45 protein-coding genes and 1 pseudogene (1 of these 46 running past the window's edge) are annotated in these 53,065 nt (G+C 69.1%); 27 read left to right on the top strand and 19 right to left on the bottom strand.

The features are described 5' to 3' along the window. Window positions 1–730, bottom strand: partial view of a DUF3857 domain-containing protein gene (locus tag QHF89_RS15860; RefSeq protein ID WP_284720540.1) — the start only. 3,011 nt of this gene lie to the left of the window's left edge; 730 of the gene's 3,741 nt are visible here — the first part of the coding sequence; its start codon is at window positions 728–730; the stop codon falls past the left edge of the window. Window positions 731–1,220: 490 nt separating this feature from the next. Between QHF89_RS15860 and QHF89_RS15865 the strand changes: the two genes are divergently transcribed. The 6 genes from QHF89_RS15865 to rimI all read left to right on the top strand — a co-directional run bounded on the left by QHF89_RS15865 (window position 1,221) and on the right by rimI (window position 6,459). Continuing rightward, the gene (locus tag QHF89_RS15865) at window positions 1,221–1,703 is read left to right on the top strand and encodes a roadblock/LC7 domain-containing protein (protein ID WP_136930304.1); all 483 of its coding nucleotides are present in this window, start codon (window positions 1,221–1,223) and stop codon (window positions 1,701–1,703) included. Window positions 1,704–1,714: 11 nt separating this feature from the next. Further along, window positions 1,715–2,305: a GTP-binding protein gene (locus QHF89_RS15870; protein ID WP_136930305.1), complete on the top strand. Its 591-nt coding sequence runs from the start codon at window positions 1,715–1,717 to the stop codon at window positions 2,303–2,305. Between the two features lie 602 nt (window positions 2,306–2,907). Then, window positions 2,908–3,447 carry a hypothetical protein gene (locus QHF89_RS15875; RefSeq protein ID WP_136968835.1) on the top strand — a complete coding sequence of 180 codons (540 nt, stop codon included), beginning with the start codon at window positions 2,908–2,910 and terminating at the stop codon, window positions 3,445–3,447. A gap of 172 nt (window positions 3,448–3,619) precedes the next feature. Continuing rightward, window positions 3,620–4,765, top strand: a complete 1,146-nt coding sequence (gene alr / locus QHF89_RS15880) for an alanine racemase (protein ID WP_136968722.1) — start codon at window positions 3,620–3,622, stop codon at window positions 4,763–4,765. Between the two features lie 42 nt (window positions 4,766–4,807). Further along, complete coding sequence (locus QHF89_RS15885) at window positions 4,808–5,992, top strand: vWA domain-containing protein (RefSeq protein ID WP_284720541.1); 1,185 nt, start codon at window positions 4,808–4,810, stop codon at window positions 5,990–5,992. Continuing rightward, window positions 5,989–6,459, top strand: a complete 471-nt coding sequence (rimI, locus tag QHF89_RS15890) for a ribosomal protein S18-alanine N-acetyltransferase (protein ID WP_284720542.1) — start codon at window positions 5,989–5,991, stop codon at window positions 6,457–6,459. Before QHF89_RS15885 ends, rimI begins: the two co-directional genes overlap by 4 nt. 88 nt (window positions 6,460–6,547) lie before the next feature. On the opposite strand, the gene tssM is transcribed toward rimI, so the two are convergent. Both tssM and QHF89_RS15900 read right to left on the bottom strand, forming a co-directional pair. Then, window positions 6,548–9,493: a type VI secretion system membrane subunit TssM gene (gene tssM, locus QHF89_RS15895; RefSeq protein ID WP_136968720.1), complete on the bottom strand. Its 2,946-nt coding sequence runs from the start codon at window positions 9,491–9,493 to the stop codon at window positions 6,548–6,550. An 80-nt stretch (window positions 9,494–9,573) separates the two neighbouring features. Then, window positions 9,574–10,368: a hypothetical protein gene (locus QHF89_RS15900; protein WP_232379635.1), complete on the bottom strand. Its 795-nt coding sequence runs from the start codon at window positions 10,366–10,368 to the stop codon at window positions 9,574–9,576. Window positions 10,369–10,589: 221 nt separating this feature from the next. Here QHF89_RS15900 and QHF89_RS15905 point away from each other — a divergent pair, with 221 nt between their 5' ends. Beyond that, on the top strand, window positions 10,590–11,327 hold the full coding sequence (locus QHF89_RS15905) for a metallophosphoesterase family protein (protein ID WP_136930311.1): 738 nt from the start codon (window positions 10,590–10,592) through the stop codon (window positions 11,325–11,327). Between the two features lie 104 nt (window positions 11,328–11,431). Here QHF89_RS15905 and QHF89_RS15910 read toward each other — a convergent pair whose 3' ends face one another. The 3 genes from QHF89_RS15910 to pyrH form a co-directional block, all read right to left on the bottom strand. Then, window positions 11,432–12,280, bottom strand: a complete 849-nt coding sequence (locus tag QHF89_RS15910; protein WP_136968719.1) for a class I SAM-dependent methyltransferase — start codon at window positions 12,278–12,280, stop codon at window positions 11,432–11,434. A gap of 24 nt (window positions 12,281–12,304) precedes the next feature. After that, entirely contained in the window at window positions 12,305–12,544 is a 240-nt protein-coding gene (gene rpoZ / locus QHF89_RS15915) for a DNA-directed RNA polymerase subunit omega (protein WP_136930313.1), read from the bottom strand. Window positions 12,545–12,632: 88 nt separating this feature from the next. Beyond that, window positions 12,633–13,340: a UMP kinase gene (pyrH, locus tag QHF89_RS15920; protein ID WP_136968834.1), complete on the bottom strand. Its 708-nt coding sequence runs from the start codon at window positions 13,338–13,340 to the stop codon at window positions 12,633–12,635. A gap of 209 nt (window positions 13,341–13,549) precedes the next feature. Between pyrH and QHF89_RS15925 the strand changes: the two genes are divergently transcribed. Then, complete coding sequence (locus QHF89_RS15925; protein ID WP_136968718.1) at window positions 13,550–14,629, top strand: peptidyl-prolyl cis-trans isomerase; 1,080 nt, start codon at window positions 13,550–13,552, stop codon at window positions 14,627–14,629. Between the two features lie 18 nt (window positions 14,630–14,647). On the opposite strand, the gene QHF89_RS15930 is transcribed toward QHF89_RS15925, so the two are convergent. Together QHF89_RS15930 and QHF89_RS15935 are read right to left on the bottom strand one after the other, a co-directional pair. Beyond that, window positions 14,648–17,149 (bottom strand): protein kinase domain-containing protein, encoded by a 2,502-nt coding sequence (locus QHF89_RS15930; RefSeq protein ID WP_136968717.1) that lies wholly within the window; start codon window positions 17,147–17,149, stop codon window positions 14,648–14,650. A gap of 33 nt (window positions 17,150–17,182) precedes the next feature. Continuing rightward, entirely contained in the window at window positions 17,183–17,317 is a 135-nt protein-coding gene (locus tag QHF89_RS15935) for a hypothetical protein (protein ID WP_284720544.1), read from the bottom strand. A 71-nt stretch (window positions 17,318–17,388) separates the two neighbouring features. Here QHF89_RS15935 and QHF89_RS15940 point away from each other — a divergent pair, with 71 nt between their 5' ends. The 9 genes and pseudogenes from QHF89_RS15940 to nusB all read left to right on the top strand — a co-directional run. Then, window positions 17,389–18,903 (top strand): acyl-CoA carboxylase subunit beta, encoded by a 1,515-nt coding sequence (locus QHF89_RS15940; RefSeq protein ID WP_420814217.1) that lies wholly within the window; start codon window positions 17,389–17,391, stop codon window positions 18,901–18,903. A 180-nt stretch (window positions 18,904–19,083) separates the two neighbouring features. Continuing rightward, window positions 19,084–19,587, top strand: coding sequence for a hypothetical protein (locus tag QHF89_RS15945; RefSeq protein WP_136968716.1), 504 nt, complete (start codon window positions 19,084–19,086; stop codon window positions 19,585–19,587). 96 nt (window positions 19,588–19,683) lie between these two features. Further along, complete coding sequence (locus QHF89_RS15950; RefSeq protein WP_136968715.1) at window positions 19,684–20,151, top strand: hypothetical protein; 468 nt, start codon at window positions 19,684–19,686, stop codon at window positions 20,149–20,151. A 231-nt stretch (window positions 20,152–20,382) separates the two neighbouring features. Beyond that, window positions 20,383–22,638 carry an Rne/Rng family ribonuclease gene (locus tag QHF89_RS15955; RefSeq protein ID WP_136968714.1) on the top strand — a complete coding sequence of 752 codons (2,256 nt, stop codon included), beginning with the start codon at window positions 20,383–20,385 and terminating at the stop codon, window positions 22,636–22,638. Between the two features lie 8 nt (window positions 22,639–22,646). Further along, window positions 22,647–22,991, top strand: coding sequence for a PilZ domain-containing protein (locus QHF89_RS15960; protein ID WP_136930320.1), 345 nt, complete (start codon window positions 22,647–22,649; stop codon window positions 22,989–22,991). A gap of 23 nt (window positions 22,992–23,014) precedes the next feature. After that, a complete protein-coding gene (locus tag QHF89_RS15965) occupies window positions 23,015–23,755 on the top strand; it encodes a riboflavin synthase (protein WP_136968713.1) in 741 nt (246 codons plus the stop codon). A 43-nt stretch (window positions 23,756–23,798) separates the two neighbouring features. Continuing rightward, complete coding sequence (ribB, locus tag QHF89_RS15970) at window positions 23,799–24,953, top strand: 3,4-dihydroxy-2-butanone-4-phosphate synthase (protein ID WP_136968712.1); 1,155 nt, start codon at window positions 23,799–23,801, stop codon at window positions 24,951–24,953. Between the two features lie 10 nt (window positions 24,954–24,963). Beyond that, the gene (gene ribH, locus QHF89_RS15975) at window positions 24,964–25,470 is read left to right on the top strand and encodes a 6,7-dimethyl-8-ribityllumazine synthase (RefSeq protein WP_136930323.1); all 507 of its coding nucleotides are present in this window, start codon (window positions 24,964–24,966) and stop codon (window positions 25,468–25,470) included. An 18-nt stretch (window positions 25,471–25,488) separates the two neighbouring features. After that, window positions 25,489–25,908: pseudogene (gene nusB, locus QHF89_RS15980) on the top strand (transcription antitermination factor NusB); the annotation flags it as partial. A 76-nt stretch (window positions 25,909–25,984) separates the two neighbouring features. Here nusB and QHF89_RS15985 read toward each other — a convergent pair. The 4 genes from QHF89_RS15985 to QHF89_RS16000 all read right to left on the bottom strand — a co-directional run bounded on the left by QHF89_RS15985 (window position 25,985) and on the right by QHF89_RS16000 (window position 32,894). Next, a complete protein-coding gene (locus QHF89_RS15985) occupies window positions 25,985–28,417 on the bottom strand; it encodes an endonuclease MutS2 (RefSeq protein WP_136968711.1) in 2,433 nt (810 codons plus the stop codon). Next, a complete protein-coding gene (locus QHF89_RS15990) occupies window positions 28,418–30,331 on the bottom strand; it encodes a sigma 54-interacting transcriptional regulator (RefSeq protein ID WP_136968710.1) in 1,914 nt (637 codons plus the stop codon). A gap of 88 nt (window positions 30,332–30,419) precedes the next feature. Then, window positions 30,420–31,811, bottom strand: coding sequence for a hypothetical protein (locus QHF89_RS15995; protein ID WP_136968709.1), 1,392 nt, complete (start codon window positions 31,809–31,811; stop codon window positions 30,420–30,422). 84 nt (window positions 31,812–31,895) lie between these two features. Further along, window positions 31,896–32,894, bottom strand: coding sequence for an NAD(P)H-dependent glycerol-3-phosphate dehydrogenase (locus QHF89_RS16000; RefSeq protein WP_136968708.1), 999 nt, complete (start codon window positions 32,892–32,894; stop codon window positions 31,896–31,898). A gap of 108 nt (window positions 32,895–33,002) precedes the next feature. Between QHF89_RS16000 and QHF89_RS16005 the strand changes: the two genes are divergently transcribed. The 3 genes from QHF89_RS16005 (at window position 33,003) to QHF89_RS16015 (ending at window position 36,871) form a co-directional block, all read left to right on the top strand. Further along, entirely contained in the window at window positions 33,003–34,067 is a 1,065-nt protein-coding gene (locus tag QHF89_RS16005; protein ID WP_136930329.1) for a hypothetical protein, read from the top strand. Between the two features lie 60 nt (window positions 34,068–34,127). Then, on the top strand, window positions 34,128–35,600 hold the full coding sequence (lepB, locus tag QHF89_RS16010; RefSeq protein ID WP_136968707.1) for a signal peptidase I: 1,473 nt from the start codon (window positions 34,128–34,130) through the stop codon (window positions 35,598–35,600). 71 nt (window positions 35,601–35,671) lie between these two features. After that, entirely contained in the window at window positions 35,672–36,871 is a 1,200-nt protein-coding gene (locus QHF89_RS16015; RefSeq protein ID WP_284720545.1) for a zinc-binding dehydrogenase, read from the top strand. Window positions 36,872–36,926: 55 nt separating this feature from the next. Here QHF89_RS16015 and kbl read toward each other — a convergent pair whose 3' ends face one another. After that, window positions 36,927–38,135 carry a glycine C-acetyltransferase gene (kbl, locus tag QHF89_RS16020; protein ID WP_136968706.1) on the bottom strand — a complete coding sequence of 403 codons (1,209 nt, stop codon included), beginning with the start codon at window positions 38,133–38,135 and terminating at the stop codon, window positions 36,927–36,929. A 261-nt stretch (window positions 38,136–38,396) separates the two neighbouring features. Between kbl and QHF89_RS16025 the strand changes: the two genes are divergently transcribed. Together QHF89_RS16025 and QHF89_RS16030 are read left to right on the top strand one after the other, a co-directional pair. Further along, on the top strand, window positions 38,397–39,479 hold the full coding sequence (locus QHF89_RS16025) for an SMP-30/gluconolactonase/LRE family protein (protein WP_136968705.1): 1,083 nt from the start codon (window positions 38,397–38,399) through the stop codon (window positions 39,477–39,479). A 34-nt stretch (window positions 39,480–39,513) separates the two neighbouring features. Continuing rightward, a complete protein-coding gene (locus tag QHF89_RS16030) occupies window positions 39,514–40,920 on the top strand; it encodes a DUF4331 domain-containing protein (protein WP_136968704.1) in 1,407 nt (468 codons plus the stop codon). Between the two features lie 75 nt (window positions 40,921–40,995). On the opposite strand, the gene QHF89_RS16035 is transcribed toward QHF89_RS16030, so the two are convergent. Then, window positions 40,996–41,802, bottom strand: a complete 807-nt coding sequence (locus QHF89_RS16035; RefSeq protein ID WP_136968703.1) for a hypothetical protein — start codon at window positions 41,800–41,802, stop codon at window positions 40,996–40,998. An 81-nt stretch (window positions 41,803–41,883) separates the two neighbouring features. Between QHF89_RS16035 and QHF89_RS16040 the strand changes: the two genes are divergently transcribed. Beyond that, window positions 41,884–42,477 carry a hypothetical protein gene (locus QHF89_RS16040; protein ID WP_136968702.1) on the top strand — a complete coding sequence of 198 codons (594 nt, stop codon included), beginning with the start codon at window positions 41,884–41,886 and terminating at the stop codon, window positions 42,475–42,477. Window positions 42,478–42,494: 17 nt separating this feature from the next. Here QHF89_RS16040 and QHF89_RS16045 read toward each other — a convergent pair whose 3' ends face one another. Beyond that, entirely contained in the window at window positions 42,495–43,457 is a 963-nt protein-coding gene (locus QHF89_RS16045; RefSeq protein WP_136968701.1) for a hypothetical protein, read from the bottom strand. A 105-nt stretch (window positions 43,458–43,562) separates the two neighbouring features. On the opposite strand from QHF89_RS16045, the gene QHF89_RS16050 reads away from it, so the two are divergent. Both QHF89_RS16050 and QHF89_RS16055 read left to right on the top strand, forming a co-directional pair. Continuing rightward, window positions 43,563–44,936 carry a tetratricopeptide repeat protein gene (locus tag QHF89_RS16050; protein ID WP_284720546.1) on the top strand — a complete coding sequence of 458 codons (1,374 nt, stop codon included), beginning with the start codon at window positions 43,563–43,565 and terminating at the stop codon, window positions 44,934–44,936. A 3-nt stretch (window positions 44,937–44,939) separates the two neighbouring features. Further along, window positions 44,940–46,058 (top strand): HupE/UreJ family protein, encoded by a 1,119-nt coding sequence (locus QHF89_RS16055; RefSeq protein WP_136968700.1) that lies wholly within the window; start codon window positions 44,940–44,942, stop codon window positions 46,056–46,058. A gap of 3 nt (window positions 46,059–46,061) precedes the next feature. On the opposite strand, the gene QHF89_RS16060 is transcribed toward QHF89_RS16055, so the two are convergent. From QHF89_RS16060 to QHF89_RS16070, 3 genes are all read right to left on the bottom strand, one after another. After that, window positions 46,062–46,346 (bottom strand): hypothetical protein, encoded by a 285-nt coding sequence (locus tag QHF89_RS16060; RefSeq protein ID WP_284720547.1) that lies wholly within the window; start codon window positions 46,344–46,346, stop codon window positions 46,062–46,064. Window positions 46,347–46,369: 23 nt separating this feature from the next. Further along, on the bottom strand, window positions 46,370–47,068 hold the full coding sequence (locus tag QHF89_RS16065; RefSeq protein WP_136968699.1) for a hypothetical protein: 699 nt from the start codon (window positions 47,066–47,068) through the stop codon (window positions 46,370–46,372). A gap of 112 nt (window positions 47,069–47,180) precedes the next feature. Beyond that, on the bottom strand, window positions 47,181–48,242 hold the full coding sequence (locus QHF89_RS16070; protein ID WP_284720548.1) for a polysaccharide deacetylase family protein: 1,062 nt from the start codon (window positions 48,240–48,242) through the stop codon (window positions 47,181–47,183). Between the two features lie 150 nt (window positions 48,243–48,392). Here QHF89_RS16070 and QHF89_RS16075 point away from each other — a divergent pair, with 150 nt between their 5' ends. Further along, window positions 48,393–51,017 carry a serine/threonine protein kinase gene (locus QHF89_RS16075; RefSeq protein WP_284720549.1) on the top strand — a complete coding sequence of 875 codons (2,625 nt, stop codon included), beginning with the start codon at window positions 48,393–48,395 and terminating at the stop codon, window positions 51,015–51,017. On the opposite strand, the gene QHF89_RS16080 is transcribed toward QHF89_RS16075, so the two are convergent. Beyond that, window positions 51,014–51,685 (bottom strand): ComF family protein, encoded by a 672-nt coding sequence (locus QHF89_RS16080; RefSeq protein ID WP_136968697.1) that lies wholly within the window; start codon window positions 51,683–51,685, stop codon window positions 51,014–51,016. The genes QHF89_RS16075 and QHF89_RS16080 overlap by 4 nt on opposite strands. Before the next feature lie 198 nt (window positions 51,686–51,883). On the opposite strand from QHF89_RS16080, the gene QHF89_RS16085 reads away from it, so the two are divergent. Beyond that, on the top strand, window positions 51,884–53,065 hold a 1,182-nt coding region (locus tag QHF89_RS16085), incomplete at its 3' end, for a DUF4339 domain-containing protein (protein ID WP_284720550.1).

Below are 53,065 nucleotides of genomic sequence, written 5' to 3' on the forward strand. Positions count from 1 at the left end.
GGTACGCCCCGTCTTCGAGGATCTTCTCGCCGTCGTAGGAGAGCTTGAACGCGCCCGCGGAGCCCATCCACAGCGTTGCCTTGCGTGCCTTCGTGCCGGGCCGCGTGCGGACGAACGTCGTCGCGTAGCCGCAGACCGACTCGCGTGGGCGCAGGATGTCGCCGAAGTCGAACCACCCGTACGACGACATCGTCGGCGGCACGCGCCAGCGCACGGCGCGCTCCTTTCCTTCGTACGCGCGGCCCGCGGGGATCGCCTCGCTGAGCTCCGCTTCGGGCTGGTAGTCGAGCGCGAAGCCCGTCTTGTTGTCGTTGTCGAAGGGGCCGACGGTCATGTATCGGCCGACGAACCCGAGCTTTTCGATGCGCGCGAGCGCGCCTTCGAGGTCACCGCGGCGCCGCCTCGCGTACGCGCCGAGCAGCTCCGCGTAGACACGCACGGGCGCGGGGAGCGCCTTGTTCTCCGTCGCCGCGACGATCGCCTCCTCGACGTGCGTCGGGTCCGCGCGATCCCACGTTCGCCAGAGGTCACGCAGCGCCGTGTAGGCGGCGGGGCCCTTCGCGGAGGCGATCGCGGCGCTCGCTTCGAGCACGTCGGGGTGGATCGTCCCGCTCTCTGCGCTCGCCGGGTGCGTGGGGGCGATCGCGCAGCAGGCGAAAGTCAACGCGAGGGCGAACCGTGCCTTCGCGCGTGTCGCGCGATCCAGGAGAGCACCACGTTTCCGAGCCATCGTCGGGCTATCCCGTGCCATGACCGGCTGGTCAAGGGGAGGACGCGGCCCGCTCCAGCGAGCTTCACGACCGTGCGGACGCGGGTGCGTCGCGCTGTGTGGAAGGCGGCTTTTTCGAGGCTTTTTTGTGAGTTGTCGCGGGAAACGCTTGATGTGCGTGGGATGGGGTGGTCATCCACATTACCAGCCTTCGCGATCCTCACGGGGGGCCATGGTGCGGAGGCGCTCCGGGTTTGGCGCTCGTGGAGGGGTCGGGCAGGAATCTGCGCGTTCGTTCCGAAAGGCCACCTTGCTCCGCGACGCCTGCTTCGGATAGAACCATCGCTGCACGCGTCGAATGTGCGCCCGTGCGAAGAGCTCGAGCGGGTGCGCGAGGGTGGCTCTCCCGCGCCGTCATTTGGGGACGGGGCCCTCCGGCGGATCCGGCGGAACGAAAGCACTCTAGGCAACGAGACGAAGACCCCATCGCGGAAGCGCTGGCGGAGGAACGATGGTCAATCCTCAGATGGTGATGTACGAGGAGGAGTTCAATCAGATCCAGAATGTCGTGGATCGCCTCGTCAAGGACGCCAATGCGAAGGTCGTTTTCATCGTTGACAAGAACGGGCAGCTGATCGCTGCGAGCGGCGACGTGGACAACCTCGACACCACGTCGCTCGCGTCGCTGACGGCCGGCAACATCGCGGCCACCGGCGGGATGGCGAAGCTCCTCAAGGAGAACGAGTTCGCGACTCAGTTCCACGAGGGCGAGAAGGCGAACATCCACATCCAGCTCGTCGGCAACCGCGTCATCCTCGTGGTGATCTTCGACTCCAAGTCCAGCCTGGGCCTCGTGCGGTTGCGCGTTCGCCGGGCGAGCGAGGAGCTGAACAACATCTTCGAGGCGCTCTTGAAGAAGGTCGCGGATCCCGGCGCCGATTCTCCGTTCGCCGAGATCACCGACGAAGACATCGACAACCTCTTCAACGACTAGGAGCGCGCGCGATGAGCTTCATCAACTACATGGCGCGCGAGATCAACTGCAAGATCGTCTATTACGGCCCGGGTTTGTGCGGGAAGACGACGAACTTGCAGTACATCTACGAGCGCACGAACCCCGACGCGAAGGGGAAGATGATCTCGCTTGCGACCGAGACGGATCGCACGCTCTTCTTCGACTTCCTGCCGCTCGCGCTCGGCGAGATTCGCGGCTTCAAGACGCGGTTCCACCTCTACACGGTGCCCGGTCAGGTCTTCTACGACGCGAGCCGCAAGCTCATCTTGAAGGGCGTCGACGGCGTCGTGTTCGTGGCCGACTCGCAGGTCGAGCGCATGGAAGCGAACGAGGAGTCCGTCGAGAACCTCAAGACGAACCTCGAGGAGCAGGGCTACAAGCTCGAGAAGATCCCGTACGTCATCCAGTACAACAAGCGGGACCTGCCCGAGGTCGCCACCGTCGAGGAGCTTCGCCAGAAGCTCAACCCGATGAACGTCCCTGACTACGAGGGCGTCGCGCGTACCGGCGTTGGCGTGTTCGACACACTGAAGGCCGTCGCCAAGCTCGTCCTCACCGAGCTGCGCAAGGGTGGCCCCTAGCAGGCTGCCGACAAACTAGCTACGCGCCCTGGATCGTGGGTCGTCGTCTTCGGAGTACGGAAGTATTCCTGCGTCCTCCTCCCTAGCTCCAGGGCGCTCGCAGCGTTTCTCGACAGCCTGCTGATACGCCTCGATCTCCTTCGACGCTGCATGCGTGAGGGAGTCGAGGCGTTTGCGTTCCATGACGACAAAATGCCGAACGGCCGAAGGTCTCTCGTGGAGACGTCTTCGGCCGTTGGCGTTGGGCAGAGCCCGGGGGGCTTACCCGCGCTGGTAGATCCGGTTGCGGCGACCCTTGTTCTTCGCCTTCAACTTTGCGCGGTAGCGCTTCGACTTGCTGCGGTTGGTCTTCCGAGGACCCTTCGAGAGCATCAGGAACATGAGCCGACTTCCTCGTCTTGCGCGGCGCGATGGACGGCCGCTCCTGTAGGGAGGGCGGGAAGGTAGGCCATGTTCGGTCGAAGTTCAAACGAGATCGCGAAGTTTTCACGCAAGGTCGAGGTCGTCTGCGAAAGACGGCCTTCGCGGTAGACTCGCCGTCGATGCCGAGATCGCCCACGCCGTCACGTCCCCGCAGGGCTTTGCCCAGGGCGATCACGCGGGTGCGTCTCGGTGCAGCCGGGGTCCTGGCGCTCGTGACGGCCTCGTGCGGCGCGAGCATCAACGCCGTGTACGAGGGCGACGTGCGCTTCGAGCACTGCATGGCGCTCGACATGGAGAAGCACGTCAAGCCCACGATCCGGAAGGCGTGCTGGGAAGAGTGGACGAAGTTCTACACGTTCGGACAGACGCGTGATCGCGTGGAGTACGCGAAGCTGCGCATGAAGCAGCTCAGCGGCGCGAGCGACTTCGAAGAGTCGGACCTCGGCACGGAGGAGCCGCGCGTGGCGTCCGCCGTGCCCGAGCCGACGACCGCGCTCGCGCCGCCGCCGATGATGCTCGCGGTGGACGCAGGGACATCGGGGCCAGCGGCCGACGCGTCCGCGGATGCTGCGACGGACGCGTCGTCGGCGCCGCCCGGATCCACCTGCGCGGCGGCCTGCGAAGCGACGTGGAACGAGTGCAAGGCGGGCTGCACGACGGCGACGTGCGAGCGCGGATGCACGGGGCAGTACAAGCGCTGCATGCGCAAGTGCTTCTGAGCACGGACGCAGCGGCAAAAAGACCCGGAATGTTGACGTTTTGCTAGGCGTATGGGTATCGGCAAACGAGATGACGTCGCTGCCCGCATACGAGGACGGGGTGGCTCCCCATGAGGGGGGGCGGGGTGCAATTCGGGTGTTGAAGCCGCGCAGGGCCGCACCCGCGGACGCCGTGAGGCCGACGCGCGCCGAGGTGAACCTCGCGCACTTGCGGCACAACTACCGCGTCCTCGAGAAGATGTTCGGCGACGGCAAGACGAAGCCGGCGATCTGGGGCGTACTCAAGGCCGACGCGTACGGGCACGGCTCGGCGGCCGTCGCGCGTACGCTCGAACGCGCCGGGATGCCAGGCCTGTGCGTGGCGCTGCTCGAAGAGGCGATCGAGCTCCGGGACGCGGGGATCCGCGTGCCGATCCTGGTGATGGGCGGCTACTACGGGCCGCGGCGTGAGGGGCTGGAGGAGATCCTCGCGCGCGATCTCGTGCCGGTCGTCTACGACGCCGGGCAGATCGAGCGCATCGCGACGCTCGCGCGGTACGAGAGCGAAGGTCGGCCCGTGCGCGTGCACCTGAAGGTGGACACGGGCATGGGGCGGCTCGGCGTGACGATGTCGGAGCTCGACGACGTGCTCGACGCGTTCGACGGTCGGCCGGAGGTGCAGCTCGACGGGCTGATGACGCACCTCGCGTGCGCGGACGGCGACGATCTCGGGCCGACGATGGAGCAACTCGCGCGGTTCGCGGAGGCGCGAGGTCGCGTGCGGGCGCGCGGGTTTTCGCCGCGGTTCGTGCACGCAGCGAACAGCGCGGGCGCGATGCGGCTCTCGGAGGCGCGCTTCGATGCAGTGCGGCCGGGCGTCGCGCTCTTCGGCGTGTCGCCGGTGCCCGGGCTCGCGCCGGAGCTCAAGCCGGTGATCCGGGTGCGGACGGAGGTCGTCGCGCTGCGTACGGTCGAGGCAGGTGAGCCGATCGGCTACGGGTACACGTGGCGGGCGCCGCGGCGGAGCATGATCGCGACCGTGCCGATGGGCTACGCGGATGGCCTCGATCGGAAGCTTTCGAACCGAGGACACGCGCTCGTGCGCGGGCGGCGCGTGCCGATGGTGGGTACGATGTCGATGGACCTGACGATGCTCGACATGACGGAGATCCCGGGCGCGCGCATCGGCGACGAGGTCGTGTTCCTCGGGCAGCAGGAGGGCGCGCTGGGGCGCGACGTCATCACGGCGGAGGAGATCGCCGAGACGACGGGCACGATCCCGTGGGAGGTGCTGACGAGCATCTCGCGGCGCGTCCCGCGGTTCTATCGCGAGCCCTGACGATCGAGAGCGCCTGGCCCGGTCCTGCTACGATCGGGTGTGATGGACACGCGCGCGCTTCGTTCGGCTCGGGGGATCGTGGCCTCGTTGGTGTTGCTCGGCGCGTGGGGGGCAGCGTCGGCGATCGGAGGGTGTTCGACGAAGGACGACGCCTTGCCGCCGCGCCCGCCGCGTCCCGTGGCCGACGCGGGCGGCGAAGACGGCCTCGACGGCGGTGGAGGCGGGCCGCCGGCGCCAGACGCGGGCGGCTATTGCGGCAACGATGTGCACCAGGCGATCGTCGACGCGCCGAACCTCTACTTCGTGCTCGACGCGTCGGGGAGCATGAACGCGTCCGTGCCTGGAGGAACACGCTACGGCGCGGTGCGGGCCGCGGTCGTGGGGCTCGTGCGCAAGCTCGGGCCGCTCGTGAAGGTGGGCGTGGCGCTCCTGCCCGCGCAGGGGTCGAATCAGGACCAATGTGCGGCGGGGAAGCAGGTCTTTCCGGTGACGCAGGGCGATCCGATCACGGGCGAAGACGGCCCCACGACCACGGGGATCCGCCTGACGACCGCGACGAACCCGGTCGGAGGGACGCCGATCTCGCCGACGCTCGAAGCGCTCACGCCGACGCTGCTCGCGCTCGAAGGAAAGACGTACGTGATCCTCGCGACGGACGGAGGTCCGAACTGCAACGAATCGGCGTCGTGCGAGATCGAGGACTGCCAGCCGAACTTCGAGGGCGACGAGGCATGCCTGTCCATGGGGACGAACTGCTGCGCGCCCGGACAGCTTTGGGGTCCAACGTTCTGCGTGGACGAACCCGCGACCGTGGCCGCGATCGAGGCTTTGCGTGCGGGTGGGATCGAGGTCTTCGTCGTGGGGATCCCGGGCAGCGAGGCGTATGCGGGTGTGCTCGACGCGATGGCGATCGCGGGCGGATCGACGAAGGACAAGGCGCCGTTTTACTACCCGGTGAGCGAACTCGGATCCCTCGGCGACGTGCTCGCGGAGATCGCGGCGGTCGCCGTGACGTGCGAGTTCGAGATCGTGGATCCGCCGGACGAAGAGGGCATGACGAACGTGTACCTGGACGATGAGGTCTTGCCGTACAACGATCCCGATGGCTGGATCTGGAAGCCGCCGTCGAGCGTGCGGCTGCTCGGCAAGGCTTGCGAGCGGCTGCAGGGCGGGCAAGTGAAGCAGGTGCAGATCGTGAGTGGTTGCCCGACGGAAGTGCCGAAGTGAGCGAGCGTCTGCAGGTGTCGGTGACGCGCATCGAGCGCGAGGTCGAGGACGTGGAGGAGCTCGCGGCCATCGCGCGGGCGGCGTTCGCGGGCCCGTCGTTTTCGCCGGTGGACGAGCTCGAACGTCCCTGGGCGCGTGTGTGGGTCGCGCGGGGCGGTGCGCCGAGCGAAGCGCTGCGGGCGCTCGGGTTCCTCGTCGCGTGGCACGTCGTGGACGAGCTTCACGTGCTCAACGTCGCGACGGCGCCGGAGGTCCGGCGGCGCGGGATCGGGGCGGTGCTCGTGGAGACGGCGCTCGCGTTCGCGGTGGAGAGCGGCGTGCGGCTCGTGCTGCTCGAAGTGCGGCGCTCGAACGAGCCTGCGATTCGGCTCTACGAGAAGTTCGGCTTCGTCGTGTCGGGGGTGCGGGAGAAGTACTACGCGGACAACGACGAGGATGCGCTGGAGATGCAGCGCATCCTCGCGTAGAGCAGCGAGCTCGCCTCGGGGGGGATGAATCGGCCGGGCTGTACCTGGCCGAGAGGGGGACGCGAGGCGTCCCCCTCGGGACAAGACGCTAGCGCCGGAACGGGTTTGGGAACCGCTCCTTCGGCTTGTCGACGTAGTTGCCGCCGCCGGGCGCCGCGATGCGCGTGCCCGAGATCCTGAGCGGGTTCAGGAGCAGCGGCCGCAGGAGCGCCTTCGCCTTCTCGTCGAGCGGCTGCAGGAAGGCTTCGACCTTCTTCGCGACGTCCGAGAGCTGCTCGCTCAGGTTGATCATGTCCGTCGACGTCGGCGGCGCCGGGATGTCCTGCATGACCCGGCGCAGCTCCGTGATGCTGTCGAGGTACTTCTGCAGCGGCGTGTCCGTGATCGGCTGGCCCGGGCGCGTGTTCTCGGGCGGCACGCCGAACGAGATGAGGGCCGCGAACGAGGGCGGCACCGTGCTCGGGCGCTCACCCATCTTCGTCACGTCGACGTTCGTGGTGATGCGCAGGCCACCGGTCTTCTGCGAGAACTGCTGCTGGAGCTTCGTGTTGAACATCTTGTTCAACTCGTCCTTGTTCACGCTCGGACCGTCGCCCTTCTTGTACTTCTTCCACTGCGTGTGGTCCTCGACCGCGCGCAGGATCTGCAGGTACGGGTAGGGCGTGTTGAGCAGGATGTTGTAGAGGTCGAGCGCCTCTTTCACGGTCGACGGCGGGGTGATCGTGATGTCGGCGAGGAAGTCGCTCCACTGCTCGATGTAGCGCTGGTCGTAGTCCTCCGAGAGGCGCTTCAGGTTCGTCGGGATCTTGTCGATCGCCTCGTCGGGCCCGAGTGGCGCCACCCATTGCTCGCTGAGCAGGAGCGCCTCGGCGTTCGCCACGTTGAGGACCACGATGTAGTGGCCCTTGTCCGTGTAGGGGCCCTCGACGTCCTTGAAGCGTTTGTCCTTCTGGTACCGCGCGCTCTGGATGAACTTCGTCGTGTTCGGGCGGTCGACGAAGAGGTCGGCGAGGCTGAGCGGCGGGTACTTGCGGTTCTCTTTGCGATCGTCGCCGGCCTCGTCGTACCGCTCGTCGTTCAGGCTGTTGACGAAGAGCTCGTAGTAACGGTCCTGCACCGGGACGGACTGGAGCGTCTTGCGGACGTTCTCCACGAGGGCCTTGTCTGCAGGCAGCGGGAGGACCTTCTTGTCTTTGACGAGCTCCAGGTAGTACCGCACGTGCTTGGCGAGCCGCTCCTTGAGCTCGTACTCCGGCATCGTGCTGTTCGTGGCCTTCAGCAGCTCGGCCCAGAGGCCCGTGAGACGGCCCGTCTCCCAGTCGACGTCGAGGTTCGCGACGTCGCTCATCATGAGGTACGTCTTCAAATCGGTGCGCTCGCGGAGGTACTGCTTGCCCTTCGCGTTCTTGAGCCGATCCTCGAGCTTCGTTTTGCAGGGCAGGACGAAGCCTGTCTGCAAGAGCGCGACATACGCGGTGACGGCGGGGCGGTAGATCTCCTCGCCGCGGTACATGCCCCAGCCGTAGCTGAGCGGCAGGTTGGTACGGAAGTCGTCGAGCTCCTTCAGGCGCGCGTAGACGGGGTCGAGCTGTTCGAGCTTCGGACCCGGCTCGCCTTCGCCCCAGTTGATCTTCATCGCGTTCTCCACGCGCTCCTGCGTGGAGAACATGAGCTCGCGGTTCTGGGCGAAGGAGCGGATGCTCGGGATGGAGAGGATCAGGCCGAGCGTGAAGGCGGCAGCGCTCACCGCGATGCGCATGATCTTCTGCCGCTTGATCTCGGCCGCGCTGCGCGAGGCGACGTCGCCGTCGGGGAAGACGACGTTCATGAAGACGTCGTGGAGGAAGTAGCTCTTCGACTCGGTGACCTGCTGCGCTGCGGTCTCCGGCGGGCGGATGCCCATCGCGTGGCCCATGCGCGCGAGCACGCGATCGAGCGGACGACCTTCCTGCGTGCCGCTCGTGAAGTAGAAGCCGCGGAAGAGCGGCGTGCCCTGGAAGGCGTTCACCGCGAAGATCGTCTGCACGAGCTCGGTGAGGTTGCGCTTGATGCCCGCGAACTCGAGCGGGAACTGGTAGATGCGCTCGCGCGCCTCGCGGTTTCGCTCCTGCGCGAGGCGCTTCAGCGAGCGGGCGTGAACCTTCTGGACGAGCGTGTCGAACTCGCGCTCGAAGAGCTGCTGCGGGTTCGACTTGTTCTCGGTGAGCTTGACCGTGGCGCCCCAGGCCTGCGCGCGGTCGCTCTTGCGGATGTCGCCGAAGAACTCGATGAAGCCGGCGATGAGGTCGCACTTCGTGAAGAGCACGTAGACGGGCACGACCATCTGGAGCTGGGTCATGACCTCGTCGATACGGGCGCGTAGCTTCTTGCCGGTCGACTCGATCTGCTGCTCGGAGGCGTCGATGAGCTCGGCGATGCTGATAGCCACGAGCACGCCGTTGATCGGCTTGCGGCTGCGGTAGCGCTTGAGCATCTGAAGGAAGGAGATCCACTCGTCGTGGTCGTCGCCCTCCGTCGTGTAGCGGCCCGCGGTGTCGAGCAGGATCGCCTCGTTCGTGAACCACCAGTCGCAGTTGCGGGTGCCGCCGACGCCGCGCACGCCGCCGCCGCGGGGATCGGCGAAGGGGAAGACGAGGCCGGAGTGCTTCAGCGCGGTCGTCTTGCCGGCGCCCGGAGGGCCGATGATCACGTACCAGGGCAGCGAGTAGAGCGCGGCCGCCCCGCCCTTCTTGTTCTTGCCGAGCTTCGAGGTCTTGAGGGCGTTGATGCCGCCCTGGACCTGCTTCTGGAGCTCCTGGATCTCGGCGCGCCGCTCGGGCCGCGCGTTGAGCGCCTGCTGCGCGCCTTGTTGCGCGATGGCGCGCTCGAGCGCGGAGGCGGCGCGGCTTGCCCGGATCCGGTTCCAGAGGAGCCGCACGACCGAGACGAGCACGATGAGCACCGTGCCGACGATCGGGAGCCAGAGCGGCAGCTTGAGGATGTACCAGAGCGCCCAGACGATCAGCGCGAGGAGCGCAGATAGAACCCACCACACGGTGGAGCGACCTTATCACGAGGCGCCGCCCTCGCTCCGCATCCTTCGGATCGAGGCCGTCTTCGCAGGAAGACGTGTGTTCAGGAGTAGTCGTCGGGCTCGAGGTGCGCGTCGGCCTCCATCCCCGCGGCCATGCGGCGGGCGCGGATGGCTTCGACGATGATCTCGACGACTTCCAGGTGCGTCGACGGGGCGTGGTACTCGGCGTCGGAGACGGGCGGGAGCAAGGCGAGGCGCTCGGCGACGGCCGCTCGGTCGTCCTCGTCGAGCTCGAGGAGCGCAGGGCCGAGGTCATCCGTGGGATCGGGGACGACGACTTCGTCCGGCGTCGCCTCGCTCTCCGCGGCCGCCTCCGCGCCCTCGTTCTCGTCGTCGTCCTCGTCTGCGTCGTCGCCCTTGCGCCCCTGGATCGGAGAAGCGTCACGCGGGGGCGTGGGGGGCAGATCGAGCGCGCGCGTGGCGAGCTCGATCGGACGGAGGATCAGGTAAACGGGCTCGAGCTCGACGCGCCACGAGCGCGGATCGTGCTCGTCTTCGAGGCGCCAGAAGCCCTGGAATTTGCGGCGCGCGATCTCGCCGAGGTAGGCGCCGATGGCTTGCGCGAGGAGCGGGCGCGCCTCCTTGCGATCACGCGTCTCCTCGCGTGCTTTCTCGATGTAGTGATCGAGCACGGGCAAGGTCTCGGGTTCGAAGTCGAGCTTGAAGCCGATGGATCGCTCGACGAATCGAACGCAGGAGTCCGCGAGATCCTGAACCGCGCGCGGCGGCGGCGGCGTGAGGGGCGCGCTCGAACGTTCGATCGTGCCCTGCGTCATCGCCGATGGGATCGCGTGACCGTTGGTTTTGCCGTTGCTTTTCCCGTTCGTCCCTGTCACGCGAGCCTTCCTTCCATCTTTTCGGCGCAGGAGCCACGAGCGCTTTTTTCGCGCTCGTGAGGCGCGAGAACACGCTGGATCTTCGTGTTCGTTCTCTAACGAAGGGCATCGTTTTAAGCGACGAAACCCTTTGAAACAGGCTGATCCGAAGGAAAATTTTTTTCGACGAAAATACTACCGTAACGGTAGGTGCCTCATGCTACCCTCCGGTCCTCACGCACATGCGGATTGGAGTCTTCAGCGACACGCATGCCAACTACGAGGCGCTCAGTGCTGTGCTGGAGGCGTACCGGCGCGAGCGCATCGATGTCTACTACTGTCTCGGCGACACGGTAGGCTATGGCGGATCCCCGAACGAATGCGCCGATCTGGTCCGGAAGATCGCCAAGAAAACGATCCTCGGGAATCATGACGCGGCCGTCGCCGGACGAATGGACTACTCGTATTACTACGAGGCCGCTCGTCAGGCACTCGACACCCATGCGTCGATGCTCTCTGCCGAGAACGCCGCCTGGCTCAAGAACCTGCCGTACCAGGAGAAGTTGACCGATATCGGCGTCGACCTCTGCCACGGTTCGCCGGTTCGCCTTGAAGAGTTCGAGTACATCTTCGCCCCCGAGCAAGCACGCGAGTGTTTGCCGATGTACGCCGAGCTCGGGCATTTGACCCTCATCGGGCACTCGCACCTCTGCAAGGTCTTCGCGCTAACGCCGACGACCGTGGAAGAGCTGCCCGCGGTCGACTTCACGCTCGACCCCAACAGGAAGTACATCGTGAGCGTCGGATCGGTCGGCCAGCCGCGCGACTACGACAACCGCGCGAGCTACACGATCTACGACAGCGAAGTAAAACGCTTCGAGTTCAAACGAGTCGAGTACGACATCGAGACCGCAGCCGAGAAGGTGCTGCGGGCGAAGCTCGAGCGGAACTTCGCGCATCGGTTGTACATCGGCGTTTAGTCATGGTGGGGGGCTCCGGTCGGCTCGCGAAGCGAGCCTTCCTCTGCCCCCCACACCCCCCGCGCCTTCGAGTTGAAGGGTTGTGCTCCCTGCGGGCCGCTTGATCAGCGGCGGCGGGCGCGCGCACGCAGGATCAGCGTGATCGCGTCGCGGGTCGGGGGCGAGCGGTCGAAGTCGCCCCACGCGTCGAGGATCTCGAAGCCGTTGTAGTGGAGGAGCGCTTCGAGCTCGCGCGGATAGAACTGCCGGTGCGCGAGCGGCGTCATCCACGAGTCCCCGCCCGACACCGGCGAGAACTCCATGGCGACGAAGAGGATCTGGCGGAGCTTGTCGTAGTCGAAGCGCTCCGTGTACCGGACGGGCATGCCCTTGCCGTCGGGCGTCGGGTAGTTGAAGCGCGGCGTCGCATAGGCGCGCCCAGGATCCCGCGCGAGCTCCTCAGGCTCGGGGATCGAGACGTCGAAGACGAGCTCGCCGCGCGGCGCGAGGTGCTCTCGCACGCGCGCGAGGAAGCGCTCGACGTCGACCCGCGTGTAGAGGTGCAGGAAGGCGTTGAAGGGGCAAAAGACGAGCGGGAAGCGGCGGTCAAGGCGGACCGTCCGCATGTCGCCGCGCTTCGTGCGGACCCGCGCCCGGACGTCCGCAGGCTCTTCGCGCAGGCGCGCGCGCAGGTCCGCGAGCATCTCGCTGGAGAGATCAACGCCCGTGACGTCGAGGCCGAGCCGCGCGATCGGGAGCGTGATGCGTCCGTTGCCGCAGCCGTACTCGAGCACGGGGCCGCCGCGCTCGGACGCGTAGTCCGCGTAAAAACGGACGTCGTCGAGCCGCGAGCGGTAGGTCTTCGTGTAGTAGGCGGGGTCTTCGTAATGAGCCGAGGTGCCAGCCTCGAGCTCGAAATCACGCCGCACACGCGTATGCGTGCGCGCGGGGCGTTTGCTCGGGGGAGAGGACATGTCCGGGGCTGCCCGGCGACGCGATCAGCGGTCGAGGGCGTGCTGGTGGCGGAGCCACTCGTACACGACTTCCGAGGAGTTCCGGTGGAAGTGCACCTTGCCAGCCGCGATCTCGCGCAAGCTTGTCACAGCGGGCTTGTTCCTCGTCTTCAGCAGAGGCTCGGCGCCCTTCATGAGCTGCCGGGTGCGGTTCGAGGCCAGGACGACGAGGGCGAAGCGGTTCTCTTCGCGCTCGAGGCAATCTTCAACGGTGACGCGTGCCATAGGTGGGACTCGGGAGGTTAGCCGTCCTCGGGGAAACGCGCAACTTGCGTTCCCGACCGGGAGGGCCCGTCCGTCGGGAACGCGTAGGTCACGCCTCGACGACGGTGCCGATGTTTTCGCCTTTGCAGACGCGCAGGATGTTCCCGCGCGTCGTCAACTTGAAGACGCGGATGGGGAGCTTGTTCTCGCGGCAGAGCGTGACGGCGGTCGAGTCCATCACGCCGATCCGGTCGACGAGGAAGCGGTCGTACGAGAGCTTCGTGAACATCTGCGCGTCCTCGTGGCGCGCCGGGTCGCGGTCGTAGATGCCCTCGACCTTGGTGGCCTTGAAGATCGCCTGCGCCTGGATCTCCATGGCCCGGAGCGCCGCCGCGGTGTCCGTCGAGAAGAACGGGTTGCCCGTGCCGGCGGCGAAGATGACCACGCTGCCCTTCTCGAGGTGTCGCATCGCGCGGCGCCGGATGTACGGCTCGGCGACCTGGCGGATTTCGATCGCGGTCATCACGCGCGTGGGGACGCCGTGCTTTTCGAGCGCGTCCTGGAGCGCGAGCGAGTTGATGACCGTCGCGAGCATGCCCATGTAGTCGCTCTGCGAGCGATCCATGCCGGCGCTCGCGCCCTTCAAGCCGCGGAAGATGTTGCCGCCGCCGACGACGATGCCGATCTGCACGCCGAGCGAGGAGAGCTCCGCGATCTCGGCGGCGACACGCTGGAGCGTATCGGGGTGAATGCCGAAGTTGCCCTCGCCGCACAGGGCCTCGCCGCTGATCTTGAGGACGATGCGGTGGTACTTCAGGCCAGGGGCCGGGCTCGGCGGAGGGGGAAGGGTCGAGTCGTCGCGGTCTTGACGGGTCGCGTCGCGGGTCACGCGGGTCTCGTAGCCCCGGTTCGCCTCGTCCGCAACGCGTCGTTCGGCAAAAGGCCGGAGAAGCGGCAAGGTGCTGCGCGCAAACCTCGCAGAACCGCCCCCCAAACGCGCCAGAGAAGTGCTAGACCGGCCGCTCGATGCTGGTGAGGCGCGCGCAATCGTCCCTGTTCGTCGCGGCAATCGTCGCGCTCTCCGCAGGCTGCAACGACAAGGCCGTGGAGCCGTCCGCAGCGGACGCCGCGCCGCCTGCAGCAGGGCTCTCGCAAGAGCAAGCGGCGCGGACGCTGGCGAAGGTCGGAGATCGGGTGATCACGCTCGGCGACTTCGCCGCGACGCTGGAGCGGATGGATCAGTTCGACAGGCTCCGCTACCAGACGAAGGAGCGCCGAAAAGAGCTGCTCGACGAGATCATCGACGTGGAGCTGCTCGCCGCCGAGGCGCGGCGCCGCGGGCTCGACAAGCAGCCCGAGACGGAAGAGGCGATCCGGCAGATCCTGCGTGACGCGATCCTCGCTGACGCGCGGAAAGGTCTGCCCGCGCCGGGCGAGATCCCGGCGACCGAGGTGCGCGCGTACTACGAGGCGCACGCAGAGGAGTTCCGCGAACCGGAGCGGCGTCGCGTCGCGGCGATCGTGCTGTCCGACAAGAAGACGGCAGAGCGCGTGTTGAAGGACGCGACGAAGATCAAGACCGCGGCCGAATGGGGCGAGCTCTTCTACAAACACTCGGTGACAGCGGCGAAGACGAAGGATCCGGGAGCGTCGGTGGATCTCGCGGGGGATCTCGGCGTGGTCGGCGCGCCCGACGATCCGCGCGGCAAGAACCCGAAGATCCCCGAGTCGATCCGCGCGGCGGTGTTCAAGATCGGCAGCGTGGGGTCGGTGCTCGACGAGATCGTCGAGGCGGACGGTCGGTTTTACGTGGTACGGATGAACGGCATCACGGCGGCGCACAACCGGACGCTCCCGGAAGCAGATCGCTCGATCCGCGTAAAGCTGCTGCAGCAGAAGATGCAGGAGCGCGAGAAGGCGCTCGAAGCGGAGCTGAAGAAGAAGTTCGCCGTGGAGATCGACGACGCGGCGCTCGCGAAGGTGAAGCTGCCCGAAGGCGTCAAACCCTTCGAAGGCAAGGATCCGGGGCCGTGGGCGCTGCCCGGATACACGCCGCCCGGACAAGAAGCGGCGGACGGCGGCGCAGGCGACGCGGGCGCGCCGTAAGGTTCGGAAGGACGAACTTCAGCCCGAGCGCCGGCGCGGCAGATCATGCGCGACGCGGAAGCCGAGGTGCGTCGCGCGGGTGAGGGCGAAGAAGCGCGTGCGCGCGGCGCTGCGGGTGTACTCGGGCGTCGTGGACCAACCGCCCGAGCGGATGACGCGCCACTCGGAGGCGTCACGCAAAGCGCCGGCGCCGGGCTCGGGCTCGGTGCTCGTCTCGGACCACGTGCGCTCGCCGTGCACGTCGCCGACCCACTCGCGCACGCCGCCCGCCATGTCGCGCACGCCGTACGGTGATTCGTCGAGCAGGAAGGTGCCGACAGGCTCGGGCTGCGGGAGGTAGGGGCGCGAGGCGCGCATGAGGCAGAAGGTGGGATCAAAAGGATCGCCCCAGGGATGGATGCGGCCGTCGGTGCCGCGCGCGGCCTTCTCCCATTCGAGCTCCGTGGGCAAACGCATCTCGAAGCCCTCGTGTTCGGTGTGGAACGCGCAGTACGCGGCGGCGTCGAACCAATCGACGAGGAGGACGGGCACGTCGAGCAGGTGGCCCTCTTCGTAGGGGAACTGCTTGCGCGCATCGCCTTCGATGAGGCCGGGCACGGGCTCCCACTGTCCGTGCTCGCCGCGGCGCACGACGTAGCCCTCGGTGCCGCGGAAGTCGCGCGGGGCGCGCATGAGCGCGAGCGCGTGGGAGCGCTCCTCGATGCGGTCGAGGAAGTCGCAGTAGTGCCGGAAGGTGACGGGGAAGCGCGAGATCGCGAAGTCGGCGACGACAGGCTCGGCGCGGGCGAGCGCGTCGGGCGCGTCGTCGTCGCCGCCGGCGATGAACGAGCCGCCGGGGATGTAGACGAAGCCCTCGCCGATCTCTTCCTCGGTGTAGAGGTTGACCATGGCCTCGTGGCGCTCGCCGCGGCGGAGCAGGACGGGGTAACGAACGTCGCGAAAACCGGGACGACGCAGCACGAGCAGGTAGCTGCCCGGCGAGAGGCGGACCTCGGCGATGGGCGTGCGGCCGAGGTAGCGCTCTTCGCTCGCGACGAGGACACGATCCTTTTCGACGTAGCGATACGCGAGGACACGCGCGCCGGGCGGGTTCGTCTCGATCGCGAGGCACGCGTCGGAGCGGAGGAGCGCGGCGTAGCTGCCGACGTCGAACTCGGAGACGAGGGCCTCGTAGTAGATGCGGCTCGCGTGGCGGCGCTCGGCGCCCGCGGCGACGGCGCGGGCCCAGTAGAGATCGGCGAGGCCCGAGCGCGCCTCTTCGAGCTCGGGGTCGTACGCGAGCGCCTTCGTGTAGAGATCGATCGCCTCGGCCATGGCGCGCGCCCGCTCGCGCTCCACGGCGGCGGCGCGATCTTCGAGGGCCCACGCAGGGCGCTTGCGATCGATCGGATCGTAGCTCTTCACGTCGGCGCGCAGGCGTCGCGCCTCGGCGTCGAGCTGCGCGCGTTCGAGGCGCAGGGCTTTGTCGCGCAGGGCCGGCTCGCGCGCGAGTTCACAGAGCGATCGCGCCTCGGCGCGGCGACGATCCCGCTCCTTCGCGCCTTCGAGGAAGGCCTCGGCTCCCCCGGCGACGGCTGCGGCGCAATGCGGTCTCTTCGCGGGGTCTTTCGAGAGCATGGCGAGGCAGAGATCCTCGAGCACGAGCGGGCAGCTCGGCGCGACGGCGCGCGGCGGCCTGGGATCCCGCGTCTGCGTCGCGAGGATCACGCCGAGCACGGTGGGCGCGTCGAAGGGATGCTCGCCCGTGAGCATCTCGTAGAGCACGACGCCGAGCGCGAAGATGTCGGCGCGGTGATCGATCTTCGCGCGCTCGCCGCGGATCTGCTCGGGGGCGATGTAGCCCGGGGTCCCGGACAAACCGCTCGGATAACCACCTTCGCCGCGGATGAAGAAGGGATCGTCGTCGGGGAGCGAGAGCGGTGAGGTGGGCTCGATGCCCGTGAGCATGCGCGCGTTGCCCCAGTCGCTCAGGTAGACCTCGCCCTCGTCGCCGAGCAGGATGTTCTCCGGCTTGATGTCGCGGTGCACGACGCCGCGGCGGTGCGCGTAGGCGAGGGCGCGCGAGATCTGGACGAACGCGGAGACGAGGCGCGCGAGCGGCCATGTCGGGTGGAGCTCGGGCTGCATGAGCACGTCGTGCAAGCTCTGCTGCTTGACGATGCGCATCGTGTAGAAGGGCCGGCCGTCGGGCAGGCGGCCGACGTCGTAGACGGGGACGATGTTCGGGTGCTCGAGCTGCGCGGCGACGCGCGCCTCGTGGAGGAAGAGGCCTTGGCTCCCGTGCGGATCGTCGTTGTCCTCTTTGCGCGTCTTCAGCGCGACGAGCCGGCTCGCGGCGAGGTCTTCGGCGGCGTAGACGACGCCTGTGCCGCCGGTGCCGAGGCGCTCGACGATACGGTAGCGCGCGCCTCCGTCGGGGAGCGTGGGGGTGATGGGCTCCGTCTCCTCGAACGGGGATGCATCGCCTTTGGCGTTCGGCAGTGCCGATGCGCCGGCCTCGCAGGTCGGAGCGGGCTTCATGCGTGAGCTGCCCGAGGCGAGCGCGGCCCCCCTCTACTTTCCGTCGCTCATCTCGTCTCCGCGCAGGCGCGGGCTCGCTCGGGCCAGGAAATCGTACTTGGTGGCGCGCGCCGCGCAACGCCCGTTCGGTTGCTGGACGGCGAAGGGAGGCGGCGCGCGCGCGCCCATGGTAGGGGCCCTCCGCGATGTCCGAACAACAGAGCTCCCGCGCGAAAGACGCGATCGAACGACTCGACGACATGAACCGCCGTGCCCTCGAGGGGGGCGGCGCGGCGCGAATCGCAAAGCAACACGAGGCCGGCAAGCTCACCGCGCGCGAGCGCGTCGAGCTCTTGCTCGACCCTGGATCCTTCGTCGAGATCGACCGGTTCGTCGTGCATCGCTGCAACGACTTCGACATGGACAAGTCGAAGGTCCTCGGCGACGGCGTGGTGACCGGCTGGGGGCTCGTCGACGGCCGCAAGGTCTGCGTGTTCGCGCAGGACTTCACGGTGATCGGCGGTTCGCTCTCGGGGGCCTACGCGCAGAAGATCTGTAAGGTGATGGATCTCGCGATGAAGATCGGTGCGCCCGTGATCGGGCTCAACGACTCCGGCGGGGCGCGGATCCAGGAGGGGGTCGAGTCGCTCGCGGGCTACGCGGACATCTTCTTGCGCAATACGCTGGCGAGCGGCGTCGTGCCGCAGATCAGCGCCATCATGGGTCCGTGCGCGGGCGGCGCCGTGTATTCGCCGGCGATCACGGACTTCATCATGATGGTCGAGGGGACGAGCTACATGTTCATCACGGGCCCCGAGGTCATCAAGACGGTGACGAACGAGGACGTGACCAAGGAGGACCTTGGCGGCGCCTCGGCGCACGCAGCGAAGAGCGGCGTCTGCCACCTGACGGCCCCCGATGATCGCGCGGCGCTCGCCCGCGTGCGGGAGCTGCTCGCCTTTTTGCCCTCCAACAATACCGAGGATCCGCCGCGGCGGCCGTGCACCGATCCCACGGACCGCGAGGTGCCGGAGCTCGACACCATGGTGCCGAGCGAATCTTCGAAGCCGTACGACATCAAGAACGTCGTCCGCGCGGTCGTCGACGACGGCTACCTCTACGAGGTGCACGAGCGGTACGCGCAGAATATCGTGTGTGGCTTCGCGCGCGTCGGCGGGCGGACCGTGGGCGTCGTGGCGAACCAGCCGAACGTGCTCGCGGGGTGCCTCGACATCCGCGCGAGCATCAAGGGCGCGCGCTTCGTGCGGTTCTGCGACTGCTTCAACATCCCGCTCGTCACGTTCGTCGACGTACCCGGCTTCTTGCCCGGGACCGATCAGGAGTACGGCGGCATCATCACGCACGGCGCGAAGCTGCTCTACGCGTTCGCCGAGGCGACGGTCCCGAAGATCACGGTGATCACGCGCAAGGCCTACGGCGGCGCGTACGACGTGATGGCCTCGAAGCACATCCGTGCCGACTACAACCTCGCCTTCCCGACGGCGGAGATCGCGGTCATGGGGCCCGACGGCGCGGTGAACATCGTCTACCGCAAGGAGATCCAGGCGGCGTCGGATCCGGCGGCGGCGCGCGCGCGGTTCGTCGAGGAGTACAAGGCGAAGTTCGCGAACCCCTACAAGGCCGCGGAGCTCGGCTTCATCGACGAGGTCATCCATCCGAGGACGCTCCGTGTTCGCCTCGATCGCGCGCTCGAGCTTCTTCGCGACAAGCGCGACAAGAACCCGCCGAAGAAACACGGCAACATTCCGCTCTAGGCAGTCCTCAGGGGACGCCTCGCGTCCTCTCGTCCGGGCAGAGCCCGGCCGATTCACCCCCTCGAGGGAGCTCGCTTCGCGATCTCGTTGCCGTGGGACAACCGCGCGTGTACGGACGCGTTTGTCCTCGGCCTCTCTACCTCTTGCGATGCCGGGGTCGCACATCCTTGGAGGTTTCCGATGAAGTGGACGTTCGCGGCTTTGTTCGTGTCGCTCGGGGCGCTCGTGGCGTGCAGCAGCAGCGGCACCAGCGGCAGCGGCGGTGGTGGCGGCGAGGGCGGTGACGACTGGGGCGGCAACGGCGGCAACGGCGGTGGCAAGACCACGTCGGCGGCCTCCGCCTCGGGTGGCAGCGGCGGCATGGGCGGCGCGGGCGGCAGCGGCGGCAGCGGCGCTGGCGGCGGCAACCCGGCTTGCGACACGGCAGGCGCGAGCTGCCAGACCTGCCAGACCTGCACGCAGATGGGCGGCGGGTGTCAGACCCAGATCATGGCGTGTCAGACCAACCAAGCTTGCGCGACGCTCGCGCAGTGCCTCCAGAACTGCGCGGACGCCGCGTGCCAGCAGAACTGCGCGCAGATGAACCAGGCGGGCCTCGCGGCCTACAACGCCGTCGCCGTTTGCCTCATCTGTGACAACTGCCCGAGCGCCTGCTCCCAGCAAGCCGCCATGTGCCCGCCGTGACCTGACCGCTGGCATGGTCGGACGGACATTGTCCATGTAGGGCGATGTCGCCCTTTCGCAGGGAACCGCCCCGAAGTACGCTGATCCGTTGCACTTATGGCGCAACGGATCGGCATTTTCGGGGCGGCGCTCGTGTTCCTTTTGGCCTGCTCGCGCGGCGATGACGGGGGGGAGTTTTCCGAAGGAAGCGGGGGCGCCGGAGGCATGGCGACCACGGTCGCCGCCAGCGTCGGCACCGGCGGCGAGGGCGACGCGGGGGCCGATGCTTCGGCCTATCCCCCCAAGAACTGCGACGAACTCGTTTTGTGCGGCGATTACAGCCGCGGCTGCACGGGCTGTGCCGTGAAGGGCCCGTGTCTCATGGCCTACGAGGGCTGCTTCGGCGACAAATCCTGTGTCGAATTCAACATGTGCATGGCCGGCTGCGAGGACGACGTCGGCTGCCAGGGCGGGTGTGCCATGGGAAACCCCCTCGGCGCCGAGCGGTACAACGCGCTCGTGACCTGCATCATCTGCGACTCCTGCGCGACCTCTTGCTCCGACAGCGCGAGCTTCTGTCCCTGAGATCGGCCCCGCAGCGCGGAAACCTTCCTCTTTTCCTACACTTCCGCGGTTCGGCTAGCCCGACCCACGCCACGCCCCGGCGGCGCTCGGTCGTGCCGCCGGGGGCACCGGCGCAGCGCGGGTCCGTCGTGAAGGACGATCCCTGAACGAAAGGCGAGCCAATCGGCTTCATGGCCCGGGCTTGTCGTGGTAACCCTTCGCTCGCGGCGCGGTAAGGGCGCTCCAGTGGGCATGGGTAAGAATCTCCTCGTCATCAACGTCGACATCCGCGAAACGCGAGTCGCCCTCATCGAAAACGGGATCATCGCCGAGCTGCACATCGAACGAGATGCGCAGAAGGGGACCCTCGGGAACATCTACCTCGGTAGGGTCAGCCGTGTTCTCCCGGGCATGCAGGCCGCGTTCATCGACATCGGGCTCGAACGCGCAGCCTTCCTGCACGTCGAGGATCTGATCCGTCCGGATGACTTCGACGCGTACCTCGCGGGTCGGCACACGCACGGCACGCCACACGAAGAAGAAGAACGTCCGGCGCACGCGCCGCCCGAGATCATGGCGCACGTGCCCGAAGAGCCGGTGCGCACCGAGCGCGACGTGTCGATCTCGTTGCCGACAGCGCTCGACGTGATGGCCGAACCGAGCGGCGAAGAGGTCTACGAAGAGGCCGAGGACGAACAACTCGTCGAGGCGCAGAGCAGCGAGGGGCCGGCCTCGGACGAACCCGCCTCGGAGGAGCTCGCCGCGGACGAAGCCGTCGCGGACGAGGCGCGTGCCGAGGAAGAAGCGGACGACGCGACGGAGTCGGAAGACGAAGGCGACGTCGAGGCTGTCGAAGCCGTCGAGGCGGCGACCGAGGCGAGCGCGGAGCCCGAGGATCAAGAGGACGCAGCGCAGGCCGAGGAAGGCGCGGAGGCGCAGGCGGCCGAGGTGAAGGTCGAGGGCGCGGGCAGCGACGCGGCCGAGACTTCACCGACGGAGCCGCGCGGCGGGCGTTCGCGGCGTGGTCGTGGGCAACGTGGTCGCGTGCGTCGGTCCGGACGAACCCGCGATCGTCGGCCGGAGGCCGCGGCTCCTGCGGTGGTCGTGGCGGTGAAGGAAGCGCCCAAGGAGGCTGCTCGCGAGACCTCGCGGGCGCCGAAGGAAGGGCGCAGCCGCGACCGCGGCGAGAAGGGGCGCGGCCGGGATGGAGGCCGCGGAGGTCGTGATCGCGGAGGCGATCGTACGAGCACGAAGCGAGCGCAGGGCAGCCACCACGAGCCGATGCGCGTCTCGAAGACGACGCCGATCCGCGAAGTGATCCGCGAGGGCCAGGAGGTCCTCGTGCAGGTCTCGAAGGAGCCGATCGGGACGAAGGGCGCGCGCGTGACGAGCCACGTCTCGCTGCCGGGCCGCTACGTCGTGTACCTGCCGACGGTCGATCACGTGGGCATCTCGAAGCGCATCGGCTCGGAGAAGGAGCGCTCGCGGTTGCGCGAGGCGATCGAGTCGATGAAGCCGCCGCAGGGCGGGCTCATCGTGCGCACGGTGGCCGAGGGGCTGACGAAGAAGCAGCTCAAGTCGGACGTCGGTTACCTCGTGCGGCTCTGGGGCGAGGTCGTGAAGAAGCGCGAGACCGTGGTGCGGGGGCCGGCGTGCCTCTACACGGAGCTCGATCTCGTGCTGAAGACGGCGCGTGATCTGTTCACGGACGACATCGAGAAGATCGTGATCGACAGCCGCGAGGAGTACGTGCGGCTGAAGCGCTTCATGGAGATGTTCATGCCGGAGCGCGTGGACGCCGTGGAGCTCTACGAGGGCGAGGAGCCGATCTTCGACGCGTACGGCATCGAGGACGAGATCCAGCGCGCCTTGTCGCGCAAGGTCCCGCTGCCTTCGGGCGGCCACCTGATCATCGACCAGGCCGAGGCGCTCACGGCGATCGACGTGAACACCGGAAAGTTCGTGGGCAAAGGATCGCGGGATCTCGAAGAGACGATCCTCACGACGAACCTGGAGGCGGTCGAGGAGATCGCCTACCAGCTCCGGTTCCGGAACATCGGCGGGCTGATCATCCTCGACCTCATCGACATGGAGCGCGCGGGCAACCGCGAGAAGGTGCGCAAGCGCCTGGAGGAGCTCCTGTCGCGGGACAAGGCGAAGACCACGTTCAACCGGATCTCGGAGCTCGGGCTCATCGAGATGACCCGCAAGCGCACGCGGGAGAGCCTCGGGCGCATCATGCTCGAGCCGTGCTTCTACTGCGACGGCACCGGGCAGCTCCAGTCGAAGCAGAGCATCGCGTACGAGATCCTGCGGCAGATCCGGCGCGAGCGCTTGAACCTGCCGGGGTACGTGGTGATCGTCAACGCGCACCCGGCGGTCGTCGACCTTCTGAAGAACGACGAGCGTGTCGCCGTGCAAGAGGCCGAGCGCCTGTTCACGCGTCGGATCGAGCTCGTTCCCCGCAAGGAATACCACCTCGAACAGTTCGACCTGCTGGGCAGATGAGGTGACGCATGAGCGAGAGCGACCGTCCTCCTGTTGAACTTGGCCCGCGCAAGGACGAGCGCGTCACCATCAACAAGGAGTTCGAGAGCTACGACTCGTTCATCAACGAGTACGTGTCGAACATCTCCCGTACGGGTGTGTTCGTCCGCTCGAAGACCCCGCTCGAAGTCGGCACGAAGGTCAACCTGCGCTTCACCGTGATCATGGACGACATCGAGACGATCGAGGGCGTCGGCGAAGTAGTGCGCGTCCACGACGATCCGCCCGGCATGGGCGTCGTATTCACGGAGCTCGGCGACGAGGCGAAGGTCATCGTCGATCGGCTGCTCGCCGCGCAGGCGAACAAAGAGTAAGCCCTCGGATCGAGCCGAAGAGGATGTTCACAGGCCTCGTCGAGACCATCGGGATCCTCCGGCAGAGGGCCGGCAGCCCCGTCGCGCGCGCGTTCATCGAGTGCTCGCTCGGGCCGCTGGAGCTCGGCGAGTCGATCAGCGTGAACGGCGCGTGCCTGACCGTGGATCGGATCCGGCCGACCGGGTTCGAGTGCGACATGTCCTCGGAGACGCTCGATCGGACGACGCTCGGCGCGCTCGCGGTGGGCGCGCGGGTGCACCTCGAACGAGCGATGAAGCTCGGCGGGCGCATGGGCGGGCACATGGTGCTCGGGCACGTGGACGGCATCGGGCGCGTGAGCGAGCGAGCGCCGAGTGGAGACGCGACGCGGCTCGTGGTCGAGGCCGACGGCGGATTGGCGCCGTACCTGGCCGACAAGGGTTCGGTGGCGATCGACGGCGTGAGCCTGACGATCAACCGGGTGACGGATCAGGGGCAGGGGCGCTCGTCACGGGTCGTGTTCGAGGTCATGCTCGTGCCGCACACGCTCGGGCGGACGAACCTCGGCGATCTTCGGCCGGGGCAAGCCGTGAATCTTGAAGTCGATGTGCTCGCGCGCTACGTGGCGCGCCAGCTTTCGATCGCGAGCGGAGCGCGCGCTACGTCTTCGTCGGAAGAGGCGCCGGGGTGGGGAGGAGAGGTCGCAGAAAACGATGAGCACCACCACCACGAATCCAGGGACGAACGCCTCCTCGCGAAGCTCCGATCGGGGGGATTCCTTTGATGAGCTCGCGGCGGCACGCGCGGGTGAGAAGGGCGGGGGCACCATGCCGCATCGACTGACGATCGACTCTGCCGTCCTCAGCCGTGTGAACCGCGCGCTCGACGAGATCCGGAGCGGTCGGATGGTGATCCTCGTCGACGACGAGGACCGCGAGAACGAGGGCGACCTCTGCATGGCCGCCGAGCGCGTGTCGCCGGAGGCGATCAACTTCATGGCCAAGCACGGCCGTGGCCTCATCTGCCTGACGCTCGAAGAGGAGCAGGTCGATAGGCTCGAGCTGCCGATGATGAGCGCTCCGGGGCGCGGCGGTCCGCCCCTCGGGACGGCGTTCACCGTGAGCATCGAGGCGCGCACGGGCGTGACCACGGGCATCAGCGCGGCCGATCGCGCGCGCACGATCCAGGTCGCGATCCAGCCGGACGCGCGGCCCACCGACCTCGTCACGCCCGGGCACGTGTTTCCCCTGCGCGCGCGGCGCGGCGGCGTGCTGGTTCGGACGGGACAAACGGAGGGCTCCGTGGATCTCGCCCGGCTCGCGGGGCTCCGCGCCGCGGGCGTGATCTGCGAGATCATGAACGACGACGGCACGATGGCGCGGATGCCGGATCTCGAGCGGTTCGGCGGGCAGCACGAGCTCGTGATCCTGTCGGTGGCGGACCTCATCCAGTACCGCCTTCAGACTGAGCGGCTCGTGCGTCGCGTGTCGGAGCGGCAGATCCGGCTCGATTTGACGGGCACGACGTGGACGGCGGCGGTCTACGAGATCATCGGCGAGGCGCGGCAGTTCCTCGCGCTCGTGAAGGGCATGGTGGACGGCACGAAGCCCACGCTCTGCCGCGTGCACGCGGGCGCGCTCGTGGCCGACCTCTTCAGCTCGACGCCGTTCGAGGGTGGGTCGAACCTGCGCGAGGCGATCTCGCTGATCGAGAAGGCGGGCGAGGGCGTGGTGCTCTACATCCCGCCGCGGCTCGATCTCGGGTCCGAGCTCGAAGCGAAGGGCCGCACGACGACGCAAGAGACGCGGGCGCCGCAGCAGGCGCTGCGGGAGTTCGGGCTCGGCGCGCAGGTGCTCGCCGATCTCGGCTGCCAGAAGCTCCGGCTTCTGACGAACAGCCAGACGAAGATCGCGGGGCTCGACGGGTTCGGGCTCGAGGTGGTCGAGCGCGTGCCGCTCGTGTCGATGCAGGGCGAGGCTTGAGGAAATTCGGATGAGCACCAACGGAGAGCGCGGCGCTCCGCGCACGGTCGAGGGCCACCTGGTCGTCCCGTCGGGGGCGAAGTTCGCCCTTGTCGTGAGCCGGTTCAACCACTTCATCGTCGACAGGCTGGTCGAAGGCGCGCTCGACGCGATCGCGCGGCATGGTGGTTCGACGTCGGACGTGACGATCGTGCGCGTGCCGGGCGCGTGGGAGATCCCCGTCGTCGTCCGCAGGCTCGCGGAGAAGCGCAGCGTGAGCGCGATCGTGGCGCTCGGCGCGGTGATCCGCGGATCGACGCCGCATTTCGATTACGTCGCGTCCGAGGTGACGAAGGGGATCGCGCAGGTCTCCTTGCAGACGGGCGTGCCCGTGACGTTCGGCGTCCTGACGACGGACACGATCGAGCAGGCGGTCGAGCGCGCTGGGACGAAGGCTGGCAACAAGGGCTGGGAGGCCGCCGTGAGCGCGATCGAGATGGTCTCGCTCGCCTCGGCCCTCGACGGCGCCGGGCTCTGAACGAAAGCTCTCGGGACCATGGGCGCTCGGTCGACCGGCCGCGAGGCCGCGCTGCAAATGTTGTTTGCGCTCGAGCAGGGCACTAGCTCGGCCGAGCGCGTGATCATGCACTACTGGCGTCTGACGCCGGGGGATCCGGAAGGTCGGGAGTATGCCGACCGGATCGTGCGAGGCGTCGAGAAGGACCTCAAGAAGGTCGACGAGACGATCCGCAAGGCGAGCGTGAACTGGCGGCTCGAGCGGATGGCACGGGTCGATCGGAACGTGCTGCGCCTCGGCGCGTGGGAGCTCATGAACGGCGGGGACGTGCCGCGCGCGGTCATCCTCGACGAGTCCGTGGAGCTCGCCAAGCGCTTCGGCAGCGAGGACTCGTCGGCGTTCGTGAACGGCGTGCTCGATCGGGTCGCCGAGGATCTCGGCCGCGTCGATCGTGATCGCGCGGCCGCGAGCAAGGCGGCCGCGCCCGGCGGCAAGGGTGGTGGCGGTGGCGGCGGCGGTGGAGGACACCGGCCCGCTAAGCGCGGAGCCAGACGACCGTGACGCCGTCTCCGCCCTCGCGAGGTTCGCCGGGGCGGAGGCGGGAGACGTAGGGGCTCTGGCGCATCGCGTCCCGCACGGCGTCGCGCAGGGCGCCCTTGCCGTGGCCGTGGATCAGGAACGCCACGCGGCGGCCCGCGCCGACGGAGCGATCGAGGAACTGCTCGGCCATGCCGACGGCCTCGTGCGCGCGGAGGCCGCGGAGATCGACGGTGTTCTCGCTCGTCTGGATGGGGACGTCCGGATCGGCGGCCGCGTCGAGATCGACGCGCTTTTTGCCGCCGCTCGCGCGGGTTTTTTCGGACGAACCGCCGTCCGCCGCGCGCACCTCCGCGATGGACGTGGTGAGCTTGAGGGGACCGGCGGCGACGCGGAGCTGGCCGTTTGCGAGGACCTCGACGACGTCGGCTTCGGCGCGCAGGCGCGGGACGTAGACGCGCGTGCCGACGCGGATCTCGCCCGGCGCGACGGTTCCGCGGGACAAACCTTCGTCACGCCCGGTCGGTTCGAGCTCGCCGAAGGTGCTCGTCTTCTGGGCGACGGCGTCGATCGCGCGGGCCGCGGCGCGCAGGTCCTCGGCCGTGGGCTTGGCCCGGAGGCGCGCTTGAGCGTCGCGGATGTCTTGCCGCGCCTTGCGGATCGACTCCATCAGCTCGCGGCCGGCCTCGGTGACGAAACGTCGCTCCTCAGCGCGGAGGCGCGTGAGCTCCTCGTCGAGCGCTCGCTGCTTGTCGCGCGCGATCACGGCCTCGCGCTCGGCCGACGTGCGCGCGACTTCGAGCGCGTTTCGCTCGGCCTGGAGCTTTGCGACCATGTCCTCGAAGCGCACGGCCTCGCGCGAGAGGAAGCGCTCGGCGCGATCGAGCACGGTGCCGGGGATGCCGAAGCGGCGCGCCACGGCGAGCGCGCTCGACGCGCCGGGGATGCCCATCGAGAGCCGGAACGTCGGGCTCATCGTGGCGATGTCGAAGCCGACGGAGGCGTTCTCGAAGCGTGGATCGGCGAGCGCGAGCGCTTTGAGGCCCTCGTAGTGCGTCGTCGTCGCCACGGTGCCGCCGCGCGCGCAGAGCGAGTCGAGCACCGCGGACGCGAGCGCCTCGCCTTCGCGCGGATCGGTTCCGCCTGCCAGTTCGTCGAGCAGGACCAGAGCGCCGGGCCGCGTGTCCGCGAGGATGTGCGCGAGGTTCTGCACGTGCGCGCTGAACGTGGAGAGGTTCTTGTGCAGGCTCTGATCGTCGCCGACGTCCGTGAGCACGACCTCGAAGACGTCGACGCGCGAGCCCTCGTCGGCCGGCACGGGCAGGCCCGCGCGGACGCAGAGCGCGGCGAGGCCGAGCGTCTTCAGCGCCACGGTCTTGCCGCCCGCGTTCGGGCCCGAGACGATCATCGCGTGGCCCGCCGTGATCCCGAGATCACTCGGGACGACGGAGACGCCGTCGAGCGCGAGCAGCGGGTGACGCGCGCCGACGAGGTGGATCGAGCCCACGGACGCGGCCTCGGGCACCTCGGGGAACGTGAAGCGTAGATCCTTCGCGAGGCGCGCGGCCGCGGCGCGCACGTCCGCGTGCGCGAGGGCAAAGACGGCGGCCGCGACCGCGTCGATCTCTTCGCCGATCTTCGCGCTGAGCGCCGCGTAGACGAGCTCCTCTTCGTGCTGCACGAGGGCCTCCACCATCTTCAGGCGGTTGCCCATGTCGACGACGACACGCGGCTCGACGAAGAGCGTCGCGCCGCTCCCGCTCGTCGCGTGCACGATCCCCGGGAACCGCTCGTGCGCGTCGGCGCGCACGGGCAGCACGTACCGGCCGTCGCGCTCCGTGTAGTACGTGTCCTGCAGGATGTCCGCGTGCTTGCGCATGATCTCGTCGAGCTTGCGGACGAGGCGATCGCGCAGGTTGCGCCGCTCGCCGCGGAGCTCGGCGAGGCGCGGCGAGGCGCGATCGGAGAGCGTGCCGTCGGGATCGAAGGAAGAGCTCACCTCGCGCTCGAGCGCGTCGAGGCCCGGATCGGTCGAGCACGCGCGGAAGAGCAGCGGCAGCCTCTGCTTGCGCGCCGCGAGGAAACGCCGCAGCCGGCCGGCCTCCGCGAGGCAACGGCCCACGGCGCGCAGCTCCTCGTTCGCGAGCGTCGCGCCGATGCGCGCGCGATCGAGCGCGGCCTCGACCCAGGGCACGTCGGCCGCGGGCAAGGGCTCGGCCGTGCGATCGAGGTCGACGGCCTCCTTCACCTCGCCGAGCGCGACCCGCACGCCTTCGTGCGTCGAGGCGAACGGGAGATCACGGGCGATGCGCTTGCCGGCTTCGCTCGCTGCGCGATCGGCGAGCGCCGCGAGCAGCCGATCCCATTCGAGATCGGCGCGCGTTTTGTCGGGACAGGGGTGGGGGAGGGACCGGACTTCGATGCTTTCCATTCAGCCTTCGGAAGGATCCCGCGGCGTGCCGCCCGCGCCGCTCGGCATCGGGTTCTGCTCTTTCTCCAGGTACCGGAAGATGGTGCGTGGATCGACGCCGAGGTCGCGGGCGGTCTGCGTGCGGTTGCCGTTGTTGCGTTCCAGCACTTCGAGGACGTACCTGCGCTGGAAGTCTTCTTTCGCTTTTTCGAGCGGCAAGATGGCGGTCTCCGCGCCGGGCCCGAGATCGAGATCCTCGGGGCCGAGCAGCGTCTTGTCGCAGAGCACGAGCGCCTTCTTGATGCGATTTTCGAGCTGCCGGATGTTCCCGGGCCAGCCGTATTTCTTGACCGCCGCGAGCGCCGCGGGGCTGTAGCCGCGCACCGAGCTGCCGAGCTCGTCCGCGTACTTCGAGAGCAGCGTCTTCGCGATGATGAGCACGTCGTCGCCGCGCTCGCGCAGGGGCGGGAGCCACAGGTTCACGACGTTGAGCCGGTAGTAGAGGTCCTCGCGGAAGTGGTTCGCGCGGATCTCCTCTTCGAGGTTCCGGTTCGTCGCGGCGACGATGCGGATGTCGACCTTCTCCGGCTTCGAATCACCGACGCGGAAGACGATGCGCTCCTGCAGCGCGCGGAGCAGTTTGACCTGCAAGTTCAGCGGCAGCTCGCCGATCTCGTCGAGGAAGAGCGTGCCCTTGTCCGCGACCTGGAACTTGCCGGGCCGGCTCGCGATGGCGCCGGTGAACGCGCCTTTCACGTGGCCGAAGAGCTCGCTCTCGATGAGGTTCTCCGGGATCGCGCCGCAGTTGATCGTGACGAAGGGCCCGCCCTCGCGGTTCGATCGTCGGTGGATCTCCCGCGCGATGAGCTCCTTGCCCGTTCCCGTCTCGCCCGTGATGAGCACGCTGATGTCCGTCGCCGCGACCTTCGTGAGCTTGCGGAAGACCTCCAGCATGCTCGGACACGCGCCGATGATCTCGCCGAACTTCTTGTCCTTGAGCTCTGCTTCGAGCTTCGCCTTGTCGGCCCGCAGCGCGGAGAGGAGCATCGCGTTTTGCAGGATGAGCGACGCTTGCGAGGCGAAGATGCCGAGCAGCTCGAGCTGCGTGCGATCGAAGAGGTGCTTGACCTTGTCGTTGCCGACGTAGAGCGCGCCGATCACCTCGCCCTGCGAGAGCAGCGGCGCGCACATGACGCTGGAGAGCTTCATCGCGATGACGCTCTCGCTGCGGCCGAACTGCGTGTCCGCGAGCGCGTCCGAGACGATGATCGGGCGGCCCGAGGCGAGGACCTGCCGCGCGATGCTGTCCGAGATCGAACCCTGCGCGTCCGTGATCGCCTCGCGCCGCACGTTGCGCGAGGCGCGCACCACGAGCTTGCGCTCCTCGCCCTGGGCCTCACGCCGCGCGCCCTTGCCCGGATCCGCGGCCTCCTCGGCGCCCTCGACGAGCAGGAGAAAACCCTTGTCCGCATGCGTCAGCTCGATGATGTCGTCGAGCATCGCTTCGAGCAGCTCGTCGACGCTGCGCCGGTTGATGAGCTTCTCGCTGAACGCGAAGAGCTTGCGCACGCCCGCGAGCTCCGCGGAGACGCCGGGCGTCGCGGGCTTCTCGGTCTCGTCGTCGTCGTTCCGCGCCTTCGTGGCCTCGGAGAACATCGAGAAGCCGAGCTCGACGGCGCCGAGCGTGACGCGGTCGCCGTGGACGAGGCGCGCGCGACGCTTCTTCTTGCCGTTGATCTGGATGTCGCCGTCCCGGTCGAGCTCTTCGAGCACGAAGTCCCGGCCGTCGAAGGAGATCTGCGCGTGGTGGTCCGCGAGCCCCGTCCCCGCGAGCGCGACGTCGTTTCCGAGCGCCTTGCCGATCGTCGTGACCGGCTTGTGCACGGCATACACCCGAGGCGCGCCGCGGGCGGCGAAGTACTTCAGTGTCGGCATGGGGACCCGGAGGATAGCGCTTTTGCCACGAGCGTCGGCCCTGGCGCGCGCCGTTCGATGTCGGGAGGCTCGGCTACGTCGCCGTGCGTCAGTAAAGCTCGCCGATCAGCGAGATCCCTGCGCCGGGGCCCTGGACCGGCATGATGGAGGGGCCGAGGATGCGCGCGAACTTGGGGTGATTGCCGATGCCCGGGGTGGGGGCCTGGGCCGTTGCGCTGCTGCTCTCGGGGGCGCCGATCAGCGCGCCGCCGGCCACGCCGAGCAAGGAGAGGACTCCCTGGAAGATCAGGCCGCTGCGCGGATCGGCGTCATCCGAGAGCGCGTAAAACGGATAGACGAGCGCGGAGACCGCGGCGCCCGCGCCGAAGCCGCCCCACATCCACCCGAGCTGGTTCCACGACGGCGTCCACACGGCAGAGACGCCCGCGGCCGCGGCCATGCCGAGGTTGTAGCCGATCAGGCCGCCGAGGAAGACGCCGTCGTTGGCCCACGCGCTCCACGATCCGTTGCTGCCGCCGCCGCCGAACGCGCCGCCCGCGATCGATCCCCAGAGCGCCGCCGAGCCGACGAACATGCTCGTCTGCGGACGGAACTTGAGGCCGTAATGCGCGAGGTAGCCGCCGACGCCGCCGATGGTCGAGCTGATGACGTGGGCGCGGAAATATTGCTTGGGGCCCCACTCCTCGCCCGATTTCGCCGTGGTGTACTGGCGTGACCAGATGAGCGCGGCTTCGCCCGAGCCGAGCAGGATGCCGGTGGCGACCGCTGAGGGGCGGCCCAGGGGCATTTTCGGGCGATCGAGGAAGAACATCGCGGTCGGCGCGGCGGCGCCGAAGAGCGCGGGCGCGATGAGCGCGAGGCCGGGGTTTTCGGTCTCCGCTTCGAGATCGATCCAGATGCCGGTCGTCACGCCCCAGGCGATCGAGGCGCCGTAGAGGTAGCCCATTTCGAGCTTCGTCCGATCCTGCAACATCGGGACGGGCATCTGCGCCGGGCACGGAGGGCCGTACGGCTGCTGCACGCAGGGCTGCTGGCCATAAGGCTGGCCATAAGGTTGCTGCCCATAAGGTTGCTGCCCATAAGGCTGCTGTCCGTACGGCTGCTGTCCGTACGGCTGCTGTCCGTACGGCTGCGTCGGCTGCCCGTACGGGGGCTGCGTGGGCTGCGTCTGCGTGGGCTGCGTCTGCGTGGGCTGCTGCGGGATGAGCGGCGGCAGGCCGGGGATCGTGGGCAGGCCCGGGAGCGTGGGCTGCTGCGGCGGCGGCTGCTGCGGCTGGTTCGGATCCGGCTGCGTCGAGGGCTGCTGCGGGATGAGCGGCGGCAAGCCCGGGATCGTGGGCAGCGTCGTCGGCAGCGGGAAGGGCTGCGGAGGCGGCGCTTGACCGGACGGATCCGGGACCGGGTTCTGCGCCGCGGCCGTCGCAGCGGCGCCAAGGGAAAGGCATGCAGCAAGGAGAGCGAACCAACGCGCACGTAGCATTGCGCCTCCGAGTCTACACCTTTCCGGCTCTCCTGCCTTCTTCTGCGCAAAGCGGACCGTGTCGGCGAGGCGCGATCGGGCGCGTCATTCCTTGCGCAGCGACCGGTTCATGAGGTCCACGACCGCCTGGAGCGGGGTCTTTTGCTCGTAGAGCACGCGGTAGACCTCACTCGTGATGGGCAGGTCCACGTCGAGCTTCACCCCGAGATCGTAGGCGCTCTTCGCGGTCTTGACGCCCTCGGCGACGTGGCCGAGGTGCGAAAGGACGTCGTCGAGCGTGCGCCCGCGCCCCATCTCGTAGCCGACGGTGCGGTTGCGCGAGAGCTCGCCGGTGCACGTGAGCACGAGGTCGCCGAGCCCCGAGAGGCCCGCGAGCGTGAGGGGGCTGCCGCCCTTGACCATGGCGATCCGGGCGATCTCCGCGAGCCCACGTGTGATGACACCGGCCCGCGCGTTGTGGCCGAAGCCGAGCCCGTCGACCGCGCCCGCCGCGATGGCGACGACGTTCTTCAGCGCCCCGCCGACCTCCACGCCGACGACGTCGTCCGATTGGTAGACGCGCAGTCGCTCCGTGGCGAACGCGTGCTGCACGGCCACGGTCTCGTCGTTGCTCTTGCCCGCGACGACGACGGCCGTCGGTTGCCCCGCGGCGACCTCCTTCGCGAAGCTCGGCCCCGACAAATACGAGAGCCGCGGCTCGACGTCGCGCCCGAGCTCGTCGATGAGCACCTCGCTCATCAGCATGAGCGAGTCGTTCTCGATGCCCTTCGTTGCGCTGCAGAGGAGCGCGCGTTGCGGGAGGTACGGTCGCGCGCGCGCCACGACCTCGCGCATCGCGTGCGAGGGCACGACGAACACGACGAGCTCGGCGCCGGAGAGCGCCTGTTCGATGTCGCCGGTCGCGCGCAGCGTCGGCGGGAGCGGGGCCGAGGGCAGGTACCGCTCGTTCACGCGCCGCTCATTGATCAGGAGCGCGAGATCGGCGCTGTGCGACCAGAGGAACGTCGGGTTCTGTTTGTCTGCGAGGACCTTCGCGAGCGCCGTGCCCCACGCCCCCGCGCCAAGGACTGCCACCTTCGACATGAGGCCAAAACGCTATCACCCCTTTCAACGCTTGGGGCTCCACTCGGACATGCCGAGCTGCGCCCCAAACCTGCCCGAGGCCGTGCGTATGCACTATTCTCCCCCGCCATGTCCTTTCGTGCCGTCACAGCGCGCCTTCTCTCCGTCGCTTTCGCGCTCTCCTTCGTAGGCGCGAGCTGCGGTCAGACGTCGCTCGCGGTGATGCCCGGCGTCGTGAACGATCCGGGCAACCTCACGCTCCGCCGCGGCATCTTCTCGTTCGCGCGCGGCGAGATCTGCCGCGAGGTGCAGAAGCGCAGCGTGCCGCTCAAGCTGCGCGAAGAAGATCCCGCGACGGGCCGCTTCTTCCCCCTCTCCTGCGCCGCGCAGGAGCTCGCCTCGGGCAACCTCTTTCTCCAGTTCGGTGGCTACGGTTACGCCTGGACGAACCTCACGAAGCGCATCGGCTTCGATGCGAGCGCGGCCGTCGAGTACGACCACGACTTCCTGATGGATGGCAGCACGATGTACGTGTACTTCCGCGAGCGCGCGACGAGCGCCACGACGTTCGGCTCGCGCCTCGTCGAGCAGCCGCCCGCGCCCGGGGCCTTTGGCCTGCCCGGCGGATCCACCCAAGGCTTCCTCGATCAAGTCGGCGGCGCGGTGCTGAAGAAGGAGATCAGCCGCGGCTTCACGGTCATCCGTGATTCCGACGGCAGCGTCGACTTCGGCCTCGGCGTCGTGGAGAAGGGCAAGCGGCCGGGGTCGCCGTACAAGACGGCGGACAACGGGCGGCTCGTGCTCGTGAACGAGCGCATCGAGGTCCACCAGAACCAGCGCGATTACACGGGACCCTTCGAGGTCAAAGGAAAGGGGCAGGCCCTGTACCTCAGCGTGGCCGTCGACGGCGCGCCTGCGGTCGACGTGATCGTCGTGCATCGCGGCGTGGGGGATGCGTGGCTTCAGCAGTACACGACGAACGTCGCGCTCGGGCCTCCGCCCGCGGCCCCCGTCCTGGACGAGCCCGTGCCCTCCGGCATGGTGTGGCGGAGACCGCTGCCGCTGCCGGCCGGGCAGTACTACGTGGTCTTCGACAACACGGCGGCGGCCGGCAGGACGGCTCCGCCCGGCGCGGCCGGTGACGACCGGGCCGCTCTCGTCAGTTACGCGGTCGAAGTCGGGGCCGCGCCTTGAAGTTCGCGGCGCCTCTCGCCCTTGCCCTGCCCCAGGGCGGCGTATAGAAAGGCTAACCCCTTGGCAACCACGCCGGATGAACGGTCTCCCGAGAGCTCGCCCGCCCTCGCCAAAGAAGGCGGCGCGACGGAGGGATCCGACCCGTCCCCCTCCCACCGGCCGAACACGGGCAGCGCCGGACCGACCTGGCTCCGCGGACTTTTCTACGCGATCTGGATCGTCACGCTCCCGTTTGTCCTGGCCATTCTCGCCGTCTGGCTGCTGACCCCGGCGCCCGGGGACGTCTCGGCCGGAGGCCTGCGCGTCTTCGTCGCGGAGCAGCAGATTCCAGCGGGCATCGTGCTCTTCACGATCTTCGCGATGCTCGCGTGGCACTACCGCTACGAGCTCCCGCTCTCGAGCGCGATCGGCGTCGGACGCAAGGACATCCCGCCGCAAGCGCGGGCGCGGTACGAGGAGGCGCAGGCGCTCGTCGACGAGGCGCGGCGTATCCTCAAGCAGAACGCGCGCGATGTGGTCAAGGGGCTCCGGGCCGCCGAGCGCGAGCGCCTCGACGAGGCCATCAGCGGCCTTGAAAAGGTGATGAACGCCGAGACGTTCGACCTCGCGGAGTTCGACACGGCGCACGCGCGGGCCGACCGCGCGGTCGGCGAGCACCTGTCGCGCTGGCGCAAGGGCGAGATGCGCGAGTACGCCGAGTCGATCGGCGTGGCGGTGGCGGTCGCGCTCATCCTGCGGGCGTTCGTGATCGAGGCCTTCAAGATCCCGAGCGGCTCGATGATCCCGAGCCTGATGATCGGCGATCACATCTTCGTGAACAAATTGACCTACGGCCCGCTGATCCCGTGGACGGAGAAGCGGCTCTTCTCGAGCCTGCCGCCCACGCGCGGGGACGTGATGGTCTTCAAGTTCCCGGAGAACAAGGAGCAAGACTTCATCAAGCGGGTGATCGCGGCTCCCGGCGATACGCTGGAGGCGATCAACGGCCGCCCGATCATCAACGGCTGGCTCGTGCCGCACTGCTACGTGGGGCGCTACGGGAACGACGGCTGGCTCTACGTGGAGTTCCTGGAGGACAAGTCGTACCTCACGCTCTTCGCGCACGACGACATGCACCCGAACGGCCCCGACGAACCCACGTGCAAGGGGCAAGAAGAGTGCGGGATCGGGCAGTCGTGCAAGGCAGGGATCTGCGGCCATCTCCAGGGCTCACCGACGCCGTTCAAGGTCAACGCGAACGAGGTGTGGGTGATGGGCGACAACCGCTACAACAGCCACGACTCGCGGAGCTGGCGCGGCGGGCTCGGCGCGGGCGTGCCCTTCGAGAACATCAAGGGCCGCGCGATGTTCGTGTGGATGAGCTTCGCGCCGGGTGGCGGTATCGCGCAGGACAGGCTCTTCGTGAACGTGATGGGCCGTCCGAAGCTCCCTGGCGGGCTCGACGCTTCGCTGCAAGCGGGCCTCGACAAGTGCATGCGCGAGCGCCCGCCCGTCTCGCAGACGACGCCTCCGCCTGGTCGCAAGCTGCGTTAACCCAACGCGTCAAGCAGGCTTCGATCGCCTTGGGACTTGCGTAGCGTCGTACCGCGACGACACTGGCCGACGTGTCTTTCGAGGAGGCGCACAACGTGAGCGACGCGATGCAGGCCCTGACATACGACCGCGAGACGGATCCGTGGGAAAACTCCACGGGCCTGCGCAAGACCGAGGTGGAGAAGCCGCGCATCGACGAGACGAGCGACTACCACGACCGGTCGCAGGTGCTCATCAAGCCGATCATGACCGGCTTCTGCGGCTCGGACCGCGGCATCTGGTTCCGCTCGGCCTTCAAGGACATGATCTTCAAGTCGCTCGAGCGCGACAAGAAGTCGTCGCGCGTGATCGGGCACGAGCTGCTCGGCCGCGTGGTGGAGCTCGGCACGGACGCGAAGCGGCAATACGGGCTCGAAGTGGGCGACGTCGTGACGACGGAGAGCCACATCCCCTGCGGCGTTTGTTACCAGTGCCGCATCGGCGACACGCATGTCTGCGCCGACGACAAGATCATCGGCATCAGCGAGGACGGCTGCTTCGCCGAGCTCGTGAAGCTGCCGGCGAAGAACCTGTGGCGGACGGACATCACGAAGATCCGGCCGGAGGTCGCGGCGATCCAGGAGCCGTTCGGCAACGCGGTGCACGCGTGCACGAAGGTGAACCTGCGCGGCAAGCGCGTGGCGATCGTCGGCTGCGGGACGATCGGCCTCTTTGCAGTCGCGGTCGCGCGGGCGATGGGCGCGAACTACATCATCGGCGTCGAGCCGATGGAGAGCCACGCGGAGATGGCGCGGCGGCTCGGCGCGGACGTGGTGCTCCGGCCGCAGCTCCAGAACGGTTCGAAGGACAAGCCGCACAAGAGCGATCCGGAGCTGACGGAGCGCATCCGGAAGCTGACGGACGGCGTCGGCGTGGACGTGGCCCTCGAAATGAGCGGCGTGAACTCCAGCGTGAACAACGCGATCCACGCGGTTCGTCGCGGCGGTGACGTGATCCTGTTCGGCCTGAAGAGCGGCGACGCGGTGATCGAGAACTTCGATCGGCTGATCGTCGACGGCATCAGCCTGCACAGCGTGATCGGGCGCCGGATCTTCGAGACCTGGCACATCACGCGGCATCTCCTGGAGTCGCGGGATCCGAACATCCACGACCTCATCTGGGAGGTCATCCTCAAGCGCGGCGAGGGGACGATGTTCGACTTCCGCGAATACGACGCGGGCGACTTCCAGAAGGCGATCACGACCTATCCGAAGGTCGTCATCCGCTACTGATTCGACCCTTCACCCCCTCTCCCCGCGGGGAGAGGGGGCAGGGGGTGAGGGGAGCTCAGGCCACGACGCCGAGCTTTTTCCCCACGCGGGTAAACGCCTCGATAGCCTGCTCCACGTGCTCGGGCGTGTGCGCGGCGCTGAGCTGCACGCGGATGCGGGCCTCGCCCTTCGGCACCACCGGGTACGAGAAGCCGATCACGTAAATGCCTTCCTCCAGCATCGCGGCGGCCAGGTCCGCGGCGAGGCGCGCGTCGCCCAGCATGATCGGCACGATCGGGTGGATGCCCGGCTTGATGGTGAAGCCCGCCGCCGTCATGCCCTCGCGGAAGCGGCGCGCGTTCGACATCAGCCGCTCGCGCAGCGCTGGCTCTCGTTCGAGCAGCGCGAAGACCGCGATCGAGGCGCCCGCGATCGGCGGCGCGACCGTGTTCGAGAACAGGTACGGGCGCGAGCGCTGGCGGAGCAGGTCGATGATCTCGCGCCGGCCCGTGGTGAAGCCGCCGCTCGCGCCGCCGAGGGCCTTGCCGAGCGTGGAGGTCATCACGTCGATGCGGTGCAGGACGCCACACTCCTCGGGCGTGCCGCGGCCCGTCGGCCCGATGAAGCCCGTCGCGTGCGAGTCGTCGACCATCACCATCGCGCGGTACTTGTCCGCGAGATCGCAGACGACATCGAGCTTCGCGAGGTAGCCGTCCATCGAGAAGACGCCGTCGGTCGCGATCATGCGGATGCGCTTGTCCTGCGTCTTGCGCAGCGCCTCTTCGAGCGCGGCCATGTCGCCGTTCGCGTAGCGGTGGCGCTCGGCCTTGCAGAGGCGGATGCCGTCGATGATCGAGGCGTGGTTCAGCGCATCCGAGATGATCGCGTCTTCCTCGCCGAGCAGCGTCTCGAAGAGCCCGCCGTTCGCGTCGAAGCATGACGAGTAGAGGATCGTGTCGTCGGTGCCGAAGAAGCGGCTGATGGTGCCTTCGAGCTGCTTGTGCAGGTCCTGCGTGCCGCAGATGAAGCGGACGCTGGAGAGGCCGAAGCCGTGCGTGTCGATGGCGTGTTTGGCCGCCTCGATCACCGCGGGGTGCGAGGAGAGGCCGAGGTAGTTGTTGGCGCAGAAGTTCAGGACCTCGCGCGGCAGAGCGCCCGACGGGCCGCCGCTCGTGCGGATGCTCGCGCCCTGCGGCGTGGTGATGACGCGCTCGTCCTTGTAGAGGCCGGCCGAACGTATCTCGCTGAGGGTTTGGGCGTAGATGGACTTCGCGACGTCGAACATGGCGCGCGCAGTCTAGATCGAGGGTCGTTCGTGGTCGATGCCCGCGACCTCGCTCACGAGATCGAGCCATTTCACGAATAACGCGCAGAACGCGCGCAACCGCGGCCACTGCTCGGGCGTAGCCCGCGAACCCCGATAAAGGGGTATCGCGGGTCGAACCACGCATCCTCCACGCAGCGGCGCGTGACACTCACTTAATCGATCGTGGCACGCGCTGCAAGCGCGGCGGCTGGGTGGGGAGGTCCATTTGAAGGAGGAAGCATGAGGGAAACGAGGCATCACCGCCTCCTGCGCCCCATCGCCGTGACCGGCTTGCTTTTCGTCGCCATCGCCGCGCAGGGTTGCAGCGACGAACCGCCGCCCGGAAACACGACGACGTCGTCGAGCTCGTCCAGCAGCGGGACGGGGGGCACGGGGGGGATGGGAGGCACCGGTGGCATGGGTGGCACCGGCGGCAGCGGCGGTTCGGGCGATTTTGCCGTCTCCACCGCTTCGAATCACGCGTCGTTCCAGCGCCCGTTCGACGCGACCCCGGATCCGGCGGGCAACGACGTATATTTCACGGGGCTCGACGCGAACGGCGAGCCGGCCCTTTTCAAGGCGAAGGGCGACAACTCCGCGCCTCCGACGGCGCTCCACGCGGGCGCTCCGCTCGTGGCGCCGTTCAACCTCGCGACGAGCACCGACGGCGGCAAGCTCTTCGTCGCGGATGTGGGCGCCGAGGATCCCGTCGGGGATCGCGGCCGCATCTTCACGATCGCCAATGACGGCGGCGCGTTGACCGGGCTCACGGCGGCAGACGCGTATCGGCCGCGTGGCCTCGAGATTCGCGACGAGGGCGGCAAGGACGTCATTTATTTCGCCGGCACCGATCCGCAGGGCGTGCCCGGCATTTTCAAGCTCGCCGCGGATGGAAGCGGCAGCGTGTCCACCGTCATCAAGGGCAATCCGTTCCAGGATCCCAGCGGCGTGGCCATTTCCGTCGAAGGCACGGTGTACGCCTGCGATACCGTGCAGGGCGACGGGCTCGGCAGCATCTTCGCCGTCGCGCCGAATGGCACGGCGACGGTGATCCTTTCGGGGGTTCGCGTGGGGTATCCCTGCGGCGTCGCGCTCATGAACGGCGACCAGACCCTGCTCGTCTCCGCGCTCGAAACGGAGAAGCAGACCGACGTCGTGATCTCCGTGGATCTCGCGACGAACGCGCCGACGTACCTGTCGCAGGACATCGACACGTTCACCGAGGCCGCGGGTCTGCATCGCGCGAAAAAGGGCGGCAATACGTTCGCCTTCGTCGATAGCACGGCCAAGGGCGGGACCGTGTTCCGCGTGACGTTCCCGTGAGCGCCAGAGGGCAAAACAAGGAGTTGGTCTCATCATGATGAAGCGAATGACGTGGACGAGCGCTGCCCTCGCGGCACTCACGATTCTCGGGACGGCGGGCACGGCGATGGCTTCGAGCCACGCCGAGGCGCCGGGCATCGGCGAGGACCCCCGCGCCGACAACACCGATCTGTATGCCTGGGTCGAGGGCGGGAACCTCGTGATTCTGGCGAACTACATCCCCCTCGAAGAGCCCGCCGCCGGCCCGAACTTCCACAAGTTCTCGGACGACGTGCTCTACGAGATCCACATCGCGCGGGGCCCGAGCAGCCTCAATGACGCGCTGACCTACCAGATCCGCTTCAAGTCGACGGCGTACCCCTACGTCGATCCGGCGAACCTGGCGGCGCCCGTCGGCGGCGGCAAGGAGTTCTTTTCGCAGCTCTCCGGCGCGACGCAGACGTATTCGGTGACGAAGCTCGTCAATGGCGCCAACCCGACGGTCGTCGTGAACGACGCGCCGGTCGCCCCGCCGAACGTCGGTCCGCGGACGAACACGCTCGCCTATCAGATTCCGGCGGGCAAGACGTACGAGCAGTTCTTCGTGGACGAGAGCGCGACGTCCGTCGTGCGCAACCTCAATGCCGGCGAGGGCCGCGTCTTCGCGGGCCCGCGTGACGACGGCTTCGGCGTGGACCTCGGCGCGATCTTTGATCTCGCCGGCCTCGAGACCGTGCTCGGCGGCACGCCGTACGACAACGTGTCGGGCTACAACGTGCACACGATCGCCCTGGAAATCCCGCTCGCGGTGGCGAACGGCGGCGCGGCCGTCGTCCCCGGCACGGCGAACGACAACCAGACGATCGGCGTGTGGGCCTCGGCGAGCCGCCGCAAGACCCGCATTCTGCGCAAGAAGGAATCGGCGGACGGCTTTGGCCCGTGGGTCCAGGTCTCGCGCCTCGGCCTGCCGCTCATCAACGAGGCGGTGATCGGCATTCAGGACAAGGACAAGTACAACCGGACGCACCCGAAGGACGACGTGGCGAATTTCGGCGCGTACATCCTGAACCCGGTGATCGTGCGCGACGCCGAGTTCGCGGGCTTCTACATGGCCGGCGGCCCGCTCGCGGCCTGCCCGGGGGGGCCGGCGGGCCTCAAGTCGAACCGCACGGACATCATCGACACCATCAGCCTGAACGGCATGTTCGGGCACAACATCACGGCGATCGGCGACGTGCTGCGCGTCGATCTCGGCATTCCCTCGCAGTTCCCGAACGGCCGCAAGGTCAACAAGGGCACGAACAAGGAAGAGGACGTGACCGACATCGAGCTGAGCCTCTTGCTCTGCAAGCTCGCGGCGAACGTGCCCGACGGCGTGGATACGAACGACGCGACGTTCAAAAACGGGTTCCCGTACCTCGCGCCGCCCTGGGAGGGGTCGACGCGCGGCAAGGGCGAGTGATCGCCGCGCCTCCATCGTAACGGGTTGCCATGGAAAGCCCTGCCTCGGCGGGGCTTTCCGCTTTTTGGGGGCGACTCAGGGCGCGGGCGGCGTGAGGCGTGTTCCCGGGGGCAACCCCCGCATCGTGGGGTCGTCGAGGTATTTCTGCACGTACGCGCGCTTCGACGCGAGGACGTCTTTCAGCGCGGGCGAGGCGCTCGCCGCGATTTCGTCGAGCGCGCGCGCCAAGAACTCGGCCGTGTGGGGCACGGTGAGGGTTTGCCCGCGGAGGATTTCGATTCTCTCGGCGTCCGTGGGCGCCGCGCGGAGCGCCTCGATGACGATCAGCTCGGGCATGACGTCCGTCACGAGGCGCTGCACGACCTGCAAGCGGCGCATGCCCTCGCCGCCGTCGAAGGCCGCGCGCAGGGCATTCTCGGTGTCGTCGTACGAGACGACGATCCAGGGCTCGCCGACCTTGGGCGGCGGCGAGACACGAAGGCCCTCGTTCGCAAGGTCGAAGCCCGAGACGTGCCGAATGGACAACCGCGGGCCGAGCCGATCGGGGTGATCGAGCGGCGGGAGGTCGCTGAGCGCCGCGACGTACGCGACGAACGCGGGGGATGTGGCGCGGGCGAGCGCCGCGTCGACGTGCGCTTGGGAGAGGCGCGCGGGAAGGCCGCCGCTCGGTCCGATAGCCGTGCGGAGGGTGATCCTGCGGCTGCCGCTGCCGAAGATGGCGACCGCGACGAGGAGCAGGGTCGCGGCGACGGCGGCGGGGATCCGGAGGCGACCGAGGCGCGCGGCGATGTGCGGGCGGGAGACGGCGACGACGAGCGCCACGAGCCCGAGCACGGCGACATAAAAACCCAGGAAATGGCCGCCCGACATGCTCCCGCTCATCGGAGGGCCTCAGCGCCCGGTGGAGGCGGACATTTCGCCTGCGGGACGGTCGGGATACGATGGACTCTGGTGGAGGTGCGCATGGCCAGTCGCTGGGTGACAGGGTGCTTCGTGATCACGTGTCTCGGCGCCTTCGGGGTCGGGTGCGTGGATCCGGGGCGAGAGGACCGGGCGCTCGCCGAGATCGACGCCGTGCGGCGGGAGTCCGCCGCGCGGGAGGCGCAGATCCGCGTGCTGGAGGAGCGGCAAGTCGCCTTCACGCAGCAGATGGCCATGGTGATGGCCATGGCGCAAGCGAGCTATGGCCGCGACGCGCGCAGGGACCGGGACGACGAGCGCGACGGGCGGATCGCCGAGATGTCCGCCCGGCTGGCGCGCGTCGAGGGCATGGTGTCGCGGATCCACGCGAACGAGGTGCCGGCCGAGGCCGACATCGCGGGGGCGCGCCGGGCGGCGGAGCAAGGCTCGGCCGAGGAGCGAGCGGCCGCGGTGCGCAAGGTGCAAGCGCTGCTCGACTCGGGCCAGGTGAAGGTCACGGTGCGCGGGGGAAAGGTGCAGCTCTCGCTGCTGCGCCCGATCGACGGGAAGGATCCATATACGGGCAAGGACGCGCCGCCGCCGAAGCCCGCGACGCCGCCGCCGCAAATGGATGCGGACATGCTTCAGTGGCGCTGAGCGAACGCGCTCGTTCGTCACAACATGCGGCACTTCATCCCACACGTGCCGCCCTTGCCCGCGTCGCCGCGCAGGCAACCGCCGCGGCACTCGACGTCACGCTCGCACGCGGCGCCTTCTTCCTTCGGCGAGGCGCATTGTCCTTTCTCGCAGCGGAGCCCGGCGGCGCAGGTGAGCTTGCAGGTTTGCCCCTCGCCGGGGAGCGCGCCTGCGCGGCATTTGCCGTCGTCGCAGACCTTGCCCGCGCCGCACTCGATGTCGAGCTTGCATGCGCCGCCCTCGGCCACGAGCTCGCGGCAGCGGCGCTGCGCGCAGTAGCCCGAGCACTCGGGGTGGCGCGCCTCGAACGTGTCCTGCCGCGTGAGCGCCGCGAGCGTGTCGACCGAGACGCCGCACGGAAAGCCCATCGGCAGCGGCTTGCGACACGTGCCCGTGTCTGTCGGTCCCACGCCGAGGCAGCGGAGCCCGTCGCCGCATTCGAGCGACGATCGGCACGGTTTGTCCTCCGCGAGCGTGCCACGCACGAGGCCGTCACACGCGGCGGGCAGCGGCGCGCCCGTCGGCCCGACCCACGCGCATCCCTCGTGCGCTTTCTCCATTGCGCCGATGCACGCATCGACGCCGGCCGCGTCCACGGTGACGGCCTTTTCCCGCAGCGCGTAGCTCAACGTGCGCGTGCATTCGGCGGCGAGCGAGAAGCCGGGCGCGTGTCCGCAGCACGTCGCCCGGCGCTTCGTGGCAACGCCGTGCAGCGCCTCGCAGAGCTTCTCGGCGAGGGGATCGGGCGGATCGTTGGTCTTCGGATACACGGGCCGCACCTCGTCGTCAGGCGTCGACGTGTTCGCGGCGGGCGCGCTCGCGCTCGGCGCCGCGGAGGCGGGCGCGCTCGCGGAGGGCGTGGCCCCGGACCCCGCGTCCTTCCCGCACGTGCAGCCGCCGAACACCCCGAAAACGAAGAGCAGAAGGAAAGCGGGCCGCATGCGTAGCCATCGCATCGCAGACACGGTCCCCGCACAGCAAGGCCTTTTTTTGATACGTTTTCGCGGGGCCGGAGAGGCCCGTCGCGCGTAGCGCGTGAAGCCATCGTGCCCCCGAGCGAGCGTATCTCCCGAACCCCGAGCCGGCGTGCCCTCGCCGCCCTGCTCGTCCTCGTGATCCCCGCCTGCAACAAGGCCGCGCAGGACACGCCCACCGCGTCGATCCCATCGGCTGCGGCCGCTCCGTCGGCGTCCGTGGCGCCGCCCGCGCAGGACGAAGCCACGCGGACGACGCGCGCGCTCGCCCTGCAAAAACCGAGCGGATCGAGCACGGTCGACAAGGAGATCGAGATCCTCGTGCGGCGCATCGAGAAGACGCCCGAGCCGATCGATCCGTGGATCCTGCTCGGGCGCGCGTGGGTCCGGAAGGCGCGGTACGAGGCGGATCCGGGCTACTACTTGAACGCGGGGGCGGTCGCGGATCTCGTGCTCGGCCGCGAGCCGAAGAACCGGCCGGCGCGGAACCTGCGCGCGGCGGTGCTGCTGGAGAGCCACGCGTTCGTCGAGGCGAAGGACCTCGCCGAGCAGATCCTCGCCGACGATCCGGACGATCTGCTCGCGCTCGGCACGAAGGCCGACGCGGAGCTCGAGCTCGGCGCGTTCGACGCGGCGCTCTCGACCGCGCAGCGGCTGATGGATCTCAAGCCGAGCCTGCCGGCCTACGGGCGCGCGGGCCTCTTGCGCTGGCTGCAGGGAGATCCCGCGGCCGCGAAGAAGAACTACCGCGCGGCGATGGACGCGAGTGACCCGCGGGATCCCGAGCCGTTCGCGTGGGTGCTCGTGGAGGCAGCAAAAGTCTTCTGGCACGAGGGTGACGTCGACGGCGCGGACAAAGGCTTCGATCGCGCGCTCAGCGCCGTCGCGGAGTACCCGCCTGCGCTCGTGGGCAAGGCGCGCGTGGCGCTCGCGAAGGGCGATGCGAAGCGCGCCGCCGAGCTCGCCGCGCGCGCGTTTGCGAAGGGCCCGCTCTGCGAGACGGCGTGGTTGCTCGGCGACGCGCGGAAGGCCGCGGGCGACGAGAAGGGCGCGGCGGAGGCGTACAAGCGCGTCGCGGAGATCGGCCGCGCGACGGACAAGCGCACGCTCGCGGCGTTCCTCGCGGCGAAGGACAAGGATCCCGACGAGGCGCTCGCGCTCATCCGCGAGGAGATAAAGGCGCGCAAGGGCATCCACACGACCGACGTCCTCGCGTGGGCGCTCTATCGAAAGGGCGATTTCGCCGCCGCGCGCAAGGAGAGCGACGCGGCCCGCGCACACGGCACGCGCGAGCCCGTGCTGCTCTTCCACGCGGGCGCGATCCGCATCGCGCAGGGCGAGAAAAAAGAGGGCGAAAAGCTCGTCCGCGAGGCGCTCGCCATGAACCCGCACTTCGAACCGAACGCCGCGGCCGAGGCGAAAAAGCTCCTCGGCGAGGGAGGCTAGCGCGTGCGTCTTCGCGCCCTGTTCGCCGCGCTGCTCACGTGTTTCGGCGCGCTCCTCGTGCTCCTGCCGCGGGTCGCCTCGGCCCATCAGGTGGGGTTGTCCCGGGGCGACTACAAGATCAGCGGCGCGACGATCACCGCGGAGCTCGTCTTCGCGCGGCGCGAGGTGCTCTCGCTCGTCCGGAGCCTGGACGAGGACGGCGACGGCGCGATTTCACCCACAGAGATCCAGCACGCCCGCGCGGCGCTCGGTCGCGCGGTGGTCGATCGCGTCTCCGTGCGCGCCGGCGAGGGCGTTTGCCCGGGGATGCTCGACGACGCGTTCCTCGTGGAAGAAGACGGGTTTTCCCTGCGCGCCGTCTACCGCTGCCCCACGCCTCCCCGCGCGGTGCGCGTGCGCCTCGACGTGCTCGACGAGCTCCCGTACGGCCACCGCCACGTCGCGCGCGCGGACATGGGCGCCGGGCCCACCGAGCACGTGCTCTTCGGCGCGAACCGCGAGCTCGGGATCGCCGGATTGCCCGGCGGCGGCGAAGCCCCCGCGGCGCCAAAAGCCGAGCCCAAAAACGATGGCTTCTTCGGCTTCTTCCGGATGGGCATCGAGCACATCCTGTTTGGCTACGACCACCTCGTTTTCCTCTTCGGCCTCGTGCTCGTCGGCGGCCGCCTGCGCGCGCTCTTGCTCGTCGTCACGGCGTTCACGGTGGCGCATTCGATCACGCTCGGGCTCGCCGTGCTCGGGATCTGGGCGCCGAGCGGGCGGATCGTCGAGCCTGTCATCGCGCTCTCCGTCGCGTACGTCGGCGTCGAGAACCAGCTCGTGAAGGACGCCGAGAAGCGCTGGCGCATCACGTTCCCGTTTGGCCTCGTGCACGGCTTCGGGTTCGCGGGCGCGCTCGGGGAAATCGCGCTCCCCAGGCCGCAGATCCCGGGCGCGCTCGTCGCGTTCAACCTGGGCGTCGAGGCCGGTCAGCTCGCGGTGCTCGCCGTCGTGGTGCCGCTGCTCGTCGTGGCGCAGAAGCGCAAATGGCTCGAGAAGCGCGGCGTGAAGATATTGAGCCTCGGCATCGCCGCGCTCGGGCTCGTGTGGTTCGTCCTCCGCATCTTGGACGCGGAGGGCTGAACGTCAGCGTTTCGGATCGTCCGCGATCGGCGCGGGGATCGAGATGCGGGGCGGAGGTGGGACGAAGGGGCGGGGCACGCGGATCGAGGCGGCGACCTGCGCGACCTCGGGGAACATCTTGCCGATCCCCTCGACGAACGCCGCGCGGCTCGCGTCGTCGGGCGACCGCGCCGAGGCCCCGGCCGTCGCGAGCGCGGCCGAGAGCTCGTAATACCAGGCCGAAAGAGATGCGTGCGCCTCCAGGAGATCCCGGAGCGTCTCCTCCGACACGATGACGTTTTTACCCATACCCGCGCAGCATAACCCACGCCTCAACCAGGCAGCCAGAGCAGGCCTTCCATGATGGGTTCGAGGCAACTCACGACCTGCGAGCCGACGTCGCCGCACGAGAGGTTTTTCAGGCAAACCTCGAATGCCACGCGGCCGCGACGGTTCATCGCGCCGACGGCGCGCTCGAGGTGCGGCGCGAGGCCGTTGCCGAGCTCGCCCCGGCACTCGTCGTACGTGGCCTCGCCGCACCGGGCCATCCGCCCGCAGATCGCGGTGACATACGGCGTGATCTCCTCGCCCTTCACCACCACCGCGTCGAGCGCGGACGAGCCGCAGCGGCTCACCTCGGCCGCGTAGGCGCTCGTGAAGGGATCTCCGTCGAACTTGTCGAGCGCGGCGCGCGAGCAGCTCGCCGTGCGTCGCAGCATCTCCGGCGACGCCATCGTCTTCGCCTGGAAGCACTCGTCCCGGCTCGGCCAGCGATCGTTATCGCCCGTCGCGCGGTGGTAGAGCGCTTCGAGGTACTCGCACCAGATCTGCTGCGCGGCGCGCTCGTCCGCCGCCTCCACGACGGCCGGGTCTTCCGTGGTTCCCGCGACCTTCACGATGTTCGGATTGGCCGAGCGGGCCCGACTTCCCTTCGGCGCCGCGCCACAACCGGCGACCGCGAATGCGGCGGAGGCCGCGGCGAGCGAAAGCAGAGCAGCCCCGAGGGAGCGACGACGGAGTTTGCGTGACACGAGCCACCTGACCTTCCCGGGCGGAAGCCCACGGGCGAGAGGGGCAAACACCGGGCCTCGGCGATGGGCAGATTCGAGCCGCTGACGCGAGGATGTCCGGGGTGAAAGGCGCTTAGGGCCCTGCGATCAGCAGCGCTTTGAACATCGCGCCTTCGAGCTCCGGGCCCATCGCGATGCGGGGGATGTTGAGCAAGTCCGCTCGTTCGCGCACACACACGCCCGTCGCATTCGTGAAGCCGAGGTCGAAGCCTGCGTCGCGCGCGACACGCACGAAGGGCCCCTGGACCTGGTGCCCGACGGGATAGGCCACGGTGCGCACGTCTTGCTCGAGCACGTCGGAGAGCACGCGGCGGGATCGATGGAGATCGGAGAGCGCCTCCTCGGGCGTCATCGTGGCGATCACGCGGTGCTCATGAGAATGCGAGGCGACGCTCATCCCCGCGTCCGCGAGCGCCCGGACGTCGCGGAAGCCCATGATGGTGCGCGCCGCGATCGCGCGCTCCTCTGCGGGGTCGAGCGTGACGTCCGCGGCGCGCGAGAGCTCGTCGAAGAAGCGCGCGAGATCGAGCCCCGGCGTGCGCTTGACGAGGCTGAGCAGGAGGCGCTTGGCGCCGACGGGATCGCGGCCGAGGTCGAGCACGATCGGGTACGGGTACGCGAGCGCGAGCGTGTGCTTCTGGCAGCGCCCGAGGAGCAGCGCGATGCGATCCCACCAGAAGATTCGCCCCGCATCGGGGTAGGCCGTGGGCACGAAGAACGTCGCCGTCGCGCCAGCCGTCTTCAGGATGGGCAGGGCGACATCGTGGCAATCGCGGTAGCCGTCGTCGAACGCCAGCATCACCGCGTTCGAGGGCAGCGGCCCGCCCAGGAGGAAGCGCCGCACGTCGGGCAGCGACACGAGCGCGCCGTGCTGCTTCACCACCTTGATCTGCTCGGAGAGCCCATGCGCGTCGGTCTCGCGCACGTCGCCGTCGAGCTCTCCCACCTCCGCGGCGTCGGTGATCCGGTGGTACGTCAGCACCATGAGGGATCGCGTCGTGAGCTTCGCCCGCAGCGAGAGCATCCGATCCAGGATCCCCAGGGAGTCGAACGCGCGCGCGAGCCGCGCACGCTTGGAAGGCCGCGCCGTCGGGCGCACCGGTTTGAGGCGCATCTTGTTGATGTAGTTGAGCACACTTTTGACGATGTGCTCGTGCCTACGATCGCCTTCGTTTCGACCGATTTTTCCACCGGTGACGTTCCGGCGCTGGGCCGGCGAACAGGATCCGCCGACAGCGTGCCTGCGATTTGGGGAAGAGGACTCGGCTCCGGTATGATCGCGCCAATGTTCCCGAGTGAGCCCGTTCCCGAGCGTATCGGGGCGTACAAAGTGCTCCGAAGGTTGTCCGGAGCGGGCTCGGCGGACGTGTACGTCGGACGCATGGAAGGCCCGATGGGCTTCTCGCGTCTCTGCACGCTGAAGCTCGTCCGGAACACGATCGAGGGAGACGCGCATTTCGGCGAGGAGCTCGTGCGCGAGGCGGCGATTTGCGCCGTGCTGAACCATCCGTCGATCCAGCGGATGTTCGACTTCTTCGAGCACGACAAGCACCTCGTGCTGGTGCTGGAGCACGTGGAGGGCGTGACGCTCGACCGGCTGCAAGACGTGCTCGGGCGGAACAAGTCGAGGCTCGACGACAGGACGATCGCGTTCCTCGGCCGCGCGCTCGGCGGCGCGCTCGCGCACGCGCACGCGGCGAAGGACGAGGAGGGGACGCCGACGCCCGTGATCCACCGGACGATGCACCCCGAGAACGTGCTCATCGGCTGGGACGGGCACGTGCGGCTGACGGGGTTCGGGCTGGGGAAGATCCTCGGGCGAAGCCCGGACACGGTGGCGTTCGTGATCAAAGGCGCGCCGGGGTTCATGGCGCCGGAGCAAGCGCGCGGCGAGCGCGTGACGCCGAAGGCGGACGTGTACGGGCTCGCGGTCCTGCTCTGGTCGCTCTACGCGGGCGCGAAGCCGCCCGAGGTGGGCACGCGGCCCATGCCGCTCGCGGTGCTGCGGTCGGATCTGCCGAAGGAGCTGACGAGCGCGATCGACGGGGCGCTGGAGCCGTCCCCGGACAAACGCAAGGTGTCGTGTCAGGATCTCGAGCGCGTCCTGAACAAGGCGCCGGGGATCGAGCTCGGGCAGAAGGACCTCGAAGAGAAGGTCGCGCCGCTCAAGGGGCCGCGAACGAAAGCGACGGAGGGAGACGGTCCGCGCAAGCGCGTGCCGCTCGAATCGGTGCGGCCCGCGAAGCCGCCGCCGTCGAGCAAGCAGAGGCTCTCGGTGCCGCCGCCTTCGCGGCCGCCGGGCTCGGTCCCGCCGGTGCGTTTGTCCGAGCGGCCCGCCGACCCAGGGGATGCCGCGCCGGCCTCGGTGTACCCGCTGCTCCGGGCCCTGGCCGAGCGCGTGCCGGGCCCGCCGAGGCTGCCGCTCGCGGTGGTCGAGGCCGAGGCCGACGTGCAGCCGGAGGCGCCCACGGTGCGACCGGCGCAGGCCCAGGCGCGCGCGGCGCGAGGGCCGTCGAAGCCGTCGATCGCGGCGCCGCTCGGAGCCGTGGTGCCCGAGGGCGAGTGGAAGGAGTCGGTGCCGGACGAGGAGCTCTTCGACCAGCTCTTCAACGACGCGACCTCGCGTTCGGGCATCAGCCTGACGGCGATGGGTATCGGCGCCGAGGAGCGGGAGAAGGCCGCGCTGGCGATCACCGAACCTGATCAGATCCCGGCGCGAAAAGACAGGGTGACGCCTCCTCCACCCCAGACCACGCCCAGCGCGGGCAAGGTGATGCCTCCTCCGGCCAAGCTCATGACCGGTCCGGAGAAGGTCATCCCGTCGGCGCCGAGGATCACGAGCGGCGCGGACAAAGTCGTCCCCGGTCCATCCAAGATCACGTCCGGCGCGGGGAAGTTCACGCCCATTCCTCCCCCGCTCAAGCCCGGAGCGGGCAAAGGTGACGCCTCACCTATCGATTTCGGGTTCACGGCGCCCAAGGACGTGCCCCCGCCTGCCGATTTCAGGTTCGGGGCACCCAAGGACGTGCCCCCGACCTTGCCGGAGGTGCTCGATCCCGCGGCCGCATCGAAGGTGGGGAACAAGCGATTGGAGCTCGCGGACACGGTGATGGCGCTGAAGACGGCGCCCTCCCCCGGGGCGCCGCCCGCGGCGTTGCCCGCGTTTGCGCCGCCGCCCGTGCCCCCGGCCGCCACGAAGCCGCCCGCGATGGCCCCGCCCCCGGCCGCCACGAAGCCGCTCGCGATGGCCCCGCCGCCGATGCCGGCGATCGCCGCGCCGCCGGTGCCGCCTCGGTTCGGCACGCCCACGGCGACGCCCGCGCTGGCCGCCGTGTCCGCGCCCATCATGCCTGCCGCGCCCGCGGCCGTCTCCGCCGCCAGCTCCACGGCCGATCCCGTCGTCGCGTCCGCGCAACCGGCGAGCCGCAAGAAGCATCCGCCGCCCGTCGCGCTGGCGATCGCCGGGGGCGCGGTCGCGTTGATCACCGCGGGGGCCGTCGTGCTCTTGACCGGCGGCTCGGATCCGAACGCGAATCCGAGCGCCGGCGCGTCGGCCTCGTCCTCGGCCAAGCCTGCCCTCGCGGGGCCCGAGACGGGCCCGACCGAAACCGCCGTGGCGCCGACGTCCACCGCGCCCGCCGCGCCTCCCGCGGGATACGGCCTCCTCACGGTGGCCTTCCCGTCGGAAGGAAACGTGTACGTCAGCGGCAAGAAGCTCGGCCACACGAACGAGGCGTTCCAGGCGCCGTGCGGGAGCAAGTTCGTGCGCGTGTCGAGTACGGCCGAGGGGAAGTATCCGGAGTGGCTCTCGGCCGGGGAGACGGTGCTCGTGCCGTGTCAGGAGACGCTTCGGATCGAGGTCGTCCCAGGTAGGCCGGCGCCGCAGGTGCCGCGCAAGAAGAGGCGCTAGCCGTCGCCGGCGCGGGCGACGCACGACGTGATCACGTCACGCGCGCCCGCCTCGACGAGCGCGTCGCGGCAAGCCGAGAGCGTGGCGCCGGTCGTGGCCACGTCGTCGACGAGCAGCACCCGGCGGCCCTGCACGGCGCGTGGGGAGCGCGCCACGAAGGCCCGCGCGACGTTCGTGTGTCGCTCGGCGCGGCCGAGGGCCGCCTGCTGCGTGGTGTCGCGAAGCCGCAGGAGCGCGCGCGCCGCGAGGGGCACGTCGAGCTCGTCGGCGGCTGCATGCGCGAGCAGCGCGGCCTGGTTGTAGCCGCGCTCCGCGAGTTTTCGTGGGTGCAACGGAACCGGCACGACGAGGTCCACCTCCGGCGCTTCCTCGCGCACGAGCCCGCGCAAGAGATGGCCGAGCGGGCGTCCGAGATCGGGGCGCTCCCCGTACTTGAACCGCCGCAGCGCAGCCGCGACGGCGCCGCCGTAGGCCGCGAACGCGAGCGGCGCGCCGGGCTCGTTCGCGGTCCGGTGCACGCTCGCGGCGCAGGGCGAGCAAAAGACGCGGTCGCGGCGCACGGGCGCATCGCAGGCCGCGCACGCCGGGGGGCTGAGCGTGTCGAGGAGGGCGCAGGCGAGCGCGCGCGCGGCGAGGGACACGAGGAGGAAGGGACGCACGTGGGGCATGACGGAACATCGACGCGAGCGCCCCGCAGTTGCGGGGGGGCGAACGAAATTCTGCGCAACGTCGCAGGGGTCGCTGTACGATTCGCGCGAGGTGCTCGCCCGACACGAACCCGATCCGCGCACGACCTGCACGTTGCTCGCGCTTGGAGGCTACGCTCGGACAAGCCGAGCTACGCCCCCAAACCCCCGGAGGCACGCGTGACCAGCCGCGACGAGTGGCGCTGGACCGACGAGCAAGGCGTGCAGCGGCTCGTGCGAACCGAGGAGCTGCGGGAAGCCATCGCGACCCGCGTGCTGCCGCCGTCCGTCCTCGTCTGGCGCGAGGGCATGGACGCGTGGGTTCCCGCCTTCACGGTGCCCGAATTCGCCGACGCCACGCCCACCACGCAGGAGCCGCGGCAGGAAGCCTCCGCCCTCTCGCCGTCTCGCTTCGGCGCCGCGTTGCCCGAGAAGCGCGGCCAGATGGGCACGTTGCTCGGGCTCACGGGCCCCGGCGCGCCGCAAAAGGGCGCCGAAGGCGCGCCGATCGTGGTGCCCTCGGGAGGAGGCACCGACGCCGCGCCCCCGGGCGCCGCGCCGATCACGTTGCGGCCCGAATACGGCGGCGCCGCGTTCGAAGCCGCGCTCCCCCGAAGCCCGAACGCGTCGCCCGAGCCGCCGGCCGCCGTGCGTCCGCCCCCGCCCGTCGGACCGCCCGTGCCGGGCCCCGTCGCCGACGCGGCCGCGCGGCGTTCTCCGACGAGCACGAGCGCCGTCGACCAGCTCTGGGGCAACGTCAACGACGACGAGACGACCAACGTTGGCGACCTCGCCCCGCCCGCCGCGAAGCCGCCGAAAGAGACGACGGCCGCGGCGCTGCCGAAGCCCGCGATGGTCGCGCCCCGCGCCGCGGAGAGCCCCGCGAAGCCGCCCCACGTGGTGCCCAAATCGAGCCCACCGCCGCCCGGCGCCGCGCCCGCCAAGCCCGCCGAGGGCCCGCGCGGCAAGGCCGGCGCGAGCGCGGAGAACACGGCGGTCGGCCTCGCGCCGAAGCCCCTCGGCCCGAAGACGTCCGAGTACTCGACGGTGGGGCCGAGCCCGATGCGCGCGCCGTCGAAGGTGTTCACGAAGCCCACGGAGCCGGCCGCGCGCCCCGCGGTGTCGCCGACCCTCCCGCGGCCGGTCGTGGACAAGTCCGCGGACAAGCCCTCGGCCATCCTGCGCCCGTCGGCCCTGCTCAAGCCCGCGCCCGTTCCACGCGCCGGCGCCGCGCCGGGCACGTCGACCGGGAAGGCCTCGCCAAGCGCGCCGCCGCCCGCGCCGATCGAGCCTCCCGCCGCGCAACCGCCGGCCGATTCGCCTGCGGCCGCCGCGGCTCGGCCGCTCGCCGCGACCGAGCCG

It is taken from the genome of Polyangium sorediatum, assembly GCF_029946465.1.
GTDB lineage: Bacteria > Myxococcota_A > Polyangia > Polyangiales > Polyangiaceae > Polyangium > Polyangium fumosum.

Excerpts from the sequence above, each read along its gene's own strand:
- QHF89_RS15995 (WP_136968709.1), bottom strand. The coding sequence starts at position 31,811 with ATGCTACGTGCGCGTTGGTTCGCTCTCCTTGCTGCATGCCTTTCCCTT.
- QHF89_RS15940 (WP_420814217.1), top strand. The coding sequence starts at position 17,389 with ATGAACCGCCGTGCCCTCGAGGGGGGCGGCGCGGCGCGAATCGCAAAG.
- QHF89_RS15985 (WP_136968711.1), bottom strand. The coding sequence starts at position 28,417 with ATGGAAAGCATCGAAGTCCGGTCCCTCCCCCACCCCTGTCCCGACAAA.
- ribB (WP_136968712.1), top strand. The coding sequence starts at position 23,799 with ATGCCGCATCGACTGACGATCGACTCTGCCGTCCTCAGCCGTGTGAAC.
- QHF89_RS16005 (WP_136930329.1), top strand. The coding sequence starts at position 33,003 with ATGTCCTTTCGTGCCGTCACAGCGCGCCTTCTCTCCGTCGCTTTCGCG.
- QHF89_RS15960 (WP_136930320.1), top strand. The coding sequence starts at position 22,647 with ATGAGCGAGAGCGACCGTCCTCCTGTTGAACTTGGCCCGCGCAAGGAC.
- QHF89_RS16035 (WP_136968703.1), bottom strand. The coding sequence starts at position 41,802 with ATGAGCGGGAGCATGTCGGGCGGCCATTTCCTGGGTTTTTATGTCGCC.
- kbl (WP_136968706.1), bottom strand. The coding sequence starts at position 38,135 with ATGTTCGACGTCGCGAAGTCCATCTACGCCCAAACCCTCAGCGAGATA.
- QHF89_RS15925 (WP_136968718.1), top strand. The coding sequence starts at position 13,550 with ATGCTGGTGAGGCGCGCGCAATCGTCCCTGTTCGTCGCGGCAATCGTC.
- ribH (WP_136930323.1), top strand. The coding sequence starts at position 24,964 with ATGAGCACCAACGGAGAGCGCGGCGCTCCGCGCACGGTCGAGGGCCAC.
- QHF89_RS16060 (WP_284720547.1), bottom strand. The coding sequence starts at position 46,346 with ATGGGTAAAAACGTCATCGTGTCGGAGGAGACGCTCCGGGATCTCCTG.
- QHF89_RS16030 (WP_136968704.1), top strand. The coding sequence starts at position 39,514 with ATGATGAAGCGAATGACGTGGACGAGCGCTGCCCTCGCGGCACTCACG.
- QHF89_RS15965 (WP_136968713.1), top strand. The coding sequence starts at position 23,015 with ATGTTCACAGGCCTCGTCGAGACCATCGGGATCCTCCGGCAGAGGGCC.
- QHF89_RS15990 (WP_136968710.1), bottom strand. The coding sequence starts at position 30,331 with ATGCCGACACTGAAGTACTTCGCCGCCCGCGGCGCGCCTCGGGTGTAT.
- QHF89_RS15870 (WP_136930305.1), top strand. The coding sequence starts at position 1,715 with ATGAGCTTCATCAACTACATGGCGCGCGAGATCAACTGCAAGATCGTC.
- QHF89_RS15935 (WP_284720544.1), bottom strand. The coding sequence starts at position 17,317 with ATGGGCGCGCGCGCGCCGCCTCCCTTCGCCGTCCAGCAACCGAACGGG.
- QHF89_RS15945 (WP_136968716.1), top strand. The coding sequence starts at position 19,084 with ATGAAGTGGACGTTCGCGGCTTTGTTCGTGTCGCTCGGGGCGCTCGTG.
- rpoZ (WP_136930313.1), bottom strand. The coding sequence starts at position 12,544 with ATGGCACGCGTCACCGTTGAAGATTGCCTCGAGCGCGAAGAGAACCGC.
- QHF89_RS15950 (WP_136968715.1), top strand. The coding sequence starts at position 19,684 with ATGGCGCAACGGATCGGCATTTTCGGGGCGGCGCTCGTGTTCCTTTTG.
- QHF89_RS16025 (WP_136968705.1), top strand. The coding sequence starts at position 38,397 with ATGAGGGAAACGAGGCATCACCGCCTCCTGCGCCCCATCGCCGTGACC.
- QHF89_RS16080 (WP_136968697.1), bottom strand. The coding sequence starts at position 51,685 with ATGCCCCACGTGCGTCCCTTCCTCCTCGTGTCCCTCGCCGCGCGCGCG.
- QHF89_RS16000 (WP_136968708.1), bottom strand. The coding sequence starts at position 32,894 with ATGTCGAAGGTGGCAGTCCTTGGCGCGGGGGCGTGGGGCACGGCGCTC.
- QHF89_RS15905 (WP_136930311.1), top strand. The coding sequence starts at position 10,590 with ATGCGGATTGGAGTCTTCAGCGACACGCATGCCAACTACGAGGCGCTC.
- QHF89_RS15930 (WP_136968717.1), bottom strand. The coding sequence starts at position 17,149 with ATGAAGCCCGCTCCGACCTGCGAGGCCGGCGCATCGGCACTGCCGAAC.
- QHF89_RS16045 (WP_136968701.1), bottom strand. The coding sequence starts at position 43,457 with ATGCGGCCCGCTTTCCTTCTGCTCTTCGTTTTCGGGGTGTTCGGCGGC.
- QHF89_RS15910 (WP_136968719.1), bottom strand. The coding sequence starts at position 12,280 with ATGTCCTCTCCCCCGAGCAAACGCCCCGCGCGCACGCATACGCGTGTG.
- QHF89_RS15955 (WP_136968714.1), top strand. The coding sequence starts at position 20,383 with ATGGGTAAGAATCTCCTCGTCATCAACGTCGACATCCGCGAAACGCGA.
- QHF89_RS16040 (WP_136968702.1), top strand. The coding sequence starts at position 41,884 with ATGGCCAGTCGCTGGGTGACAGGGTGCTTCGTGATCACGTGTCTCGGC.
- QHF89_RS15865 (WP_136930304.1), top strand. The coding sequence starts at position 1,221 with ATGGTCAATCCTCAGATGGTGATGTACGAGGAGGAGTTCAATCAGATC.
- QHF89_RS16075 (WP_284720549.1), top strand. The coding sequence starts at position 48,393 with ATGTTCCCGAGTGAGCCCGTTCCCGAGCGTATCGGGGCGTACAAAGTG.
- QHF89_RS15885 (WP_284720541.1), top strand. The coding sequence starts at position 4,808 with ATGGACACGCGCGCGCTTCGTTCGGCTCGGGGGATCGTGGCCTCGTTG.